62 protein-coding genes (2 of these 62 cut by a window edge) are annotated in these 55,013 nt (G+C 61.1%); 24 read left to right on the plus strand and 38 right to left on the minus strand.

What is annotated here, in order from left to right:
• A protein-coding gene (locus P0D73_RS08820; protein WP_408314346.1) for a YbfB/YjiJ family MFS transporter crosses the window boundary here: on the minus strand, positions 1-654 show its 5' portion. The gene continues 576 nt to the left of window position 1, outside the view; the window shows 654 of its 1,230 coding nt (coding positions 1-654); it begins with the start codon at positions 652-654; the stop codon falls past the left edge of the window.
• 272 nt (positions 655-926) lie between these two features.
• Between P0D73_RS08820 and P0D73_RS08825 the strand changes: the two genes are divergently transcribed.
• From P0D73_RS08825 to P0D73_RS08835, 3 genes are all read left to right on the plus strand, one after another.
• Complete coding sequence (locus P0D73_RS08825; protein ID WP_408291739.1) at positions 927-1,592, plus strand: nitroreductase family protein; 666 nt, start codon at positions 927-929, stop codon at positions 1,590-1,592.
• 153 nt (positions 1,593-1,745) lie between these two features.
• Positions 1,746-2,225: a hypothetical protein gene (locus P0D73_RS08830; RefSeq protein WP_132378920.1), complete on the plus strand. Its 480-nt coding sequence runs from the start codon at positions 1,746-1,748 to the stop codon at positions 2,223-2,225.
• A gap of 12 nt (positions 2,226-2,237) precedes the next feature.
• A complete protein-coding gene (locus P0D73_RS08835; RefSeq protein WP_408177300.1) occupies positions 2,238-3,089 on the plus strand; it encodes a 4'-phosphopantetheinyl transferase family protein in 852 nt (283 codons plus the stop codon).
• Positions 3,090-3,109: 20 nt separating this feature from the next.
• Here the strand turns inward: P0D73_RS08835 and P0D73_RS08840 are convergent, their stop codons facing one another.
• From P0D73_RS08840 to P0D73_RS08860, 5 genes are all read right to left on the minus strand, one after another.
• A complete protein-coding gene (locus tag P0D73_RS08840; protein WP_408430931.1) occupies positions 3,110-3,805 on the minus strand; it encodes a 4'-phosphopantetheinyl transferase family protein in 696 nt (231 codons plus the stop codon).
• A 91-nt stretch (positions 3,806-3,896) separates the two neighbouring features.
• Positions 3,897-4,373: a hypothetical protein gene (locus tag P0D73_RS08845; protein WP_408177302.1), complete on the minus strand. Its 477-nt coding sequence runs from the start codon at positions 4,371-4,373 to the stop codon at positions 3,897-3,899.
• A 319-nt stretch (positions 4,374-4,692) separates the two neighbouring features.
• Positions 4,693-4,929, minus strand: a complete 237-nt coding sequence (locus P0D73_RS08850; RefSeq protein ID WP_408177303.1) for a DUF2783 domain-containing protein — start codon at positions 4,927-4,929, stop codon at positions 4,693-4,695.
• Between the two features lie 92 nt (positions 4,930-5,021).
• Entirely contained in the window at positions 5,022-6,731 is a 1,710-nt protein-coding gene (locus tag P0D73_RS08855; protein WP_408430934.1) for an FAD-dependent oxidoreductase, read from the minus strand.
• A gap of 54 nt (positions 6,732-6,785) precedes the next feature.
• Positions 6,786-7,745: an MBL fold metallo-hydrolase gene (locus P0D73_RS08860; protein WP_408430937.1), complete on the minus strand. Its 960-nt coding sequence runs from the start codon at positions 7,743-7,745 to the stop codon at positions 6,786-6,788.
• A gap of 238 nt (positions 7,746-7,983) precedes the next feature.
• Between P0D73_RS08860 and P0D73_RS08865 the strand changes: the two genes are divergently transcribed.
• Together P0D73_RS08865 and P0D73_RS08870 are read left to right on the plus strand one after the other, a co-directional pair.
• On the plus strand, positions 7,984-8,871 hold the full coding sequence (locus P0D73_RS08865) for an IclR family transcriptional regulator (protein WP_408314353.1): 888 nt from the start codon (positions 7,984-7,986) through the stop codon (positions 8,869-8,871).
• Positions 8,868-9,746, plus strand: coding sequence for an IclR family transcriptional regulator (locus tag P0D73_RS08870; protein ID WP_408177306.1), 879 nt, complete (start codon positions 8,868-8,870; stop codon positions 9,744-9,746). The genes P0D73_RS08865 and P0D73_RS08870 overlap by 4 nt, the downstream gene beginning before the upstream one ends.
• Positions 9,747-9,787: 41 nt before the next feature.
• On the opposite strand, the gene P0D73_RS08875 is transcribed toward P0D73_RS08870, so the two are convergent.
• The 3 genes from P0D73_RS08875 to P0D73_RS08885 all read right to left on the minus strand — a co-directional run bounded on the left by P0D73_RS08875 (position 9,788) and on the right by P0D73_RS08885 (position 12,743).
• Entirely contained in the window at positions 9,788-10,651 is an 864-nt protein-coding gene (locus tag P0D73_RS08875) for a MurR/RpiR family transcriptional regulator (protein WP_408177307.1), read from the minus strand.
• A 170-nt stretch (positions 10,652-10,821) separates the two neighbouring features.
• Positions 10,822-11,904 carry an ABC transporter ATP-binding protein gene (locus P0D73_RS08880; RefSeq protein WP_408430940.1) on the minus strand — a complete coding sequence of 361 codons (1,083 nt, stop codon included), beginning with the start codon at positions 11,902-11,904 and terminating at the stop codon, positions 10,822-10,824.
• Between the two features lie 65 nt (positions 11,905-11,969).
• Positions 11,970-12,743: an SDR family oxidoreductase gene (locus tag P0D73_RS08885; protein ID WP_408430942.1), complete on the minus strand. Its 774-nt coding sequence runs from the start codon at positions 12,741-12,743 to the stop codon at positions 11,970-11,972.
• Between the two features lie 279 nt (positions 12,744-13,022).
• Between P0D73_RS08885 and P0D73_RS08890 the strand changes: the two genes are divergently transcribed.
• From P0D73_RS08890 to P0D73_RS08900, 3 genes are all read left to right on the plus strand, one after another.
• The gene (locus P0D73_RS08890; protein WP_408314358.1) at positions 13,023-14,255 is read left to right on the plus strand and encodes an ABC transporter substrate-binding protein; all 1,233 of its coding nucleotides are present in this window, start codon (positions 13,023-13,025) and stop codon (positions 14,253-14,255) included.
• Positions 14,256-14,412: 157 nt separating this feature from the next.
• The gene (locus P0D73_RS08895) at positions 14,413-15,303 is read left to right on the plus strand and encodes a carbohydrate ABC transporter permease (RefSeq protein WP_408430944.1); all 891 of its coding nucleotides are present in this window, start codon (positions 14,413-14,415) and stop codon (positions 15,301-15,303) included.
• Positions 15,300-16,151: a carbohydrate ABC transporter permease gene (locus P0D73_RS08900; RefSeq protein ID WP_408430947.1), complete on the plus strand. Its 852-nt coding sequence runs from the start codon at positions 15,300-15,302 to the stop codon at positions 16,149-16,151. Before P0D73_RS08895 ends, P0D73_RS08900 begins: the two co-directional genes overlap by 4 nt.
• Positions 16,152-16,263: 112 nt before the next feature.
• Here P0D73_RS08900 and P0D73_RS08905 read toward each other — a convergent pair whose 3' ends face one another.
• Positions 16,264-16,557, minus strand: a complete 294-nt coding sequence (locus tag P0D73_RS08905; protein ID WP_408177310.1) for a DUF1330 domain-containing protein — start codon at positions 16,555-16,557, stop codon at positions 16,264-16,266.
• A gap of 256 nt (positions 16,558-16,813) precedes the next feature.
• On the opposite strand from P0D73_RS08905, the gene P0D73_RS08910 reads away from it, so the two are divergent.
• Positions 16,814-17,485 carry a DsbA family oxidoreductase gene (locus P0D73_RS08910; protein ID WP_408177311.1) on the plus strand — a complete coding sequence of 224 codons (672 nt, stop codon included), beginning with the start codon at positions 16,814-16,816 and terminating at the stop codon, positions 17,483-17,485.
• Positions 17,486-17,634: 149 nt separating this feature from the next.
• Here the strand turns inward: P0D73_RS08910 and P0D73_RS08915 are convergent, their stop codons facing one another.
• Positions 17,635-17,955, minus strand: a complete 321-nt coding sequence (locus tag P0D73_RS08915) for a hypothetical protein (protein WP_408177312.1) — start codon at positions 17,953-17,955, stop codon at positions 17,635-17,637.
• A gap of 283 nt (positions 17,956-18,238) precedes the next feature.
• Here P0D73_RS08915 and P0D73_RS08920 point away from each other — a divergent pair, with 283 nt between their 5' ends.
• Positions 18,239-18,646, plus strand: a complete 408-nt coding sequence (locus P0D73_RS08920) for an MOSC domain-containing protein (RefSeq protein WP_408177313.1) — start codon at positions 18,239-18,241, stop codon at positions 18,644-18,646.
• Between the two features lie 86 nt (positions 18,647-18,732).
• On the opposite strand, the gene P0D73_RS08925 is transcribed toward P0D73_RS08920, so the two are convergent.
• Positions 18,733-19,893 (minus strand): porin, encoded by a 1,161-nt coding sequence (locus P0D73_RS08925; RefSeq protein ID WP_408177314.1) that lies wholly within the window; start codon positions 19,891-19,893, stop codon positions 18,733-18,735.
• Positions 19,894-20,517: 624 nt separating this feature from the next.
• Between P0D73_RS08925 and P0D73_RS08930 the strand changes: the two genes are divergently transcribed.
• Positions 20,518-20,961, plus strand: coding sequence for a Fur family transcriptional regulator (locus P0D73_RS08930; protein ID WP_408177315.1), 444 nt, complete (start codon positions 20,518-20,520; stop codon positions 20,959-20,961).
• A 24-nt stretch (positions 20,962-20,985) separates the two neighbouring features.
• Here the strand turns inward: P0D73_RS08930 and P0D73_RS08935 are convergent, their stop codons facing one another.
• Complete coding sequence (locus P0D73_RS08935; protein WP_408291757.1) at positions 20,986-21,465, minus strand: hypothetical protein; 480 nt, start codon at positions 21,463-21,465, stop codon at positions 20,986-20,988.
• A 351-nt stretch (positions 21,466-21,816) separates the two neighbouring features.
• Between P0D73_RS08935 and P0D73_RS08940 the strand changes: the two genes are divergently transcribed.
• Together P0D73_RS08940 and P0D73_RS08945 are read left to right on the plus strand one after the other, a co-directional pair.
• Positions 21,817-22,143 carry a hypothetical protein gene (locus P0D73_RS08940; RefSeq protein ID WP_408177317.1) on the plus strand — a complete coding sequence of 109 codons (327 nt, stop codon included), beginning with the start codon at positions 21,817-21,819 and terminating at the stop codon, positions 22,141-22,143.
• Positions 22,140-24,212 (plus strand): tetratricopeptide repeat protein, encoded by a 2,073-nt coding sequence (locus P0D73_RS08945; protein ID WP_408430950.1) that lies wholly within the window; start codon positions 22,140-22,142, stop codon positions 24,210-24,212. Before P0D73_RS08940 ends, P0D73_RS08945 begins: the two co-directional genes overlap by 4 nt.
• 26 nt (positions 24,213-24,238) lie before the next feature.
• Here the strand turns inward: P0D73_RS08945 and P0D73_RS08950 are convergent, their stop codons facing one another.
• From P0D73_RS08950 to P0D73_RS08965, 4 genes are all read right to left on the minus strand, one after another.
• On the minus strand, positions 24,239-24,823 hold the full coding sequence (locus P0D73_RS08950) for a nucleoside 2-deoxyribosyltransferase (protein ID WP_408291763.1): 585 nt from the start codon (positions 24,821-24,823) through the stop codon (positions 24,239-24,241).
• Between the two features lie 197 nt (positions 24,824-25,020).
• A complete protein-coding gene (locus P0D73_RS08955; RefSeq protein ID WP_408291765.1) occupies positions 25,021-25,461 on the minus strand; it encodes a hypothetical protein in 441 nt (146 codons plus the stop codon).
• A gap of 206 nt (positions 25,462-25,667) precedes the next feature.
• The gene (locus P0D73_RS08960; protein WP_408291784.1) at positions 25,668-25,772 is read right to left on the minus strand and encodes a hypothetical protein; all 105 of its coding nucleotides are present in this window, start codon (positions 25,770-25,772) and stop codon (positions 25,668-25,670) included.
• A complete protein-coding gene (locus P0D73_RS08965) occupies positions 25,730-27,421 on the minus strand; it encodes a purple acid phosphatase family protein (RefSeq protein WP_408314364.1) in 1,692 nt (563 codons plus the stop codon). The genes P0D73_RS08960 and P0D73_RS08965 overlap by 43 nt, the downstream gene beginning before the upstream one ends.
• 525 nt (positions 27,422-27,946) lie before the next feature.
• On the opposite strand from P0D73_RS08965, the gene P0D73_RS08970 reads away from it, so the two are divergent.
• A complete protein-coding gene (locus P0D73_RS08970; RefSeq protein WP_408177322.1) occupies positions 27,947-28,474 on the plus strand; it encodes a hypothetical protein in 528 nt (175 codons plus the stop codon).
• 87 nt (positions 28,475-28,561) lie between these two features.
• Here P0D73_RS08970 and P0D73_RS08975 read toward each other — a convergent pair whose 3' ends face one another.
• From P0D73_RS08975 to P0D73_RS08990, 4 genes are all read right to left on the minus strand, one after another.
• Entirely contained in the window at positions 28,562-28,786 is a 225-nt protein-coding gene (locus tag P0D73_RS08975) for a hypothetical protein (RefSeq protein ID WP_132378974.1), read from the minus strand.
• Between the two features lie 136 nt (positions 28,787-28,922).
• Positions 28,923-29,342 carry a hypothetical protein gene (locus tag P0D73_RS08980; RefSeq protein WP_408177324.1) on the minus strand — a complete coding sequence of 140 codons (420 nt, stop codon included), beginning with the start codon at positions 29,340-29,342 and terminating at the stop codon, positions 28,923-28,925.
• Positions 29,343-29,372: 30 nt separating this feature from the next.
• Positions 29,373-31,307, minus strand: coding sequence for a putative bifunctional diguanylate cyclase/phosphodiesterase (locus tag P0D73_RS08985; RefSeq protein WP_408430953.1), 1,935 nt, complete (start codon positions 31,305-31,307; stop codon positions 29,373-29,375).
• Positions 31,308-31,537: 230 nt separating this feature from the next.
• Positions 31,538-32,476, minus strand: coding sequence for a LysR family transcriptional regulator (locus tag P0D73_RS08990; RefSeq protein WP_408177326.1), 939 nt, complete (start codon positions 32,474-32,476; stop codon positions 31,538-31,540).
• Positions 32,477-32,575: 99 nt separating this feature from the next.
• Here P0D73_RS08990 and P0D73_RS08995 point away from each other — a divergent pair, with 99 nt between their 5' ends.
• From P0D73_RS08995 to P0D73_RS09010, 4 genes are all read left to right on the plus strand, one after another.
• A complete protein-coding gene (locus P0D73_RS08995) occupies positions 32,576-33,997 on the plus strand; it encodes an aldehyde dehydrogenase family protein (protein WP_408430956.1) in 1,422 nt (473 codons plus the stop codon).
• 121 nt (positions 33,998-34,118) lie between these two features.
• Positions 34,119-34,457, plus strand: a complete 339-nt coding sequence (locus tag P0D73_RS09000) for a hypothetical protein (protein WP_408177328.1) — start codon at positions 34,119-34,121, stop codon at positions 34,455-34,457.
• A 297-nt stretch (positions 34,458-34,754) separates the two neighbouring features.
• Positions 34,755-35,783: a tryptophan--tRNA ligase gene (trpS, locus tag P0D73_RS09005; RefSeq protein ID WP_408291773.1), complete on the plus strand. Its 1,029-nt coding sequence runs from the start codon at positions 34,755-34,757 to the stop codon at positions 35,781-35,783.
• Positions 35,784-35,965: 182 nt separating this feature from the next.
• Positions 35,966-36,346 (plus strand): nuclear transport factor 2 family protein, encoded by a 381-nt coding sequence (locus P0D73_RS09010; RefSeq protein WP_408291775.1) that lies wholly within the window; start codon positions 35,966-35,968, stop codon positions 36,344-36,346.
• 101 nt (positions 36,347-36,447) lie between these two features.
• Here P0D73_RS09010 and P0D73_RS09015 read toward each other — a convergent pair whose 3' ends face one another.
• The 3 genes from P0D73_RS09015 to P0D73_RS09025 form a co-directional block, all read right to left on the minus strand.
• Positions 36,448-36,759 (minus strand): hypothetical protein, encoded by a 312-nt coding sequence (locus P0D73_RS09015; protein ID WP_132378986.1) that lies wholly within the window; start codon positions 36,757-36,759, stop codon positions 36,448-36,450.
• 211 nt (positions 36,760-36,970) lie between these two features.
• Positions 36,971-37,408 (minus strand): DUF1801 domain-containing protein, encoded by a 438-nt coding sequence (locus P0D73_RS09020; protein ID WP_408314370.1) that lies wholly within the window; start codon positions 37,406-37,408, stop codon positions 36,971-36,973.
• Positions 37,409-37,614: 206 nt separating this feature from the next.
• Entirely contained in the window at positions 37,615-38,076 is a 462-nt protein-coding gene (locus tag P0D73_RS09025; RefSeq protein ID WP_408177333.1) for a cupin domain-containing protein, read from the minus strand.
• Positions 38,077-38,253: 177 nt separating this feature from the next.
• Between P0D73_RS09025 and P0D73_RS09030 the strand changes: the two genes are divergently transcribed.
• Positions 38,254-38,505 (plus strand): hypothetical protein, encoded by a 252-nt coding sequence (locus P0D73_RS09030; RefSeq protein ID WP_408291780.1) that lies wholly within the window; start codon positions 38,254-38,256, stop codon positions 38,503-38,505.
• A gap of 12 nt (positions 38,506-38,517) precedes the next feature.
• Here P0D73_RS09030 and P0D73_RS09035 read toward each other — a convergent pair whose 3' ends face one another.
• From P0D73_RS09035 to P0D73_RS09055, 5 genes are all read right to left on the minus strand, one after another.
• Positions 38,518-39,207, minus strand: coding sequence for a substrate-binding domain-containing protein (locus P0D73_RS09035; RefSeq protein ID WP_408430959.1), 690 nt, complete (start codon positions 39,205-39,207; stop codon positions 38,518-38,520).
• A 14-nt stretch (positions 39,208-39,221) separates the two neighbouring features.
• Positions 39,222-39,905 (minus strand): 4-carboxy-4-hydroxy-2-oxoadipate aldolase/oxaloacetate decarboxylase, encoded by a 684-nt coding sequence (gene ligK, locus P0D73_RS09040; RefSeq protein WP_408430961.1) that lies wholly within the window; start codon positions 39,903-39,905, stop codon positions 39,222-39,224.
• 2 nt (positions 39,906-39,907) lie between these two features.
• Positions 39,908-40,933: an amidohydrolase family protein gene (locus tag P0D73_RS09045; RefSeq protein WP_408430963.1), complete on the minus strand. Its 1,026-nt coding sequence runs from the start codon at positions 40,931-40,933 to the stop codon at positions 39,908-39,910.
• 64 nt (positions 40,934-40,997) lie between these two features.
• Entirely contained in the window at positions 40,998-42,347 is a 1,350-nt protein-coding gene (locus P0D73_RS09050) for an MFS transporter (protein ID WP_408430966.1), read from the minus strand.
• A 128-nt stretch (positions 42,348-42,475) separates the two neighbouring features.
• Positions 42,476-43,777 carry a gallate dioxygenase gene (locus P0D73_RS09055; RefSeq protein WP_408430969.1) on the minus strand — a complete coding sequence of 434 codons (1,302 nt, stop codon included), beginning with the start codon at positions 43,775-43,777 and terminating at the stop codon, positions 42,476-42,478.
• Between the two features lie 617 nt (positions 43,778-44,394).
• Between P0D73_RS09055 and P0D73_RS09060 the strand changes: the two genes are divergently transcribed.
• Positions 44,395-44,841 (plus strand): SRPBCC family protein, encoded by a 447-nt coding sequence (locus tag P0D73_RS09060; RefSeq protein WP_408177340.1) that lies wholly within the window; start codon positions 44,395-44,397, stop codon positions 44,839-44,841.
• A 16-nt stretch (positions 44,842-44,857) separates the two neighbouring features.
• Here P0D73_RS09060 and P0D73_RS09065 read toward each other — a convergent pair whose 3' ends face one another.
• From P0D73_RS09065 to P0D73_RS09080, 4 genes are all read right to left on the minus strand, one after another.
• A complete protein-coding gene (locus tag P0D73_RS09065; protein ID WP_408430971.1) occupies positions 44,858-45,226 on the minus strand; it encodes a nitrile hydratase accessory protein in 369 nt (122 codons plus the stop codon).
• A complete protein-coding gene (nthB, locus tag P0D73_RS09070; protein ID WP_408286348.1) occupies positions 45,223-45,888 on the minus strand; it encodes a nitrile hydratase subunit beta in 666 nt (221 codons plus the stop codon). Before nthB ends, P0D73_RS09065 begins: the two co-directional genes overlap by 4 nt.
• On the minus strand, positions 45,885-46,559 hold the full coding sequence (gene nthA, locus P0D73_RS09075) for a nitrile hydratase subunit alpha (RefSeq protein ID WP_408430974.1): 675 nt from the start codon (positions 46,557-46,559) through the stop codon (positions 45,885-45,887). Before nthA ends, nthB begins: the two co-directional genes overlap by 4 nt.
• 158 nt (positions 46,560-46,717) lie before the next feature.
• Positions 46,718-47,356: a CGNR zinc finger domain-containing protein gene (locus tag P0D73_RS09080; protein WP_408430976.1), complete on the minus strand. Its 639-nt coding sequence runs from the start codon at positions 47,354-47,356 to the stop codon at positions 46,718-46,720.
• Positions 47,357-47,432: 76 nt separating this feature from the next.
• Here P0D73_RS09080 and P0D73_RS09085 point away from each other — a divergent pair, with 76 nt between their 5' ends.
• Positions 47,433-48,353, plus strand: coding sequence for an EamA family transporter (locus tag P0D73_RS09085; protein WP_408177344.1), 921 nt, complete (start codon positions 47,433-47,435; stop codon positions 48,351-48,353).
• On the opposite strand, the gene P0D73_RS09090 is transcribed toward P0D73_RS09085, so the two are convergent.
• From P0D73_RS09090 to P0D73_RS09100, 3 genes are all read right to left on the minus strand, one after another.
• Positions 48,347-48,802 carry an META domain-containing protein gene (locus P0D73_RS09090; protein ID WP_408430979.1) on the minus strand — a complete coding sequence of 152 codons (456 nt, stop codon included), beginning with the start codon at positions 48,800-48,802 and terminating at the stop codon, positions 48,347-48,349. The genes P0D73_RS09085 and P0D73_RS09090 overlap by 7 nt on opposite strands.
• A 227-nt stretch (positions 48,803-49,029) precedes the next feature.
• On the minus strand, positions 49,030-49,728 hold the full coding sequence (locus tag P0D73_RS09095; protein WP_408430982.1) for a haloacid dehalogenase type II: 699 nt from the start codon (positions 49,726-49,728) through the stop codon (positions 49,030-49,032).
• Positions 49,729-49,782: 54 nt separating this feature from the next.
• Entirely contained in the window at positions 49,783-50,415 is a 633-nt protein-coding gene (locus P0D73_RS09100; protein ID WP_408177472.1) for a CGNR zinc finger domain-containing protein, read from the minus strand.
• Between the two features lie 173 nt (positions 50,416-50,588).
• Between P0D73_RS09100 and P0D73_RS09105 the strand changes: the two genes are divergently transcribed.
• From P0D73_RS09105 to P0D73_RS09115, 3 genes are all read left to right on the plus strand, one after another.
• Entirely contained in the window at positions 50,589-51,284 is a 696-nt protein-coding gene (locus P0D73_RS09105) for an alpha/beta hydrolase (RefSeq protein WP_408177347.1), read from the plus strand.
• A 93-nt stretch (positions 51,285-51,377) separates the two neighbouring features.
• On the plus strand, positions 51,378-52,232 hold the full coding sequence (locus P0D73_RS09110) for an alpha/beta fold hydrolase (RefSeq protein WP_408177348.1): 855 nt from the start codon (positions 51,378-51,380) through the stop codon (positions 52,230-52,232).
• A gap of 51 nt (positions 52,233-52,283) precedes the next feature.
• Entirely contained in the window at positions 52,284-53,054 is a 771-nt protein-coding gene (locus tag P0D73_RS09115) for an SDR family oxidoreductase (protein WP_408430985.1), read from the plus strand.
• Positions 53,055-53,163: 109 nt separating this feature from the next.
• Here P0D73_RS09115 and P0D73_RS09120 read toward each other — a convergent pair whose 3' ends face one another.
• Both P0D73_RS09120 and P0D73_RS09125 read right to left on the minus strand, forming a co-directional pair.
• Complete coding sequence (locus P0D73_RS09120) at positions 53,164-54,600, minus strand: MFS transporter (protein WP_132379022.1); 1,437 nt, start codon at positions 54,598-54,600, stop codon at positions 53,164-53,166.
• A 51-nt stretch (positions 54,601-54,651) separates the two neighbouring features.
• Positions 54,652-55,013, minus strand: the 3' portion of a protein-coding gene (locus P0D73_RS09125; protein WP_408177350.1) for a nucleotide pyrophosphohydrolase. It continues 10 nt past the right edge of the window; only the last 362 of its 372 coding nucleotides appear in the window; its start codon lies beyond the right edge, outside the window — the gene reads right to left on this strand; it ends in the stop codon at positions 54,652-54,654.

A 55,013-nucleotide genomic window follows, 5' to 3' on the forward strand; every position in this document is an offset into this window, starting at 1 on the left:
GGCCGACGACGCCGTCGCGTGCACGCTCTCGATTTTTCGCGCGGCGCCGATGGCCACTGCGGCGAGTACCGCACACGCGAGCGCGAGTGCGAACCACGCAAACTGCCAGCCGTGCGCGACGTTGAAGATAGTCAGCGGCACCAGCACCGACGACGCCACGATGCCCCATCCCGTGCCACCGTAATACAAGCCGAGGACGAGCCCTGCGTCGTGCGGCCTCGCCGATGCGAGCCGCGCCGCCAACACGCCGCCGCTGATAAAAACCGCCGCGCTGCTCACGCCGGTGATCACGCGCAACACGAGCAGCGAGTCCGTGTCGGCAAGCAGCCCGCTGACTGCCATCAGTAGCGCAGTCGCCACGCAACCGCCGCCGAACAATGCGCCGGCCGACCATCTGCGCGCAAGGCGCGGAAAAGCCAGGGCACCGAGCAGATAACCCAGCGCGTTGGCCGTATTCATCGCGCCGGCTTGCGCGAAGCTCCAGCCGAGGTCGAGTTTCATCGACGGCAACAGCAGTGCGTATGCGAAGCGTGCGAGCCCGAGCGCGATCGCGCTGCCCAGCGACAGCGCCGCGGCGAGCATCAGCGTGGGGAGGCGTTGCGCCGCTTCGGTGGCCTTGGAAGTCGATGCGGTCTCGAATGTTTTTGTCGGCATGGGCAAGCGAAAGTGGGCAAGGAGGCTGTAAGCCGCTTTTGCCAAAAAGGCTGAATTCGGCACTTCGCCATCATATCCGGGGGCGCCGGGCGCGGTTGACCGTTAGTTGCGTTGATGCCTTCCCTTCGCCTGCTCTAGCTGCCGGTGGTTCGCGCCGTGCGCCGAACAGGCGCCAAACCAATCCACGAACATGCCTTCTAAATGCGAATGATTTGCATTTACTAGCAAATTAGCTCATTATTCAGCCCATACCATTCGCCGAAGCCGAGATCATGACGACACTAGACATCAGCCGCCCCGAAACCGACAACCAGCGCCCGGCGGCGGCAAAGCCTGCCGCCGGCGCCGGGCCGAAAGCTTCGGCGGCGCTCGAAGTCCTGCTGTCGCGTCAATCGCAATGGCCGCTGACCGAGCCCGGTCCGGCGGACGCCGAGCTCGAACTGATCTTCGACGCCGCCTTGCGCGCACCGGATCACGGCAATCTGCGTCCCTGGCGCTTTGTGACGATTCGCGGCGACGCACGCGGACCGCTCGGCGACGTGCTGGTCGACCTCGCCTGCGCCCGCTCGCCGGACGAACCGCGTTCGGCGCATGCGCATCGCCGGCAGAAGGCATTCGCCGCGCCGCTGCTGATCGCACTCGGCGCGGCAATCTCGGCGCATCCCAAGGTGCCCGAGATCGAGCAATTGCTGGCCGCCGGCGCGGCGGCGATGAACATGCTCAACGCGATCCATGCGCTCGCTTATGGCGGCTTCTGGTCCACCGGTCCGGACAGTTATGAGCCGCGCTTGCATGACGCATTGGGCTTCGCGCCGAACGAGCGCCTGCTCGGCTTCCTGTTTGTCGGCACGCCGAAAACGCCGGGGCAAGCACCGGCACGTCCGGCGCGCAGCGCACACGTGCGCGAGTGGCAGCCGACGCAGCCGGCTCAAAGCTGAAGCAAGCGTCGGTAACGGCATCAAACGTGAGCATCTGACGCAGGCTCTGCGTCTTCGCCCATCCGTCGCACGCGACAAGCACTGGCCTGCGACGCGGCACCCGCCCCATCCGGCCGGCGCGATTCATTGGACCGTGTCCATTCAGGAGCATCGATGAACTTTCGCTCTCAACACAGCAGCCGCCCGGAACTGATCGACGATCATCCGACCGATACCGCCGACGCGCCCGACCGCACCGTCCTGAGCGCCGTTCGCACATGGCTGCGGCCCGCCTGCGAAACGGCGCGCGGCGGCGTGCACTGGCGCGACATTCTCAGCGGCATCGGTCTGCGACCGGACGGCATCGAACACTTCGATCTACTGATGCGTTCGCTGATGCACGTGTCGTATCGGCCACTCGATATGCGCTGCCGCTGTGCCAGCGATCTCGGCAAGGACGAAGCGGTGATCCTGCAGACCATCGCGCTGCTGCAAAAAACGCATAGCGGTGCAGCGTTGCGCATGTTGAACGAATGGCTGCCCGCGCCCGCGGTGAGTGGTGTCCTGAAGCTGATTCGCTGGTTCGCCATCGATCTGCTCGACGCCGGTGTGGAACTCGACGTGCAAGCCCGGCGCGTCACGTACATGCATTGAGGAAGCAGGCCTATGCCATTGGAACTGGATCTGGCTTGCCCGGCGGCTTCGCGCCCGCGCGATAGCGGCGAGTCACGCGAAGTCGCCGCTGAACGCAGTGCTGGCGAACATGCCGTGCAGCCCGCCCGCCTCGCACCCACTATTGCCGCCGCGGCCACACCCGCATTCCTGTCCCATCCGCTGACTCGCAACTATCCGTACAACGTCGCCGCGCCGAGCGCAGGCGAGTTGCATCTTTGGCGGTTCCGCTGCGAATGGCTGCCGGTGCCCGTGCAAGAAGGCGATAGCTGGCTGTCGAAGAGCGAACGCGAGCGTGCGCGGCTGCATCCGAACGCCGCGTTGCGAAAACGCTTTATCAGCGCGCGAGTGGTCGTGCGCTGGATCGTCGGAAATCTGTTCGACTGCGAACCGCAAGCCGTCGATTTACAGGATGACGGCAACGAGAAACTGCGTGCGCGTCATCCTCGCGACGGCCGCGGCATCACAATCGATATCGCTTACGGCGGCATCTGGATTGTGATCGGCGTTGCGTCGGCGACGCTAGGATTGAGCGTCGTCGTGCCCTCGCCAGCCGCGGCGCCCGACGAGACGCCGGAAGCCTCGCAACGCCGCGCTCGCTACGGCAGTCTTTGCAATGCGCTGCGCTATGCGCCCGTCGATATCGATGTCGAACTGCTGTTCAGCCACTCCGCAAACGGTGCGTTCGATCTCGCGGAACACGGCCGCTGGCATGTGCTGGATGTGCCGATGGCCGGCAAGATTCGCGCTGCGGTCGCGCTTGCGCAGCCGGCCATGCAGCGACTCACACAGGTCCACGCGTTCGGCTGGCCGAAGGCTTTGGCGTTCGGACAGGTCAACGCTTAGCGCGCTGTGTTTGTTTGTGATTACCGAAGCGCGGTCACTGACCACGCGACGCACGCAGCGTAGCTGTCCGGTGCCACAAGCCAGTGCGCGGCGACATCGCGCATATCGTCTGGAATCTGCTTGCGCAGCGTCACGCGCTTGCTCTCACGCGGCAGCACCGTCAGATGTTGCAATCCGCGCGTGATCCCCGCGCCCGTTGTCTTGACAAGCGCTTCCTTGGCGACCCACGCATCGTAAAACGCATCGCTCTGCTGACCTACGTCGAGGCGTTCGATCCACGCGACTTCTTCCGGATCGAGCGTCAAGGCCGCAATCGAATGCCAATCGAATTTGTCGCTGTGCTGCTCGATATCGACGCCCACGCGCCGAACCGGCGACATCGCGATCAGTCCATGCGCACCCGCATGCGATACATTGAAATCGAAGCGATTCGAATCCGCGAGATGGGGTCGGTGATTGACGTCGAGCGCAAAACGCACGGCGTGTGCCGCCATGTCGAGCCGCCGCGCGAGCTCTTCACGCAGCGCGGCGCGCACGGTCGCGAAGCGCAGCGCGTCTTCATGGCGGCGAAAGGTGCGGGCTCGCGTGCGTTCGTCCTCGCTGAGGGATGCAAAAGCCGGCGCGTCGAGCGACGCAGTGAAGTCGATGTCCATCCGCCACAACGCAATGTCGGACGGGCCATCGTGCGGCAGCGGAACGGGGTCGATCGAATACATGCAAAGGTTCGGACGTAATGGGCGCAATCGCGGACGCATAACCGCGACTCTACCCGATATGACGTACGAAGCCATCGATCTCGAGCGACGCTCAAACCTTCGGCGTGTCACCGATGTGGCACATCAACTGACAGAGGGTGGGATGACATCCGAGAGACTGCGGCACGTTCTTCGCACAGGCAGCGAACTGCCGCGACCAGATCGCATCGTCAGATGCTCCTGCCTGAGCGCCACGGGAAATTTTTTCACGGCACGCTGTCAGCGTCGCAGCCAACGCTTTCGCGCTCAAAGGATGCGCGTAATTCACCGTTGGATAGTCGCTAAACAACTGCCCCAACGGCAAATCTTCGACCGACGCCAATTCTCCGACGGCGAGTTGCGTGGCGATTTGCAACACTTCGCACTCGACTTCGAAAAAAAACGATTCAGGCGCTGCACGGCCAGGCGCGTAATGGTTAATCCAGAGCAACGCCGATTCGGCAAACTGCGCAGGAGAAAGCCACTTTCCGTCGACTTTCATCGATGCCAACTCTTGAACGACAAGGTCGCTTATCAAAAACAATTTCATCTCGTGTCTCTCTCTAGCCGAACGTGGGGAAATTCCCACCGGCAACGCACGAGGACATGGTGCGCCGGCACGAAGCAACCTGGCCCACCGGAACGTCACATCCTATGCGATCTGATCATCCTTCCCTCAACAAGCCGACTAGTATGAGGCAGCGCTTGTGCCGCTTTGCTAAGAAGAATCTGATAGTCAGAAAGAAAAAATTGAGATGAATCGCGGATTGTCTTCCGCGAATTTGAGAGGAAGCGCGCAACAAATCACTACTATTGACGTCTTCCGAAATCTGCGTTGCGCAAAGTCAATCTTTGCTCGCGCTATGCGGTTATGCAGCCAACGGACGCGCTTTACCATTTCGCGCCGACACGTCGGCCACGCCGTCGCGAGCATGCCGCATCGCTTCGAGCAGCGTGGCGTGATCGCCGATATGGTTGGCGAGCAGCAGGATCAGTTGCGCATTGGCCGACTGGCTCTGCGCATCGTCAAGATCGCGATGCATATCGATCAACGCCTCGTAGAAATCGTCGGGGCGGGCGAGATTCGATTGCGTGTTCAGTGTCATGTCTGTCTCCTGTCGACCAGAGTTGGCGCTTTAACGCTTACTCCGATCCCATGCAAATTGCTTGCGGCTATTGTTTTCCTGATGCCGCACGTTCAAGCCGTGCCTTCGACGCACAGTGCGCGTTTCAATGCATGCGCGACATCACCCGCATCGAGTTGCCGCCAGCGCGCGCAAACATGCTGGTCCGGACGAATCAAATAGAACGTGCCGGGTTTTGCGTCGTAGCGTGCGTGGGCCAGCCCTTCGATATCGTGCGCGACTTGCGCGTTCGCAGACACAAAGGCCTGCGGATCGCCATGCGTCACAACGACGAGCTTCAACGGAATCGGCCCAGCGCGCAACGTGTCCAACGCGGCCCGAGTCGCCTGATCGACACCTTGATCGCCGCACAACAGCACGCCGGTGAATTGCTGGCCGAGTTGCTGCAGCAGCCATGCCGGTTGTCCCGCCACCTGCACCGGTGCATCGACGCACGAGGCGCCCGGCACCATCGCCCCTTCAAACGGGTCACGGTCCGCTGTATTCAGCGGAGAATCACGCAACACCGCCGGCACTGACAGCCGGCCGCTATTGGCCAATTGCCGCGCAAACGGATGATGACGCGAGAGCTTCAGCACGGCATCGCGGAACACACGGCTCACGGGACTCTTCGGCGTGATGAAATCGGTGGAGCGCGTGGAGTTGCGGATGTTTTCGTCGGCGGCGAATTCGCGTTCGCTTGCATAGGTATCGAGCAAAGCATCGGAGGCCTTGCCTTCGAGCACCATCGCCAGTTTCCACGCGAGGTTTTCCGCGTCCTGCACACCGCTATTCGCACCGCGCGCGCCGAACGGCGACACGCCATGCGCGGAGTCGCCGGCGAACAACACGTTGCCGTGCCGGAAACGGTCCATGCGCAAACACGAGAACGTATAGACGCTGACCCATTCCAACTCGAACTTCGCGTCCGGCCCGAGCAGCGCACGCACGCGCGGAATGACGCGCTCCGGCGTCTTTTCCAGCACCGGGTCGGCGTCCCACCCTAGCTGGAAATCGATCCGCCACACATTATCCGGCTGACGATGCAGCAGCACCGATTGATTCGGATGAAACGGCGGATCGAACCAGAACCAGCGCTCAGTGGGAAACTCCGCTTCCATCTTGACGTCGGCGATCAGGAAACGATCCTTGAATGTCACGCCTTTACTGTCGAGTCCCATCAGATTGCGGATCGGACTGCGCGAGCCGTCGGCGGCGACCACATAGCGAGCGCGCAACGCGTACTGACCATTCGGCGTGTCGACGGTCAGCGTTACGCTGGCGTCGTGAGTGCCGGGCGTACCGCTTTGCTGCACGCCGACCACTTTGCTTTTCCAGCGGATCTCGATATTCGGCATCTCCTGCGCGCGTTCGAGTAGAAAGCCTTCGACGTAGTACTGCTGGAGGTTGATGAACGCGGGCCGGTTGTGGCCCGCTTCAGGTTGCAGATTGAACGTGTACACCAACTCGTCTTTCAGAAACACCTTGCCGACATTCCAGCTAATGCCCTTGTCTACCATTCGCTGGCCGCATCCCAAACGGTCGAAAATATCGAGCGAGCGTTTCGAAAAGCAGATCGCGCGCGATCCCGTGGACAATGAACAATCATCGTCGACCAGCACGACCGGCACGCCCTGCTGCGCGAGATCAATCGCGGTGGCGAGGCCCACCGGGCCCGCGCCGACCACGATCACGGGATAGGCCGCCTGGTCCGCACCGCTCTGCGCGCTCTGTTCACGACACGCCTGATATTCGAACGACAGCGTCTGGTAGTTGATGCTCATCTTGTGTCTCCGTCCTTCTCCGCTCTGCGGCGTCTTGCTGTGCGTCTCTTCTTATCAGGCTTGCAGCGCGTCCCACATTTCCTTGTCGCGCTGCGCGGTCCAGATACGCGGATGCGCGATGCCGCTCGCTTCGTCGAAAGCGCGCGAGACGTCGAACGGCAGACAGTGCTCGTAGATGAAGACGTGGCCGAACTTCGGGTCCATGGCCTTGCGCGTGTGTGCCATCGCGGCCTTCAGATCGAGTTTCTGTTCGACGGCTTCACGGCCCTGTTGCAGCAACGTGGTGACGAAGTCTTTCGTGTAATCCAGACCCTTGTTGACGTCTTCGGGCGTGGTCAGCGCGGGGCCGCGGCCCGGCACGAGCTTGTCGGCCTTCAGCGCGCGCAATGCCTCGAGCGTGGCCGGCCATTGTTCGAGCTGCGCGTCGCCGCAATAACAGGCCGCGTCGTACTCGACCAGGTCGCCGGAGAACAGCACCTTCTGCGATGGCAGCCACACCACCGTATCGCCCTTCGTATGGCCCGCGCCGAGATGCGCGATGCGCACTTCGAGCTTGCCGAGGAACAGCGTCATTTCCTTTTCGAATACGAGCGTTGGCCACGTCAGGCCCGGCACCGTTTCGACGCCGGCGAACAGGCGCGGGAAGCGTTCAATTTCCGACTTCATGTCCGCTTCGCCGCGCTCGACGATCATCTCGTACGTGCCGCGGCTCGCGATCACTTCCTGCGCGCCTTCTTCGAAATACGCCGATGCACCGAGCACGCGCACCGCGTGATAGTGCGACAGCACGACGTATTTGATCGGCTTGTCCGTGACGCTGCGAATCTTCGCGATGAGGTCTTGCGCCATGGCCGGCGTGGCGGTGGTGTCGACGATCAGCACGCCGTCGTCGCCGATGATCACGCCCGAGTTCGGATCGCCCTCGGCGGTGTACGCGTAGGCGTTTTCGGATAGCTTGGTCCACGTGACTTTCTTGACTTCCAGATCGGCCTGGGATGCGAATGCCTTTGCCATGCTTGTCTCCCTCAAAAGTTGGACGTGAGGCGAGACGGCCGGCTGCGCGAATGCCGCGCGGGCTGACAGTATTGGAGGATTGTCTCGCCCCGTTTTTGACTCTGTGACTGCGCCGGTGTGTCGGGGTGAATGCATCTTAGGACGGCGCCAGTTTATTTGTCAATAGCGAAATGTATCGCTATACACAAATCGCCAGAGGCCTAAGATGAGGATAGAAAGGCACAGGCCTTCGGTTAACATGGACCCTTTTTTACGGACGAGCGCGGGTGTGAGCAAAGCAGCGAAAGCGGCCACGGGCAAAGGCGCGGGCGTTAGCGAGACGACGGACGGCGGCAAGACGCAGCGCGGCATTCAGAGCGTCGAAGTGGGCGGTCGCGTGTTGCTGGCGCTCGCGCAGGCGCGCACGCCGCTCGCCTTGTCCGACCTCGCCAGCGCCGCGCAGATCGCGCCCGGGCAGGCGCACGCCTATCTGGTGAGCTTGAGCCGGCTGGGTCTGATCAAGCGCGACGAGCTTTCTGGCCGCTACGAACCCGGCCCGCTGTCGTTGCGGCTCGGTTTGCTGCATCTGGAAAACCAGCCGGCGTTTCGCGCCGCCGTGCCGCGCGTGGCCGCGCTGGCCGAAGCGATCGGTTTCAGCGTCGCGATCTGTATTGCCGGGCCGCAAGGGCCGACCATCGTTCGCTATGAGCACGCGGGCTTTCCGTTGCACGTCAATTTGCACGTGGGCACGGTGATGTCGCTGCCGGCCACATCGACGGGACGCGTGTTTTGCGCGTTTCTGCCGCGCGCGGCGCTGGATGCCATGTGGGCGAATCAGTCCGGCGCGGCGAATCGCGCCATGACACCGCCTGACCAAAGCACCGCCTTCGAAGCCACGCTGGACGCGATCCGCGCGCGCGGCCTGGAGTGCAGCGTGGATGCACCGAGTCCGGGCATCAGCAGTCTGAGCGCGCCCGTGCTGGATGCCGACGGCCGCTTGTCGCTCGCGCTGACGGTGATCGGCTCGACCGGCGCGATCGACGCCGCCGCCGACGGTCCGATCGCGCGCACACTGCTTGCCGCGGCGCGCGACATCGGCGCCGAACTGGCAACCGCACCTTCCCTGCTGGCTTCTTCCGCATCGTGACCGATTCTCTCGACACATCTCCCCGCACTTCCGCCGATGCCAAACCTCAGCGCGGCATCCAGTCGCTCGATAGCACGGGCGAGTTGTTGGCGGCGCTGGTCGCGGCGGCGCGGCCGCTGAATCTGCGCGATCTCGCGGCGGCCGCCGGCATGCCGCCGGCGAAAGCGTTTCCGCACCTGGTGAGCCTGCTCAAAATCGGCTTGCTCAATCGCGATGCGGCGGGCTGTTTCGAAGCCGGGCCGCTCGCGCTGGAACTGAGTTTGATCGGTTTGCAGCGATTGTCGCCGACGCGTGAAGCAGAGCCCGAGGTGGTCGAACTGGCGGCGTCGACGGGCATGAGCGTCGCGATGGCGGTGCTCGGGCCGCTTGGGCCGACCGTCGTGCGCCTGGAGGAATCGGCGCGACCGCTGCACGTGAGCCTGCGGGTCGGCACGGTGATGTCGCTGGCGAATACGGCGATCGGCCGCGTGTTCGCCGCCTATGTCGCGGACGACGTACGCGTGGGTTTGCTGGCGCAGGATCATCTGCGGTTGGCGGGCGCGAATGCGGCCGATGTTTTTGCGGGGAAGGCGAAGTCGGCAGCCGGTACGGACGCAGCGGCGGCATTGCCGCCGTTGACGAAAGCCTATGCGCAGCGTCTTGCGCAGATCCGTGCGGACGGCATCGACACGGCACTCAGCCGCCCTGTGCCGGGCATCAATACGCTAGCCGCGCCGGTACTGGATCATACGGGCAGCATCTGCCTGGTCCTGGCGTTGATGGGGCCGAGCGGCAGCTTCGACAGTGATTTGACGGGCGGCCCGGCGCAGACTTTGCGCGCCGCGACGTCACGCTTGTCGCGACGTTTTGGGTGGATGGCGACGGCTGCCGAGTAGTCAAAACTGCGCGGAAATCGACAAGCGACTTTCGCGGCCGCTCAATCCCCCGCCGCCTCCGGCTCATGCGACGCCAACCTCGCCTTCGCATGCCGCATCTTCTCGAGCGTCTTCGGCCCGGCTTTGAGCGCGACGCCAATCGCCAGCGCGTCCATGATGCACAGATGCACGAGCCGCGACACGCCCGGCGTATTCGGATCGATCGGGCTCGGCACGCGCAGCAGCAGCGCAATATCCACCAGCCACGCCAGCCGCGAGCCGACATTCGTCAGCGCAATCGTGGTCGCGCCACGCTCCTTGGCAATCTGAATGCTCTCGTTGACTTCGACACTGCGGCCCGAATGCGAAATCGCAAAGGCGACATCGCCCGGTTCCATGAGGCCCGCGTAAAGACGCTGAAGATGCCCATCGGTAAACGCAGTGGATGCAATATCGAGCCGCAGAAACCGCAGCGCCGCATCTTGCGCGACCAATCCCGAACCCGAACCGACGCCAAAGAAAAACACCCGCCGCGCGCTCGACAACGCAGCAATCGCACTCTCGACTACCGCCGGATCCAGCGCGCCACGCGCATGCGTGATGCCGTCGACCGCCGCCTCGCCCACCTTGTCCATGAGCGTCTGCACGTCGTCGTCGCGCGCCACCGCCGTGGATGCATACGGCAGCCCGCCCGCCACGCTCTGCGCCAATTGCATCTTGAAGTCGCGCAGACCGTGCGCACCGATCGCGCGGCAAAAGCGCGTGACGGAAGGCTCGGACACGTCCGCGCGCTGCGCGAGTTCGGTGATGCTCGCGCGCATCGCGAAGTCGACATCGCTCAACACCATGTCGGCGACCTTACGCTCGGCGGGCCGCAAACTGGCGAGTGCGCTGCGGATGTGGGGAATCAAGTTCGGTGCGGACACCCGGTGTTCCTTAAAAGCGCCCCCAGACCTGTCGCTTCGCGCGAGGCCCCCCGAGGGGATGAGAAAACTTGGGGCGGCCCGGCGTCTTCTCACGGGTTAAATGAATCCGCGTCGCAGCTTCAGCGAGCCCGAGGCAAGCTCGTATCGACCTCAAAACAGCAACACGCGGTTCAGACCAGCCTGCGTCCACTCTCCGTATCGAACAGATGAATATGTTCGGCCGGCAAACGCAGCGTCACGCGCTGGCCGGGCTCGATTTTCGAGCGCTGACGAGTCGTCACGCACCACGTGCTGCCGCCTATTTTCCCGTACAAGTGAGTCTCCGCACCAGTCGGCTCGACCACTTCGACTTCCATCGTCGCGTCGGGTGTCGGCGTCATGGTTTCGATGTGTTCCGGCCGCACGCCGAGCGTGACCTTCGCGCCGACCACGGCCGACGCGGGCGTGCCTTCCAGCACGATCTCGCCACCGTCCGTCAGATTCAGCGCGAGGCCCTGACCTTGCGCGCGGCTCGCGATCACACCTTCGGCGAAGTTCATCGACGGCGAGCCGAGAAAGCTCGCCACGAACAGATTCGCCGGATGATCGTACAGTTCCAGCGGACGGCCGATCTGCTCGATCCGCCCCGCGTTCATGACGACAATGCGATCCGCCATCGTCATGGCTTCGATCTGATCGTGCGTGACGTAGATCACCGTATTCTTCAGCCGCTGATGCAGCGCCTTGATTTCGGTGCGCATCTGCACGCGCAGTTTGGCGTCGAGATTGGACAGCGGCTCGTCGAACAGGAACAGCGACGGCTCGCGCACCACCGCGCGGCCCATTGCCACGCGTTGCCGCTGGCCACCCGACAGCGCGCGCGGCAAACGGTCCAGATAGCCGCCGAGGTTCAGCATCTTCGCGGCGGCTTCGATCCGCGGCTTGAAACTCGCCGACGACTCCTTGCGAATCCGCGGCCCGAACGCGATGTTTTCGTAGACGGACAGATGCGGATATAGCGCGTAGCTCTGGAACACCATCGAGATATTGCGCTGCTGCGGCGCGAGACTGTTCGCGCGCGTGCCGCCGATCATCAGATCGCCGCCGCTGATTTCCTCGAGCCCCGCCACCATGCGCATCAACGTGCTCTTGCCGCAGCCCGACGGCCCGACCAGCACGACGAACTCGCCGTCGTCGATGTCGAGATCGATGCCGTGCACCACTTGCGTGTCGCCATAGCGTTTGAAGATGCCGCTCAGTTGCACTGCTGCCATGCTGTCCTCATCATCTTGCTTCGTTGACTCGATCTCGTGCTACTTGCAATGTTGCCGCGCGCGGTTCAGAGCGATTCGAGCGTCAGTTCTTCCGCCATCAGACGGTTGCCAGCCATCAGGCCCCCGTCGACCGGCAGCGCGACGCCGGTAATCACGCGCGCCATCGGCGAGGCGAGAAACAGCACGGCGTCGGCGATGTCGTCAGGTGTCGCGAAGTCGCGCAACGGGTACCACTTTTTCAGATCCTCGAAGACCTGCGGATTCTTGTCGACGCGCGCCTGCCACGCCTGCGTCTTCACCGTGCCGGGACACACGATGTTCGCGCGAATCCCGTAGCGGCCGAGTTCGAGCGCGAGCGCCTTCGTATAACTGATGAGCCCGGCCTTCGCCGCGCTGTACGCCGGATGACCGAGCGCGGCCATGCCGTTCACCGAACCGATCAGCACCAGCGCGCCCCGTTGCCACTCGATCATCGACGCGCGCACGGCCTCGACCGTGTGAAACGTGCCGTTCAGATTCAGATGGATGTCGCGCTGCCAGCTCGCGACATCCGTCGTGGCAAGCGTCAGACCTTGTGCCGCGCCCGCGTTGGCGACCAGCACATCCACCGGAGCGCGCACCTTGACCGCGGCGGCCACGGCTTGCTGCACTGCGGCGGCGTCGCCGAGATCGACCGCGATCGGCGTGACGTGCGCCTCGCCGAGTTGCGCGGTCAAAGCCTTCAGCGCGGCGGCGTCGATGTCGAGCGCCAGCACCGTATCGCCCTGTTCCACGAAGCGCCTGCACAACACGCTGCCGATGCCGCCGCAAGCGCCCGTAACCAACACCACACGATTCATGTCCGCCTCGCTCTTCAACCGCGCCGCCAGCACCGGATTAGCGTGTAAATTTCTTACAAACCAAGGTTGGCGCAGTTGTCTAGTCATCCCGAAGATTGGGTATCCGTGACATCACCCTATGCAGAATACCCCTGCTTTACAGCATCTTATGCACAAAACTGGCCGGGAAGAAATATGGCAGACCCTACGTGACAAGCTATTTTGCGTCATGTAGGATTTTTTCAAACAATTCAACCCGAAGCGGCCGGCGACGGCAGCAAACCACCCCAGGAGAGAGAAATGTCGTTGCAAGCCCGTGCTTCCCTCGCGCTAGGCAAAATTGCCGTGGCGCTCGCGTTTGCAGGTATCGCCGTCGCGGCTCACGCCGACACGGTCCGCGTGACCGTCGCCCACTACAGCGACGCGACCGCACCGTACTTCGAAAAGATGGCCCGTAACTTCGAGAAGGCCAATCCCGGCACGACCATCAAGATCGAAGATGTGAACTGGGACACGCTGCAACAGAAACTGCAAACGGACATTTCAGGCAACGCCAACGCCGACCTCGCGATCGTCGGCACACGGTGGCTGCTCGACTTCGTGAAGGACGACGTCGCCGAGCCGCTCGACGGCTATATGGACGCCAGCTTCAAGAGCCGCTTCATCGGCCCGTTCCTCGCGCCGGGTGAAATCAACGGCAAGGTGTACGGCCTGCCGATCGCCGCTTCCGCACGCGCGCTGTACTACAACAAAGACCTGCTCGCGAAAGTCGGCTATCCCGACGGCCCGAAGACCTGGAACGACGTGATCGAAGCGTCGAAGAAACTGAAGGCGCAGGGCATTGCCGGCTTCGGTCTGCAAGGCAAGGAAATCGAAACGGACGTCTACTATTACTACGCCCTGTGGACCAATGGTGGCGACGTGGTTGGCAAGGACGGCAAGGCGGCGTTCAATTCGCCGGCCGGCATCAAGGCCGCCACGCTCTACAAGACGATGATCGACCAGGGCCTGACGCAACCGGGCGTGACCGGCTATAGCCGCGAAGACGTGCAGAATCTGTTCAAGCAAGGCCGCGTCGCGATGATGATCTCCGCGCCGTTCCTCGCCAAGCAGATCAAGAAAGAAGCGCCGAACCTGAAGTACGGCATCGATCCGATTCCGATGGGCACGGCACACGCCACCTACGCCGTCACGGACTCGATCGTGATGTTCAAGAACTCGAAGGTGAAGAAGTCGGCGTGGAAGTTCCTCGACTATCTGTTCACGAAGGAACCGCGCGTGGAGTTCACCACGACTGAAGGCTTCCTGCCGACCACCAAGGCTGAGGCAACCGACCCGGCATTCAATGATCCGGACACCAAGGCCTTCGTCGCGCTGCTGCCGACCGCCCACTTCGCACCGACCGTGACCGGCTGGGAAGACACCGCCAAGGCCGTGACCGATGCAATGCAGTCGATCTACCTGGGCAAGGCCAAGCCGGCTGACGCATTGAATGCGGCGGCCACGCAAGCGAACAAGTCGCTCGGTAAGTGATCACGCAGCACAGTCGTATTTATCTCGTAGTGATCTGCTGAACCCGGAACGCGCGCCGCCACTACGAAGGCAGTGCGCGTTTCGCTCGTAATGCACTATCCGGCCCATCCCGACGCGCCTGCTCATCAACGCGGACGCGCCTTACGATCGAGCACGCATGAGCCGTTCCGCTTCTTCGCGCCTGCAAGCGCCCTGGTTGCTGATTGCGCCGAGTCTGGTACTGGCGCTCTTCATCATCAGCTATCCGATCTTCAACATCGTGTGGCAATCGCTGCACGAGGTCTCGCGCTTCGGCGCGATTCGCGATTTCACCGGTCTGCGGAATTTCTATACGATCTTCAGCGACCCCGCGTTTCTTGCCGCCGCCAAGCGGACCATTGTCTGGACCGTGTGCGTGGTGGGCGGCACGGTGCTGATCTCGGTGCCTGTCGCACTGGTGCTGAATCAGGATTTCTACGGGCGCGGCGTGGCGCGCACGATCGTGATGCTGCCGTGGTCCGTCTCGCTGACCATGACCGCCGTGGTCTGGCGCTGGGCCTTCAACGACGACTACGGCATGGTCAACGTCACGTTGCAGCGGCTCGGCTTGATCAGCGGTCCGATTCATTGGCTGGCCACGCCGGAGCTCGCGTTTCCGGTCGAAATCGCAGTCGGCATTCTGGTGTCGATTCCGTTTACGGTGACGATTCTGCTGGGCGGTTTGTCCTCGGTGCCCGGCGATATTTACGAAGCCGCTCGCATGGACGGCGCGAGCGCCTGGCAGCAGTTTCGCCAACTCACCATGCCGCTGTTGCGGCCGTTCATCAACATGACGATTCTGTTGAACGTGATCTACGTGTTCAACTCGTTTCCGATCATCTGGGTGATGACGCAGGGCGGCCCCGACAACAGCACGCACATTCTCGTCACGTATCTCTACGAGCTCGGCTTCCGGCTCGGGCGCCCCGGCGAAGCTGCAGCGGTGTCACTGATCATGCTCGTCATGCTGTTCGTTTTCTCGATCGCCTATCTGCGCCTGCAGCCCGCGAAAGAAGGAGATCCGTCATGAGTCTCAGCGTCAAGATGAAGCGCTCGCTGTGGTGCTGGCTCGCGCTGTCGCCGCTAATCGTGGTGGTGCTGTTTCCGTTCGCCGTCATGCTATTTACGGCGTTGAAGCCGGCTTCCGAGATTTTTGTCTATCCGGCGCGCTGGTTGCCGGTGCATTGGCAGTGGAGCAATTTCTCCGACATGTGGGTCGCCGCCAATTTCGGCGTGGCGCTACGCAATAGCACGGTGATCAGTTTGCTGTCGACCGCGCTTGCGCTGGCAGTCAGCTTGCCGGCGGCGTATGCGTTGGCTAGGTTTCCCTTTCGAGGACGCGGGCTCTACCGTCAGTTTCTGCTCGTCACGCAGATGTTGTCGCCTATCCTGCTCGTAGTCGGCTTGTTCCGGCTGGCAGCGATGATTCCTTATGGCGACGGCAACCTGGTTGACTCCAAGACCGGCGTGATCGTCTCTTATGCGGCCTTCAACATCGCGTTTGCCGTGTGGATGCTGTCTTCGTACTTTCAGACGGTGCCGCGCGATCTGGAAGAGTCGGCGTGGCTCGAAGGATGCGGACGGACCAAGGCGGTCTTCAAAGTGTTCCTGCCGCTCGCGGTGCCGGCGATCGTCGTCACTGCGATCTTCACGTTCATCAACGCGTGGAACGAGTTTGCCGTCGTGTACACCTTGATCCGCTCACCGGAGAATAAAACGCTGACCGTGCAGGTGACCGACATGGTCGCCGGGAAATACGTGGTCGAGTGGCATCTGGTGATGGCCGCTACGCTTTGCGCCACGTTGCCGGTTTCGGTGGTGTTCGCGTGGTTGCAGCGGTATCTGGTGAAGGGGCTCGCGCTGGGCGCGGTGAAATAGATTCGGTGACAAGCGCGGCAGGCGGTGGCCTGCCGTTGCATTGCATCACGCTGGATTGCCGCCTTTGGGCGCGAACCTGCCTAAGCAGGTCGCGCTCTCCGCATCTCTTGCGTTACTCCGTGCCGCGCACAATCCGCAGATCGCGCTCGACGCCATCGCCCAATGCCGCCAGCGCCTTCTTGTAGAGTTCGCTTTCGTAGGCCGCGACGGCTGCTTCGTAGGTCGGAAACTCGATCACGACCGTCCGCTCCTTCAAGCCTTGCTCACGAGCCTCGTCCGCCACGCCACGTACGATGAACTTGCCGCCGGCAGCCGCCACGGCGGGCACGGCAAGCTGCGCATATGCGCCAAGCTTGGCCGCGTCTTTCGTCGCGCGATATGACGTCACCCAATATCCCTTGCTCATTTGAAGCTCCTATCAACGTTGGAAAAGCAGTCGTTGTCGTGCACGACGGCGAAGAGGGATTATGACGCCTGCCGGCATCCCTGTTGCTCGCATGGTCAACGGCTCCAACTGCGGTTGGTGAATTGTAAGGCGCCGGCTCGCGTTCCGTCACGAGGGCGGTCCTGCAAATACTCGCAATTCAGGTTACGCTGTTTGCGGCCCTCGCTCTGGCACCAAGCCGGCCACGCAACAGATTCTTCCCATTAGGACCACCGCAATGACACAACCGCTCACAATCGATTTTGTCTCCGACATCGCCTGCCCATGGTGCGCAATCGGCCTCTCCTCGCTGCAACGCGCGCTCTCGCGCCTTGGCGACACGGTCGACGCGCAAATCGTCCTGCATCCGTTCGAGTTGAATCCGGACATGGGACCGGACGGCGAGACCATTGTCGACTATCTCGGCAAGAAATATGGGCGCACGGCGGAGCAAATCGCTGAAACGCAGGCGGCGATTCGCGAGCGTGGTGCGAGCGTTGGTTTTGCCTTCGGCCCGCGCACGCACGTGTACAACACGTTCGACGCGCATCGCCTGCTGCATTGGGCCGGCATCAAGGGTGCGCAGTTGCCGCTCAACCTGGCCCTGTTGCGGGCCTATCACGGCGAAGGCAAGGACACCAGCAACCACGAAGTGTTGATCGAAGCGGCGCAATCCGTTGGGCTCGACGCCGCGGAGGCACGTGACGTACTGCAAAAAGGAACCTATGCCGCGGAGGTTCGTGCGGAGGAGCGGAATAACGAGGCAATGGGGATTCAATCGGTGCCGGCCACTATCCTCAACCGTCGCTATCTGGTGAGCGGCGGACAGCCTGTCGAAACTTTCGAGCAAGTCATCCAGCAGATTCTGGCTGAAGCGAAGGACGAAGGTTCACAAGCCGCGTCGCGCTGAACGTTCTCCATGCACCGGCAACATCATGCGTGCCGGAAATCGGCGGCATGTGGCGAGGGCGTCACTTTGGCGTGGAGTGCAGTACGTGCCGAGACGCTCAACCCGCACGTGCTACCGTGACCACCGCGTTTCGGTGACCTGAGTCCGGCTTACGGCGACACCATCCCGTTGAGTCGCGTCTGATCCTGCTCGTTGTTATAGAGCTGGTTGTTGTACCGGCGGTTTTCATACTGCCGGTTTTCATACTGCCGGTTCTCGTATTGCCGATTGAAATACTGACGATTGTTGTACTGACGGTCCTCGTACGCACGATTATTCGCCGCGCGATCTGAATACGAGTCGACTCGCAACATGAATAGCGCCTGCGCCGCAGGAGTTTGAGCGTGCACCTGCTCGTTCATATGGACACACGCAACAAGCGCCACGATCACAGATAGCGAACGACGCGTAGTCGCTTTCGGCAAGTTCATCAATCCTCCTGGTGATCGATTCCCGGACTCCGCCCATGCTAGCCGGATCCTGCGATGTCCCAACTGGCGCATCGCGAAGGCCCGTCACGTCTTCCGAAGATCGGACGGCAAAAGGCCGGTCCGCCGTCGACGGGTGGCCTTGCATCAAACACGTCATAATCGAAGCGCGCGCCCACCACAGAACCTTTTCAGAAAGATGCCGCTCAACCCCGAATCTCCGCTCGCGCGCCTCATGCTCGCGCCCGTTCGCCCAGGTAGCGTCGTCTGGCTCGGCGTACGATCAATGCGCCGCGAACCGATGCGAGTCGTCGAAACCGTGGAGGCGCGCGTTGGCCACGGACTTGCCGATGATCACTACAGCCGCGCCGGTGGCAACAGGCAGGTCACTCTGATCGAGACAGAAAGCCTGGCTGCTATTGCGAGTCATTTGGGGCAAAGCGCGGTGTCGCCCCTGAATCTGCGACGCAACGTCGTAACGTCAGGTATCAATCTCTATGCGCTGAAGGCACGCCGCTTCCGGATCGGCGACGCGATTCTCGAAGCCACGGGCGAATGCCACCCTTGTTCCCGCATGGAGGAAGTGCTTGGAACAGGCGGATATAACGCGGTCAGAGGATTCGGCGGGATCACTGCGCGCGTGGTGGAAGATGGGACGATCGCGCTTTTGAGCCAGATCGTTCCGATCGACTGAAGACCGCGAGCATAGCGCTCGCACAATGACGCATGCCCGGCAGCAGCCAGGCATGCATCTTCACAGACTACTCGTCACGAACCTGCTTAGAACGCGTGACGCATCCCCACGGTGACTGCCACTTGCGTGTTGGTCGAAGACGGCGACAACGTGTTGATCATGGCATGCGAGAGTACGGAGTCCGCCGGCGCACCGTGCACATTCTGATAGACGCCTTCGAGATAGAAGTCCGTACGCTTGCTGATCGAGTAATCGGTCTGCAGCATGGCCGTGTTCCATCCCGGCGACGAACCGTTATAGGCGCCATGCGTGTACGTGTACTCGCCGGATACGCTCAACGCCGGCGTAAGCGCGTACTTTGCGTTCACCTCGTAGTTGTCGAGACGCAGTGAACCGGCCAGCGATCCGGCAGACGGGTCGCCCGAACCGAGGTAGCTGCCCGTGCCGAACGAGAACACGCCCGACGCGTTGTCGATCTGCGTGTGGCTCCAGACCAGCCCGACAGTGGCCGGCCCGAACGTGTAGTTACCGCCCAGCGACCAGATACGCTGGCGTTGTGCGAGGAAGTTCGCGCTTGCATCGCTCGAAGTCACCGCGCCGCTGCCGTTGCCCGCGTTGTTCAATTGCAGATAGCCGGCGGCAAGATTCACCGGACCTTGCGCATACGAAACGCCGAAACCGTATGACCGGTTATTCCCGAAGTCGCCGGCCTTGTTGCTGAACGAATACATCGTTTCGAACGTAACGCCGCGGTAGGTCGGGCTCGCGTACTTGACCGAGTTGTTGATCACGACCGAATTCGCAGCAAGGTTGTCGTTCTCGAACGGATGCGCGGCCATGCTGCCGCCCCACGTGTTGAACTCCGCCGTGAGCGGTCCGACGAGGTCGTTCATCACGTCGAACTGGCGGCCGAACGTCAAGGTGCCGTACGGATCGCTTTGCAGGCCGACCCACGCCTGTGAGCCGAAACCATCACCGGAGAATGCCTGGGCGCCGTTGTTCAGCAGGAAACCTTGCTCGAGTTTGAAGACCGCGTGCAAGCCGCCACCCAAATCCTCCGAGCCCTTGAGACCGAAGACCGTGTTCTGGGTCGAACTGCTCACTTCCTGCCAATTGCTGTGCCCAAACTGATTGTTCGTGTAAACCAATCCGGTATCGATGAGGCCATAGAGCGTCACGCTACTTTGCGCATGCGCCGACATCGTAAATGCGCCGAAGAGCGCGGCCGCGAGTAAAGATTTTTTCATACTTTGTTGGCTCCGAGATCAAGCGGTAATTGAGGGTATCAATTGCTCTTTCCACCAGCGCCATGCACACGCATGCAATACATTTGCAACCGTTGTTGCGCAAACCGCGAGAAGCATAAGTAGTTATTGGATGTTTATTGCGCGACACATCATTTCAATGGCTTTGCCATGGTGCGCGCTTATCTATTGCATGGTTTTCATATCGGCTCAGTGCACGCGTACTAGCCAGCGCGGCGGTAAACGAGCCCCCCAATCATAGGGCGATGAAAATAAATGAGGTGTCAAAAAAAATAAGCCGCGTGGCGTCAAAGGAACAATGAGGGGGCGAAGCTTAACGCGTTGCGGGATCCGCCGGGAGTCAGTGTGGCGCGATTTTGACGGCAACGCCGAGCGAAAGGAATACGTAATTTAGCCAAAAACAGGCCGTTTGAGTTCATCGGTTTGCGACTGTCCAATGCTTCCCGAAACTGGCGCTTAAGGTTCTCTTAAGGAGCCGGCTTACATAGTTCGGCCACTCGCGGTTCGTCTTGCCGAAATAGCGCGACGTCATTCCCACCGACTTCTTCATCGCGGCGACCTTGAATCCAACAGGTCGGTCGCCGCTTCTCGAATGCCACGACGCCCATGAAAATTCATAGAATTCTGGAGCAAGCCCGTCTGCGGCCCACGTTCCCACGAGTCCTGGTGCTGGAGTTTTTTCATGAGCACGCTCGTGACCACTTCAGCGCTGAACAGGTCTATAAGCTTCTCAATGAAGACATGCGCAACATGAGCCTCGCCACGGTCTATCGTGTGCTCGGTCAACTCGTGGATGCGGATTTATTGTCGGGCGTGGCCTTTGGCGAAAGCCGCATGGTCTACGAACTGAATGACGGAACCCGGCACGATCATCTCGTCTGCACGGTCTGCGGTCGAATCTATGAGTTCTTCGATGCGGAAATCGAGGCGCGACAGCAGTCTGTCGCGAACAGCCTCGACTTCGCGGTGACGGCACGTCAGTTGGTTCTGTTCGGCATTTGCGCCGGGTGTAGAAAGAGCGGCGCGCAGACGCGATTGATGATGAGATAGAGACGCGCGACGCCGCTCATCGATTCATGCTTGAGTCGCTGCCGCTGCCGCCGCAAGTGCGCGGAAGTTTGCGGGCGTGGCAAAGGCGAGATACTGCTTCTGCATCTCTTCCGTCAACACTTCGATCAGCAGAACGTTTTCGATCCACAATTCGATCACATCGAAAAAGTTGCGCCCGCGCGTGCAGCGCACCGCGCGCCAGCCTTCTCGCTCGCCGATTGCGAAGACTTCCTCGGGGGACAGTTTGCTCGCAATGGCAATGTGAAATGCGCTGTATCGCGGAGCAGTGCTCGAGCCTGGCACAGACGAAACCTGTTCGCCGTCGGGGCTGAGCACGCGATCGTTGGGATAGGTCTCGATGATCGAGCCACGGTCGTCGCCAGCTATCGCCATCCACGAATCGGGAAAGGAAGGGAATGGTGCGTGAAATCCGCCCCACAGTTCGGCGATGACACGTGCGACGTTTTCCGGATTGCGAGCCGGGATGGAAGCATGAAACAGCATGAGTGACCTCCGTCGAAAATCTACATTGAGGTTCGGTCCTTGTATTGCGTTCTAAAGGCGGCCTTTGCGCCATTCTCTTTTGTTGTCGTATGCGTCGGCGCGTGTCGTGCATAGCACGCGCACTCGTGGCGTTCAGCAGCTGCGTTGCCACGCACGGGGCATTCCGCGAATCAGCAATACAAGCGCATCGGGCGGCGATACTCCCACTTGGCGGATGCACCGTCAAGTGGGGGTATCACCGCCACTTTCGTGTGATGAATTGCACTGCGATTCGCGACCTTTTTTCTTTCTGGCGGTCGCGGATCGTCTTAACTAAAGCGGAGGAATCGGCATCGACACAAGGAGGCCGCCATGGGCGTGCGCGTTCGGCCAAAAGCGCGGGAAAGTGCGGCGGACAAGGCGCCGGCGCGATACGGCTTGTGGGGCTGGCTCAAACAAAAGGACAACCGCACGGTGCTGCAGTTCGTCGGTGCCGGCATTGTCGCGCTGATCGGCGTGCTCACGACGTTGGGTATCCTTCATCAACCGGCCCCCCCAGAAGCTCACCCCGTTCCGTCCGCCACCGCGGCGCCGCCGGCGCCACCCCCGCCGCAACCGGTCAATCAGAGCGCGACCGCGAATGGTGACGCCGCTACCAACGTGTCGGGCTCGAGCAATGTGGTGGTGATCAGAAAATGAACCGGTCGAGCCACCTGTCTGTGCTGATCGCCACGATCGTGCTTGCCGTCGCGGCCGCCGCTACAGAATCAGCATCGGCACAAACAGCAACGCGCACGTCGAATGAGCGCCAGTCGGCTTCAGCCTCTGGCGGCGGCATCGCGACCAATGTCATTGGCAACGGCAACACGATCAACGTCAGTTCGGCCGACGCCGCCGTGCTGTCGGAGTTGAAGTCGCGAATGCGCGAAGAAGCGCGGCTGCTCAACGAATTGAAGAAAGCCGTGGCGTCCATCCAGGCGATGACGCAAGCACCCACCACCGCGCCGGCGGCCAACCACGCACTGGCGGCCTTGCAAGCAGGCGATTCGGCTCCGTCGGTTGCGCTATTGCATGATCAGGAAGCCAACGTCGCCAGACAGGCGGAGCAAAACGCAAATTCGGCCGCGGCCGACAAGCATAAGGCCGCGGAACTGGCCCGGCAGCAAGGCGCATTGGCGTTCTTTACCGACACCGAGGGCGCGCTCAAGGCTTACCAGCGCGCCGCCGGATACGAACCGGACGATCCGGACACGCTGATTTTCATCGGCGACCTGCAGGACCGGCTCGGCCAGACACAACAGGCGCTGACGACATTCGATCAGGCGCGTGCGTTGCTCGAACGAAAGCGGGCAGCGTCGCCCGACAACGCTGCTCTGCTAAGCGACCTTGCGGTAGCGCATGACCGGATGGGCGTCGAGATCCAGAAGCAAGGCGACCTCGATAGCGCGCTTGCGCACTTCAGACAGGCGCTTGCCATATTGCAGAAGCTGGTTCAACAGGATCCGCGCAACCAGGAGTGGCAACGCGATCTTGCCGTCACGCATGACTCGATTGGCGCTGTTCTTCAATCGGCGGGAAAGATCGCGGACTCTCTGGCGGAGTTTCGGCAAAGCATGGCGATCATCGAAACGCTTGCTCGTAACAAGCCCGACGATGTCGATCTCCAGCTCGATTTCGCACTGGCGCGCTCGCGCATCGGCGACAGCCTTCTCGAACAAGGTGACTTGACCGGTGCATTGGTTTCGTATCGCCAGGCAGTGACGGTGGCCGACGCACTCGATCGACGCGGTCTGGCTGATCCGGCTAAACCGCACAATTCTTCGCCCAGAATCATGACCGTAGCCGAGGCGCGATTTTCCGCTCATCAAAGGCTGGGCATCGCGTTGGAATCGAAGGGAGACTATGAGGGCGCGCTGGCGGAGTATCAGACGGCGCTGAATATCGCCCAAGCGCAGTCGCAGAAGGACCCGAACAACGTCGATGGGCAGAAAGAGATTCTGTCCGCGCATTTGCGTCATGCGGACGCGCTCATTGCGCGCGGTGACAACGACGCGGCGTTAGCTGAGCTGCGCCAGGCGCTGACGCTCGGCGAGTCGCTCTCCCGCCGTGAACCTGACCACCGCTATTTGCAGGAAAGCGTGGCCCTCGCGCACGTGAGCATTGCCATGCAATTACTCGCGCAAAAAGACGCAGCACAGGCGGCAAACGAGGCGCGGCGCGGTATTGAATTGCTCACCCCGCTCGCGCAAAGCGCGCCTGGCAACAAGTCGTGGCAGTCCGATCTCGCCACGGGTCACTCGTTGCTGAGCGCGGCGCTCCTAGTCCAGAATGACCTGCCTGGCGCTTTGGCCGAGTCGCAGAAGAGCATCGACATTGTCGACGTGCTCGCTCGCGACGATCCGTCGAACGCGAGTTTGCGGCAAACTCTCGCGGAGTTCCACATCATCCGTGCAAGCACGCTCATGGCGCAGAAAAACGCCGCCGACGGCGCTTCTGAAGCGCGCAAGGCCACGGATGCCATCGAGCCTATCGCGAAGCGTGATCCAGACAATGCGATGACCCAGTCGACATTGGCGGAGGCGTATTTTCTGCTGAGTAAATTGAGCGCCACACCGGACGAGCAGCGCGATTTCCGCAACAGGACGATCGAAATTCTCACGAAGCTGAAAGACCAAGGGAAGCTCATGGGCGCTTTTACCCCCATGCTGCAAACGGTACGAGCCGATGCAAGCGCGGACTCCGCCCCACTTTCGCAATCTTCCAAATAGAGCGCCTGCCCCGCAGGCATCATGCCTTATGGCTTCTTGAAAGTGCTGTACAGCGTCTTCGCAAGCGCAGTCAACTCGCCACCACCCTCGCGAAGCGACGCGATCTCCGCACCGCTCTCCAACGTCTGCTCCACGCCGTGACTCCGATCGCGCGCGACGGCTTTCTGAATGGCCTGCGGCAACGCCGACAGTTGATCGACCACGTCGAAATCGCCTAAGCCCGTGAGCATCGGATTGTCGGAGCCACTGAGCATGGAGCGTGCGTCAGCCTTGAAGAGAACAAGCGGCTTGCCCGCATGCCACGCAAGCGACGCCTCGACAACCGTGCCTTCATCGGCAACGCGGCCGTTGAGATTGGCGACCACCGCATCGCAACGCCTGAGCAGTTGATAGGTATCCAGGCGGAAGATCGCGCGGTCGAGCATGTGCGCGGCTTCTTCAACCGACGCGCCGAGCTTCTCGAGTTCCGGTTTGAGCTTCGCGAACTCGAGACCGTCGCGATGCGGAAGAAATGTCGTCAAACCCGCAGCCTCCAGCGTGGCTGCAATTGACTCCATTTCGGCCCGTTCGGCCGCGTTGAAGAGCGGTCCTGCGCAATACACTCGTGGCATCTTTCTTCGTCTCCTGAGGATGGAGGAAATCGTAAAGTACCCTCGCAGCGCGTGTTGGCATGCGACTGCGAGGACCGTTTACGATAACCATCGACGAGGCAAAGTCAATGCAGCGTGTCGGTCACGTATTGCCCGGCGCAATTGGCGCGTGGGCAAGTACCTGTGCTATGAACCAGGTCGCCCTCTCGCTCTTCCGCTCAGTCGTAATGCCGATGCTTGTGATGACGCTTGCCCGACCGGTTGCCGCGGGAATAGTCGTCGGCGTACGAGTTGGAGCGCGAGATGTTGCCGCCGAGCGCCGAGCCCGCGCCGCCGCCCAATGCAGCGCCGACGAGACCGCCGCCACGACCGCCCATCGCATTGCCAGCCGCCGTGCCCGCGCCGCCGCCTAGCGCGCCGCCGATAATGGCGCCCGTGCGTTCCTTGCGATTCGACGTGACCGCGCCGCCGGCGCCGCCGCCCACTGCCCCGCCGAGTACGGCGCCCGTGCTGCCGCCGACCGCGCCGCCCAGCGCAGCGCCGGCGACACCGCCGAGCGCGCCGCCAAGCGCGTTGTTCATATCGCCAGCCATTGCCGACAAGGACGCCGAAGCCGTGAGCGCTGCAACGGCAACAATCTTGAGGATTCTCTTCGACATAACAAGCTCTTTCATTGTTGTTGACGGCGCCGAGTATAACCGCGCTTTTGAAAGGCCTTTGTAACCACGTCACTTCACATCGGTAAGACGTGTAACAAAATGATCGAAGGGTTGAGAGCAGAGGTTTTTACAGCCTCAAGCCAAACAGGACGAGAATACGGCCGGTTGCTTTTGCATATCCTACGGATAGCTAATCATATTGACGATCATACCGACACTACTGGCGAGCCGCCGTAGACCGGCAGCCCGCCAACCGCTAATTCGAACCTTATCCGCGACGCTTCTTTTTCAACTCGATGGTCTCGAACAATTCGTAGTTCTGCGTCGGCGTTTGATCCGCGCCGGGCGCGTGATAGTAGTTCATCGTGACCGTGGTCTCGCCGCCCGGATGCCCCGGATCATGATCGAACACCGCGATGCCATAACCGGTGCCGGTATCGCGTTGCGCCGACCAGATCGCATCTTCCACCGCGTCCGCGTTCGCGCGCACGAAAGTCCCGGCTGTCGTGCCGGCTACCGGCCGATTAGGGCGCGTGAAAATACGCGCCTGCGGCAGTCCCGTGCCGGCATCCAAGCCATAGACATCCAGCGGCGCGCTCGTGCCGCCGCCGCCGAGAATCAGGTGAATCGTGCCGTGGCTCGTATCGAACGTGGATGCGCCCGACGACACCGCCGACATCACCGGTTTCGGCTGCAATGTATCCACCGGCCGGCCCGTCGCGATGTCGGTGCCCTTGTTGTGGTTGCAGCCGCGCACGGGATAACTGCGCTCGTAGTCGTGATCGTGGCCGCACAGCACCAGGTCCACGCCGTAGCGATCGAACAGCGGCAACCAGGCCTCGCGGATGCCTTTATCGGAACCGTTGCCCGTCTTCGACGAACTCAGCGCGTCCTGATGCATCTGAACGATGATCCAGTCGACCTCGTCGTCTTCGGAGGCACGGTGCAATGTCTTCTCCAGCCAACGCGTCTGCTCGCCGGCGCTGTAGCCGCGCACATAGAGCGACGTACCGGGTTGTATAGGCGGATTGCCGGTGCTGGCCACCGGCACCAGCGGATCCGGGCCGGCAACGAACGCGGCCGCGTCCTGATACACGACGTCGTCCGCATCGAGCGAAATGAACAGCACGGAACTCACGCGAAAGCTGTACCAGCGGCCCTGAAAGCGCGTGTGATTATCCGGCAGCGTATAGCGCGCGAGATACGAGGCGAGGCCTTGTTCGCCGTTATGGAACTCGAGCTCGTGATTGCCAGGACACGGCATCCACGGCCGGTTCGACGCGGACGTCTGGCAGTTGTTGCCGAAGTCGCGCCACACATCAGGCTGGTGCGTCGGATTCAGATTGGCGTAACACAGGTCGCCATTGAGCAGGTGGAACAGCGGCTGAAAGCGCTCGACCGCCTGCACCGCGAAGCGGCTTTGCGGCGACGACAGAACCCAGCCGGTATTCGGCGTCGCGAGATCGCCATAACTTGTCCAGCGAAACGGCGCGCGTCCACGCGGCGCAGTACGGAAGTTCGCGGTGAAGGGCTGAGCCGCGTTGCTGTCGTTCTCGGCGGTCACCTCGTATTCGTAACTCGTATCGGGTTTCAGATCTCGCAGACGCGCGTGATACGTGAACACGACCTCGCCGTTGAGGCCGTCCGTATAGGTGCTTTGAACGCCATGCACCGTATGTTTCCCCTCGCGCGCGCCGCTGACGCGCACCTGCGGGCTCACTGCCGGCGCAAGCGACGCCCACGACACCGTGACCTCGTGGGTCGGATCGTTGCCCCAAGTCAGGTGGACTTGCTCCGGTGTACCGTCGGGTGCGCTGTTCGCCGCGCGCGCCGCCGATGAAAGCGTGCCCGCCGCCGTAGCGAGACTGGACGCACCGGCAAACTTCAGGAACCCACGACGCGAGACGATGGAAGCGCCTTGATCGGTCGGCGAAGCCTTAGCGATTTTTCTGTTCGACATGTCTGGTGTTGTTGTACGGGGGTGGAAGGACGCCGACGCATAGGACGGACGCACCGCGTTCTGCGTGAACCGCGAGTGCGCTGAAGACCGGCGCGCAACGGGGACGACCAGCCATCGTAGTCGCCAGACTATGACACTCGGATGAAACCGCCCGGTGCGGACAGTTTCGTGCTCCCACATCTGCATTGCAAATCAGATGATTGACAGCTTGGTAGACCGATATATATCATTTGAAAAAGACCAAACGCATCTCATAAAATCAGTCATTCAGAAGTCATTTTTTAATATGCATTTCGATATGTGGCGCAGCTAGAAATAAATACCGAAAGGCGTGTGCGGTGAACTTCGCGCACGTTCAAATAATTGATTTTTATAACTTTTGGCGACCAAAAACCAAACTAAGGGCAGATTCCAGGCTTTCCGCCTTTAAACACACTTCAATTTCACAACCAGACCGCCGGCATTAACAGCAGGCGGCGGGGATTCGCGCGCCCCTAGCTGCGCTTCGGACTGAGTCATATTGCCATGAATACGAAAAAGAAATACACGGCGGCAACGTTATTGATCACGGCACTGCTGGGCGGTTGCACGTCAATGGACGGCGCGATGTCCTCGACCTCGGATTTCCTCGACACCACTGGCGACGTCCTGAGCGGCGATTTCCGCGGATTGACGGCCGCACAGCGGACCACGATGACCGAGATGGCCGTCGACTGGAAGCAGAATGAAAATAACGCGAAGAAGAAATGGGACGAGCGCCGGCTGGTCGTGACCGGTATCGTCACGCGCGTCACGCATTCCGACGGGTTTGTCGGAAAGCCGGGCAAGTATGTGATCGTGTTCAAGGAGCCGTCCAATCCGAAGTGCATCGGCGTGGCGACGACCCGCGATGATCTGATGGTGAACGACAAGCGGACCTCGGTGTACAAAACCGGGGACCGCATCGACGTAACCGGCGTGCTGCAGACACGCGCGGACGTCGACTCCGATGGCGCCGCTTGCCATTTCGCATTTGAACATGCGAGTTTCGCGTTGAATACCGCCCCGCGCTGAGGCAATCACCAGCGACGGCAAGCGCGCCGAAGCGTTGCCGGCGCATGTATTCCATCATGGATCATGCGACCGGCGGCGAACCACCACTCACGTCTGCGGATTCGTGTCGTCCGTGGGCTGGGTGTTGTCGGCGACGTCCTGCTTGTCGTCGTCTTTCTTTTCCATCATTGATTCCAGCTTGCCGGCGCCTTCAAAACCGGCGATAGCGGCGATGCCTTTCGTCAGCAAGCCCGCTTCCGGATCCACTTTTTCTGCCGCTTCAACGGCGGCGATCGCCCCCGCAATCTTTCCTGCTTCGTCCAAGAGTCCCATGTCGCTCTCCTCGAGAAAAAGTGAGTTTGCATCGTCTCACGATCTCGACGCCTTGTCGTCAAATGTAAAACCGAAATGACGATTAGCTGACGCCGCGCAGAGACGCGACGAACTTTACGTTTAGTAAGCGTGACGGCTATCGTTTGGGCGGTTGCGGATTATTCGCCGGATTGGTATCGAATCTGGAGACGCGTTGTATTCCGTCTTCACGGACCAACTGCAATAGTTCGTTCTCCATGTTATCGGCGACGTCTTTGCCGTAGACCTCGTCGCCATTCACATAAACGGTAAACGATTGCAGGTACTTCGCCTTCTTCTCCGGGTTTTCGATCGTCTCGCGAGTCCATTGATAAAGCGGATAGTTTTCCGTACCCTGCCGTTCTGCTTCGCTCACGTAGTCGGCGAAGGCATCGAACTGGCATTTCAACGTTGCGTCGTGCCTGCGCAGAACATCGCGAAGCACGCTATGCGAAGCACACGTCGGGTCAGCACGTAACATGTCGGCAAATTCGGGCGAGACGGTGATCCGTAGCTGGAATTGCAACGCAGGTTCCATATTCGCCTCGGTGTCGGCATTGATGAACGCTCAGTCCTTATCCGCGGAATGCGCGGCAACCTTTTCTTCGATGCGCGCAATCTCGTGCCCCTGCACTGGCTTGCCGAGCAGAAAGCCTTGAGCATGCGTGCATCCGCATACGCGCACGAAATCCAGTTGCTCTTGCGTCTCGATGCCTTCCGCCGTAGTCGGCATGCCGATTTCCCGCGCCAACGCCACGATGCCACGCACCACTGCCGCCGATTCCCGACGATGCACGGACTCCTTGACGAACGAACTATCGATCTTGAGCTTGTCGAACGAAAAGCGCACGAGCGTCGACATCGTCGAGAAGCCGGTGCCGAAATCGTCGAGCGCGAGACCGATGCCCAACGCGCGCAGCCTCCCGACGTTGCGCCGGGTCACGACATCGTCGTTCAGCAGCACCGTTTCGGTGACCTCGATATTCAGGCGCTGCGGCGGAAGCTTCGTCTTGCGAAGAATTCCCGCAACGACCGACGCAAACGACTCCTCCCGCAATTGCACCGGCGATACATTCACGGCGACGGTCACCCTGTCTCGCCAGGTCACCGCCTCCTGGCACGATTGCAGTAAAGCCCATTCGCCCAACAACAGAATGAGGCCCGTTCGTTCGGCGGTAGGAATGAAGGCGGAAGGGGAAAGCTCGCCGCGCGTGGGATGGGTCCAGCGCATCAGCGCCTCGCGGCCGGACACCGCACCGCTGCTGAGATCGATGATGGGCTGGTACTCCATGCGCAAACCGCTGAACGAGTGCAGCGCGCCTTCGAGGTCGCTGCGCAGAAGGCTCAGGCTTTCATCCGACGCGTGTTTCGCAGCGTCGAAAATAGCGTATGCGCTTTTGCCGCTGCGTTTCACGGCATACAAGGCGCGATCGGCACAAATCAGCAGTTGCGGGCCGGTCCTCGCGTGTTCGGGATAGAGCGAGACGCCCACGCTCGCGCCGATATGCACCAGCGCCTCGCGCAGCGCGAATGGGCGCGCCAGCGTCTTCACGATGCGGTCCGCCAGATTGCGGACGTCGCGCGCCTGCCCCGTACCATCGGAAAGCGCCACGAACTCGTCGCCGGCCAGACGTCCGACGAGATCGCCGCTCGGCAACACCTCACGCAAGCGGATTGCCGCTTCCTGAAGAATCTGATCTCCGGCGGCATGGCCCAGGCTGTCATTGATGGCCTTGAAACCGTCCAGGTCGATCAGTAGAACAGCGAACGATTTATCGTTGCGTAGCGCGCCCATCTCCGTGCGCTCGAGCAGCAGTTCACTGATTCGCGCGCGATTGGGCAAACCGGTGAGGCTGTCGTGATGCGCGAGCCGGTGGCTGTTTTCCCGCGCCAGAAGCAACGCGACTGTGTCGCGATTGCTGCGCAGCGCAACCGTAAAGAAGCCGGCAGCGCAGAACGGCGCCTGAAAAAGCAACACGAGTTTGCCGGAGCCGGGAGACAGTGCCGCGCCGAGAGCCAACAGCCCAAGAATGAAGGTGATTTGCAGCAGTACGAGCCGCGGCGTGCCCGCATTACGTCCGGCCAGTCCGCCGATCACGCCCACTGCGCAGACGTTGCCGAGCAGGAAGAGTGTTTGGTCTCCGCTAATGTTGCACAGCAAGGTGCCGTACCCGAACAGCGCGCTCCAGAGCAGGCTTGCGAACAGAAACGCGGAGGTCGGTGTCGGCTGACCGTTGGCGCTGCGCGAGCAGCACAACCAGATTAACGCGAGCCGCGCGATCAGCAATGCAATAACGGCGCAGCCCCAACTCGCGTAAAGGGCCTTGGGATAAAGGTAATAAGCGGTGGCGCAGACGCTGATTTCGCAAATCGACGCGAATACGATCGACGCGGTCCGCGTGAACAGATTGGCAAGCAATATCTGCCGATTGTCCGCGCTCAGATCCTGAGAGGAAGAGACGACCCACTTAAAAAATGGAGACCTTGGTTCGCTGAAAGCCATGACCTACGCATTTTTGATGGTTGATGAATCGAAACCCGCGTATGGCGATTATTACGTAAACATTGAGGATCGGGTTAATTCGACTGAGGAAACACGCCGCCCTGCCCGAGGAGGAAAAAATTACGTATGGCGTGGTCATCTGTGCGCGCGTTTAACGGCGCATGTGCCAAGGTCAGGCACTTTTCGACGTATTCACGCAGAACGGCGATGACGGCCGAACTCGATGAGATTTACCGTGCGCCACGCGGCCTGCGCTTGGTCCGCGCCTCTTCGCGCTGTACATCGGCGTGCTCGCGGATCATATCGATCAGCGCCCGTAACCCGGCAGGCACGTGACGACGGCCGGGATAGTACAAACACAGGCCGTCCAGCGGCGGAGTCCAGTCTTCCAGCACGCGCACCAGCGTGCCCGCCTGCAGATCCGCGGCGACATTCCATTCGGTCAGATAGGTCACGCCGAGGCCGGCGCGCGCCGCTTCCAGCATCAGACCCGGTTCGTCGAGCGTCAGCGCGCCTTTTCCGTCGATACGCACCGTCTCGCCGCGGCGCTCGAATTCCCAATGGTAGATCGCGCCGCTCGGCATGCGCGTGCGGATGCAGCGGTGCGCGAGCAGATCGGCGGGCACGCGCGGCGCTTTGTGCTGCGCGAAATAAACGGGACTGCCAACGACGGCGAAGCGTTGCTTAGCGCCGAACGGCACCGCGATCATGTCCTGCGGCACCGTTTCGGCCAGACGGATACCCGCATCGAAACCTTCGACGACGATGTCGATCAGCCTGCCCTCGGTCACGAGATCGAGTTTCATGTCGGGATAGCGCGCCAGAAACGCGATGAACAGCGGCATGGCTTGCCTCGCCGCGCCCACCGACGCATTGATGCGCAGCGTGCCCGACAACGTGTCGCGAAAGCTGCCGGCCTGTTCGATCGCAACGCGGATCGTCGAGAGCGCGGGCGCCACGCTGTCGACGAATTGCGCGCCCGCTTCCGACAGCGACACGCTGCGCGTCGTGCGATTGAAGAGCCGTACGCCGATACGCGCTTCGAGCGCCGCAACCGAGTGACTGAGCGCGGAGGTCGACACGCCGAGCTCGGTCGCCGCCGCCCGAAAGCTGCGATGGCGCGCGACGGCCAGAATGGCCTCCAGCTCACCCAAACCCGAAGTTTTCATTGTCCCAAATCGCTCAACGTGACGTGCTTGATTGTACGGCTATTCAACGCAATGCCGGCGGTCTATCGTGATTCGTTCGAAGCCTTCTTTGGAGCAAGCATGCAAATCATCGACAAGATTTATATCGACGGCGCGTTCGTCACGCCGCACGGCAGCGAAATGTTCGATCTCTTCAATCCGGCGACGGAGCAGGTGATCGGCCAGGTGCGCCTCGCCGACGCGCAGGACGCACGCGACGCCATCGCCGCCGCGAAACGCGCGTTTCCCGCCTTTTCGCGCACCAGCCCGCGTGAACGCATCGACATGCTAAAGCGCATGCATGAAGCCGTCGTGGCAAAAGAAGACGAGCTTTACGAAGCGATCACCGAAGAATATGGCGCGCCGGTGTCGCGTGGCCGCTGGATGGCGCAGCATGCGAGCAGCGTCCTGCTCGAAGCGGCGAAGGTCTTGCAGGACTATGCATTCACGCGCCGCGCGGGCAGCGCGGAGGTCGTGATGCAACCGTTGGGCGTCGCGGGTCTGATCACGCCGTGGAATAGCGATGCGGGCTTCATCTGCGGCAAGCTCGCCGCCGCTCTCGCTGCGGGCTGCACGGCCGTTATCAAGCCGAGCGAGATGAGCGCGATCCAGACGCGCATCGTGACCGAGGCGCTGCACGAAGCGGGCCTGCCCGCGGGCGTGTTCAACATCGTGACGGGGCGCGGCGACATCGTAGGCGCGGAGATCAGTTCGCATCCCGATGTCGCGAAGCTGTCGTTCACCGGTTCCACGGCGGTCGGCAAAACGATTCTGCGCACGGCGTCCGACACGTTCAAGCGCGTGACGCTCGAACTCGGCGGCAAGTCGCCCGTGATCGTGCTCGACGACGCGGACTTCGACGAAGCGGTGCCGCTCGCCATTCAGGCCGGCTTCATGAATAGCGGTCAGGCGTGCATCGCGGGCACTCGCATTCTGGTGCCGCGACAACGGCTCGCGGAGTTCGAAACGCGCGTGCAGGAAGAGGTCGCGCGCAGCCAGTCAGGCGACCCGCGCGATCCGCAAACGACGGTCGGCCCGATGGTCAGCCAGAAGCAGTGGGAACGCGTGCAGCGTTATATCGGCATCGGCATAGAGGAAGGCGCGCGCCTGATCGCGGGCGGCCAGGGACGGCCGGATGGCGTGAACGCAGGTTGGTTCGTGCGCCCGACCGTTTTCAGCGATGTCACGAACGACATGACGATTGCGCGTGAGGAGATTTTCGGCCCGGTGCTGTCGATCATCGGCTATCGCGACACCGAAGAGGCAATCGCGATCGCTAACGATACCAGCTACGGCTTGCAGGCCTATGTGTTGTCGCGGGACAGGCAACGCGCGCATGAGGTCGCGTCGCGGATCGATGCGGGACGCGTCCTTGTCAACACACTGGCGCATGAGCCGGCTGCGCCGTTCGGCGGCTTCAAGCAATCCGGGATTGGGCGTGAATACGGTACGTTCGGTCTGGAAGCGTTTCTGGAGCCGAAGTCGGTGCTGGGTGTTCTCTGATTGGCCACCGCCGCCCCCCGGGAGCCTCGCGAGTCGAGGATCGATGTACGATGCCGTATAGTGGATGCACCGCTGATCTCCAGCGGCCTACCCGCAGATCGGCGCGATGGGGGACTCCAGAATGACAGTCGCAAATACATCGATGAACGGCTCTCACGGGCCCGTGCCAGAGTCGCTGCAGACATTGGTCGAGTATCTCGAACTCTCGCTCGACAAGGCGTCGAGCGTGGTCATGACGCGCCACACGACCGACGTTTGCACCGTCTACCTGGGCGACCCGGCCGGTCTGATCGAGGAAATGAAGAAGCTCGGCACGATTGCCATCCCGCTCGCCAATGAGATGCTGGAACTGACCCGCTCGGGCGTCAACGAGATGGAGATCGGCGGCCAGGCCTATCGCTTTGTACGCACTTTCACGCAGGTCGAGGACGCCGCAGCGGTCGTTTTTTCGGCGGCGTAGGCGGCGGTGTGTCATGGTTGCATGGCGGTTTGCACGGCGCGTCGGCGTGACTGGTCCGCAACAACGGAAGCGGCCGTCGCGGCGCACTTTCCGGCCCGCCGTTGACGCCATGGCGATCCGCCGCGTTATACTCTGCTAATGGATACGAAGCCGATCACGCTGATTTGTTGGTGGCGCGCCTGACTTAGGCGGCCCGTTTCCACTCGACCATCGAAACGTGATGCCGCCAGTCCTGGCGGCATTTTTGTTTGTGTGCGCTGACGGCTGGTGGTATCGACAAACGCACAACCCCAGACCATGACAGACGCAAAACCGCTCACGACCCAGCCTATTATCCTCACCGGCGACCGCACGACCGGCCCGCTGCACCTTGGCCACTACATCGGCTCGTTGCGCTCGCGCGTGCAGCTTCAGCACGAAGCGCAGCAGTTTCTCCTGCTTGCCGACGCGCAGGCCATGACCGACAACGTCGGCCGGCACCAGAAAGTCACGGAAAACGTCATCGAGGTGGCGCTCGACTATCTCGCGGTCGGCATCGACCCGGCGAAGTCGACCATCGTCATTCAGTCGCAGGTGCCCGAGCTGGCGGAACTGTCCCAGTACCTGCTTAATCTCGTGACGGTCGCGCGCCTCGAGCGCAATCCGACCATCAAGGCGGAAATCGTGCTGCGCGGTTTCGAGCGGGATATCCCCGCCGGCTTTCTGACGTACCCGGTCAGCCAAGCCGCCGACATCACCGCGTTCAAGGCGACGCGCGTACCTGTCGGTGACGACCAGTTGCCGATGATCGAACAAACCAACGAACTGGTGCGCCGTTTCAACAACACGGTCGATCAACAGGTGCTGGTCGAATGCGAAGCCGTGCTCTCGCACGTTGCGCGGCTGCCAGGCATCGACGGCAAAGCCAAGATGAGCAAGTCGCTGGGGAACGCAATCACACTGGGCGCGACGCCGGACGAAATCACCAAGGCCGTGAACAACATGTACACCGACCCTAACCATCTGCGCGTCAATGATCCGGGCCAGGTGGAAGGCAATGTTGTGTTCGCGTTCCTCGACGCGTTCGAGCCGGACGTCCCGATGGTCGACGAACTCAAAGCGCACTACCGCCGCGGCGGCCTTGGCGACAGCGTGGTCAAGCGTGTGCTCAACGAACGACTGCAGTCGATGATCGCCCCCATCCGGGAGCGCCGCCGCGAGTTCGAAGCCGATCGCGCGGAGGTGCTGAACGTCCTGCGCCGCGGGACGATGCGCGCGCGGGAAGTGGCGGGTGCGACGGTATCCGAGGTGAAAGCTGCGCTTGGCCTGAATTACTTTCAGAACTGAGCGACTGGCGGCGGAGCGGCGTTTTGTCTCCGCGCGCCGGCCGAACGAACCGCGCTGCAGCGTGTATTTCGACCGAACGGGTTCTATGATAGGACGCAGTTACTGTCGATAGCGGAGCGACGCGTCCGTCCGTGTCTGCGTGCTTCTCTACGTTCACGCTGGCTGTCGCCCGGGAGATTGACATGAGCAACGCGATGCAGGTCGTCAAAGACGCATACGCCGCCTTTGGCCGGGGCGATATTGACGCGCTGCTGGCGCTGATTCCCGGTGACATTGACTGGCGAGTGGTGGGGCCCGCCAGTCTCCCGTATGCCACCCAATGTCGCACGCGCGCGGACGTGCAGCAATATTTCGATGACCTCTTTTCGGCTGAGGAAATTACCCGCCTCGAGCCTCGTGAATTCATCGATGCGGGCGAGCACATTATCGTACTCGGCTTTGTCGCGTCGACCATCAAGGCGACAGGCAAATCGTTCGAATCAGAATGGGTGCATATCTTCACAGTCAAAGACGGTCTGGTGACCCGTTGGCTGGAGTTCTTTGATACAGCCGCGCGCCCTTAGCCTTGAACGTCCCGGCTCGGGTCGATCAGCCTTCACGCTAGCGAACCACGCTTGTTTGATGACGTGGTTCGCCCTGTGGTTAGGAGCCTTCCTTGCCCGGCCTATGATTTGCCCTTGAGCGTGAATGGCGCCAGCAGAGACTGCACATCGATCTGCTGCCCCTGAAGCAGAAGCAGCCTGGCGTGAAGCACCGTGTTTTCGAGAACCAGCTTGGCGGTGCTCAGGAGGTACAGCGCATGGATGTCCGACACCGACATGTTGCCGGCCTCGACCTGGTGGTGGCGCTCGACCAGAGAAGTCATCACCAGACGCCTGAGTTCCTGCTCTCCGAAAGGAAGATCGGCGTAGTCGATCGGGTCGTCGGCTTCGACCTCTCGCAGCATGTCAACAAGCGCTTCTGTGCTCACTTCCATGTTTCGGCTCCCACGTTATCGGTTAGGAACAGCATCGCGAGACTGCGTCGTGCAATGTTCTTAGACTAACGGGTCTATTTGGGGGAGTCCAGTGTGAAGGGGCCACTTTATGCGATCTATGCAACGCTGAATGCTGAAGGTGGCCACCGCAGTCACGCCCGCACAGACCTGCGCTATGTCTTTCCACTCCAGGTAACCGACGGACTTACCGTCACGTCGCTTTACTCCTGGTTACTTTCGCCCGCGTACTCGCGGGTGCTTTGTTCTTCTTCAAATGAGTCTGGTTATACTCAATAGCGGCGCGGACGAGATTTTTTAGCGCGCGCGCCTTGACCTTATCGCCTTCCAAAAAATCGATCGCTCGTCGCGCGTTGCCTTCGAGACCCGCATTGAAGAGCTTGTCAGGATCCGCGATGCCCTCCCCGTGCGCAAAGGTAACCTTCACCTTCCCTTTGTGCGCGTTGGCGACCGCGATCATGCCGTCGCGAGACCACACCGGGCTTCCCATCCACTTCCATTCCTCGATTATCTCCGGGTCGGACTCAAGGATGACCTTGCGGACACTCGCGAACGTTTTGCCACGCCAGTCCGTTAGTCCGGCGATCAGCTCGTCAATACGTTCCGATGCGTCTATTGGATCTTTATTCATCGATTCTGGTCTCCTTTTATACGGCCACAATGGGAGGTAGCGACTGCACCGCTTAATGAGCGCTCAGAAAAGCACGCCGTGACCGTACGGCATTGGCATTCGATCACCTACGGCAATCGTCTGGACTATAAGCACTGAGGCCGTGTGTGAGTCAAGCGGGACCAACGATCCGCCGTAACGAACGCGGACAACACGTGGTTCGCCCTCTATGACTCGAGATACGGCGTGCCGTCCTTATGCACGAACCGGCCGTCGGCGTTGGCGCTCATCATGTCGATATCGGAACAGGTGGTGAGGTCATCCGGATTACGCGAGCCCACCTCCAGATAAACCGCCATCGCGGAGGAATGGTTGATCAGATGATGGCCGTTGCCGGTCCCTCGCGCAAACGTCGCACAATCACCCGCGCGCAGTAGCGTCTCGCCGTCGTCTTCGATAAGCGTCACTTCGCCCTCGAGCACATAAACGAACTCGTCCTCGTGGCTGTGCCAGTGACGCTGGCTGGACCAACCGCCGGGCGGCAAGGTCATGAGATTGACGCCGAAATCGCGAAGCCCACCCGCCTCGCCCAGACGCTTGCGCGTACGTGCAGCACAAGGCGCGTCGAATGGCGGCGGATAACCCGAGCCATTCAGTGCGGGCACAGTGGCGAGATCGACCTTGGGCATGCTGGCTCCTTGTGTCGTTTGAAGACGCGTGGAAGGAAAGTCGCAAGTGCGCCAATCCGCAGCGGGATATGCCAACCGATTCTCTACGATTTCCCGCGACATGTCGAATGAGGGAAATCAGCGCGTGTGTCTCGCCGACAATTGGTATCCTGTCAGACTGAACCAACGGACCATGCGATGAAAAAACCAACGAAACTGGCGCTTCTTGCGCTGGCATTCACGATGTTCGGTCTGTATAAATTATTTGTCGTTTTCCAGTACGCTCAATCCGGCTGTATCCAGTTTCGAACTCATCGAACATGCAGCTACGAAAACGCGGAGAATTTCCAAAGCCTGTTCGACCTCGAACTGATGTTCGCATGCGGCTGGGCTGCGGGTGCAGTGGTCTGCTGGATGGTCGCTGCGCAGGCGCAAAAGAAGGAGCGGTGAGTTCTTCAGGTTTTAAGCAGGCTCCATTCCCTGACTCAGCTTGGCTCGATCGCATTGTGACGAAGCCAGAAAAGAAAGGAACGCCTTCGCGACATGTTTCTTCGCGGATGCCGTACATATGCCGGCTGAAAAGACGGTCACGATCTGAGCTTCCGCAGGCATAGGGCCGATGACATCGATTCCCGGCAAGTGCATTAATTCGCTCAACTGCTGAAAACCCAACTCGACTTCCCCGCGTGCAACCAGTGCGCCGACCGGAACACCGGGCGGTGCCTGTACGATCCGCGATGCGAGCGCGTCGGCAATGCCCCAGCGCTCGAACAAACGGCTCAGGTGCGAACCGCTGGGTCCCGTCGAATACCCGATACTGCGCGCGGCGAGAACGGCGTCGCGAAGCGCCGCCTCAGTGCCGACATCGGGTCGCGGCGCCCCGGCTGCCATCGCGATTGCCACCCCGGAACGAGCCACGTCGACCCGGCTGCCCGAAACGACATGGCCGGCGGCCTCCAGCCGATCAATCACATCGGCAGCCAGTACGACAAAGTCGAACCCGTCGCCGTTCTCGACGCGACGGGCGGCATCGACACCGCCAACAGACCTGACGACCACAGGCTGCCCCGTTAGTCGCTCATAGTCCTGGACCAACTCGGCGAGCACTTGGCGCGTGGCCATCGACGAGATGCCAGTGAGCTGCTTGCTCATGGTTTCTCTGCCTCTCAATCGATGTAACGCAGCCCGGCCTGTTTTAGCGGCTCGCGCATGCTGTACATATCGAGGCCGAGCACACCCGAAGCCAGCTTCGCACGCTTCTCGCCTTCGTTGGCTTCGCGCGCCGCCGCCTTGTCGAGCACCTTCCGCGCCGACGCAGCGGGGACCACCACCACGCCGTCTTCATCCGCGACGACGACATCGCCCGGATTCACCAGCGCCCCGGCGCACACCACCGGAATGTTCACCGAACCGAGCGTCGCCTTGACCGTCCCTTTGGCCGAGATCGCCTTGCTCCACACCGGGAATTTCATCTCCGCCAGCACGCTCACGTCGCGTACACCGGCGTCGATGATCAAACCGTGCGCGCCGCGCGCCTTGAAGCTCGTCGCCAGCAGGTCGCCGAGATAGCCGTCCGTGCAGTCCGCCGTGACACCGGCAATGACGATATCGCCCGGCTGGATCTGCTCCGCCGCGACGTGCAGCATCCAGTTGTCGCCCGGCTGCAGCAGCACCGTGACGGCCGTACCGTGGGCGCGCGCGCCGGCATAGATCGGGCGCATATACGGCTTCAGCAGACCGACACGACCCATTGCCTCATGCACGGTGGCGGTTCCGAGCGCCCCGAGTTTTGCGGCGACGTCGCCATCTGCCCGCTGGATGTTGCGATACACCACACCTAGTTCATACATGATCAATGTCCCTTCGTCTTCAATGCTGCATCGAGGCGCGGATAGACGCGGCGTGCGTTACCTTCGTAAATCCTGTAGCGCTCGTCAGCATCGATATGCGCGGCCTCGATGTAGCGTTTCGTGTCGTCGAAATAGTTACCCGTCTCCGGATCGATGCCGCGCACGGCGCCGATCATCTCGCTTGCAAACAGGATGTTGTCCACCGGAATCACGCGCGTGAGCAGGTCTATGCCCGGCTGGTGATACACACAGGTGTCGAAGAACACGTTGTTGAGCAGATGGTCTCTCAGCAAGGGCTTCTTCAGTTCCTGCGCGAGTCCGCGAAAGCGTCCCCAGTGATAGGGCACCGCGCCGCCGCCGTGCGGAATCACGAACCGCAGCGTGGGGAAATCGCGGAACAGGTCCGACGTGAGGCACTGCATGAACGCGGTCGTGTCGGCGTTCAGGTAGTGCGCGCCGGTCGTGTGGAAGCACGCGTTGCAACTCGTGCTCACGTGGATCATCGCGGGGATGTCGTACTCGACCAACTTCTCGTAGATCCGATACCAGTAACGATCGGACAGCGGCGGGCTGGTCCAGTGACCGCCCGACGGATCCGGGTTGAGATTGATCGCCACGTTGCCGTCCTGCTCCACGCATTTGACGAGTTCCGGAATGCAGGTGGCGACATCGACGCCCGGACTCTGCGGAAGCATCGCGGCCGGGATGAAATGATCGGGGAACAGCTGGCTCACACGGAAGCACAACTCGTTGCAGATCGCCGCCCACGTATTGGAAACCTGAAAATCGCCGATGTGATGCGCCATGAAACTCGCGCGCGGACTGAAGATGGTGAGGTCGAGCCCGCGCTCGCGCATCAACCGCAACTGGTTGCTCTCGATCGATTCGCGCAACTCGTCGTCGCTGATCTGCAACTCGGAGACCCTCGGCATTTCCGAAGGATTGTTGATGCCCGCGATCTGGCGGTTGCGCCACTGCTCCAGCGCCTTGGGCGCCGTCGTATAGTGGCCGTGAATATCGATGATCATCTTTACTCCAACAGTTGATTCGTTTATCGGGCGATGCCACGCAAAGCACCGCCCGATGGTTTTCTCAGTGCGCCACGGTCGGCTGCACAGCGGGGTCGCCGGTCCTCGCTCGTTGCGCGACCATGATGGCGAGCGCAGCCAATGTCGCGGGTACGGCCAGCATCGCGAGAATCGCGCCGAACTGCCAACCGAGTCCGAGCAGCGCGCCGCCGATGGCGGAGCCGAAGATGCTGCCGAAGCGCCCCATGCCAAGCATCCAGCTCACGCCAGTGGCACGCGCAACCGTGGGATAACGGCCAGGCGCAAACGCATTCAACCCCGTCTGCGCGCCGCTCATGCAGAATCCCGCCGCGAATACCAGCAAGGCCAGCGACGACGACAGTGCGCCGATCCATGCGAGTGCGAGAACGCACAGCGCGCCGCCGAGGTAAGCCGCGCTGATCACCCGTGCAGGCCGCACCTTGTCCATCACCCATCCCACAAGAATGGCGCCGATCGTTCCACCGATCTGGAACATCGCCGTGACGTTAGCGGCCGAGGTGACCGTCAAGCCTGCGTCTTTCATGAGCGTCGGCAGCCAGCCCGTCAGCAGATAGATGACGAGCAGACCCATGAAATAGGTCACCCAAAGCGCCGCCGTCATGAAGCCATAGCCTTGCGAGAAGAGCACGCCGATCGGCTTGCGCGTGGGCAACGGCGGTTCGTTGGAAACGAACACCTCGTCGCCGGTAAAGCGCTCACCGCATACTCGGCCGAGAACAGCGCCGATACGCGCCGGCGATGCGCCACGCACCGCGAGCAGGCGGGCGGATTCCGGCAGCAGCCACACTTGCAACGGAATCAGCGCCAACGGCAGAGCACCACCGAAAATCAGAACCGAACGCCAGCCGTGGACGGGAATCAGCCAGCCGGCCGCAAAGCCGATCAATGCCGAGCCGAGATTAAAGCCGGTGAACATGATCGTGATCATCAGCGAGCGCTTGCGCTGAGGCGCGTACTCGGACAGAAGCGTCGTCGTGTTCGGCATCGCGGCGCCGAGGCCGATACCGGTCAGCAACCGCAGCGCCGCCATTTCCATGGGCGAGTGAGTGAAAGCCGTCGCGATGGTGAAAATGCCGAAGAGGAAAACCGAGGTAATCAGAACCCACTTACGTCCGATACGATCCGAAGCCGGACCCGCCGCCAGCGCGCCGATGACGAGTCCCAGCGGCGCCGCGCTCATCACGAGGCCAAATGCTGGGCGTGAAATCCCCCAATCGTGGATGATCGAGGGCGCCACAAAGCCCATGATCGCCACGTCCATGCCGTCGGCCGTCACGATGAGAAAGCACAGCGCCACCAGTAACCACTGGTAGGGCGAGATGGCTCGCTGGTCGATAAACGCCTTAATGTCAATCGCTTTTCCGTTTGTCATCGATTTACTCCTGTCTCCTTGCTTTGGCTAATGACGTAATTGCTCGTGTTGTTTGCCGTCATGCCATGCTTCTTTTGAGTCCGACACTCCGCCTGGTGGCGAAAGCATCGGCGCGGTACTTTCACCCTTCAGCTCTTGCCTTTTTCTGCGTTGTCCCAATCGAGTTTTCCAGCGGTTTTTCCCGCCACCGAGTACAGTGCGCCGGGCGCATTGCGGGTGCGCTGGAAAGCCTCCAGCGTTTCGCCGCGCATGGCGGCGTAGATGTGCAGATTCGACACGCCCGTTACAGCACCGAGCTTTTCGAGCATGAAGAAGATCACGCCGTAGTGCAGCAACGCGCGCCAGTCGCGGCGGCGGATCAGGTCGCGCTCTTCTTCACTCAACCCGGCCGCTTCGAAGCTCGCTTCCGGATCGTTCAGAAACGCTTCGCGATGAGCGGGTTCGACCATCCGGTGAAGGTAATCGTTGATCCGATAGGCGCGCACGGCGACTTCGATCGAGAACGGATAGGTGCCCTCGAGTTTCTCGACATCGGCGAGTTGAACCGCCATCCGCTGGCGGTGACGTTCGACGACGGAAGGCTTCGTCTCACCCTCTTCGCCTTCGTAGATCGCAGTCGCGATGCCTGCCATCGACGGCAGGTAGTAGCTGCGATGCTTGCAAACGACGCTGGACGGCAGGGCGCCCCGCATCGTCAGCCACATGATCACTTCCGCGCCTTCGAATCCGCCCAGTTCCGCGTATTCGGCGATCGTCATCTCGGCCAGTTGCTCGGGATCGTTTTCGAAGAGATCGAGAAAGCGCTGATCCCATTCGGGATTGTTGAAACCCGCACGCTCTCCATGCACTTGATGCGATAGGCCACCCGTTGCGACGATCGCGACTTTGAGATCTTCGGGGTAGCTCTCGATTGCACGTCGCAACGCTTGTCCAAGCTTGTAAAAGCGTCGAGCGCTCGGCACCGGCAGTTGCAGCACGCCCATCTGCAGCGGCACGAGCTTCACCGGCCATTCGGGCTTGTGCGGGCAAAGCATCGATAGCGGCGAAAAGCAGCCGTGATCGAGCGCCTTGTTCTGAAAGAACGACATGTCGAACTCGTCGGTCATCAGCGAAGTGCCGATGTGCGCGGCCAACTCAGGATGACCTTTGATCGGCGGCAGATCGCGTGCGCCGCCCCCTTCGTCGGCGACGTTCCACTCGGGTCCCACGCCTAGCGTGAACGCGGAATAGTGGTCGAAGAAGAACGAAGTGACATGGTCGTTGTAGATGACCAGCAGCACGTCAGGGCGCTTGTCGGCGAGCCAGTCGGCCAACGGCGCGAAGTTTTCGAAGATGGGTGCCCACACGGGATCGTCACGCTTGTTCTTATCGAAAGCAAAACCGATGGTTGGTGTGTGCGAGGCAGCGATGCCTCCGATGATCCGTGCCATACCTGTACTCCTTCAAAAACTCATTTGGACCGCCGACGCAACAAACTCAGGCAGCGGGTGCAGAAGCGCAGCGCAAGCGCTGAGCCTAAGGCGCTTCTTGCTGGCCGATAGAAGGTGCGGGCGTCTCGGGATACAAAGGTATGAATTGCAGGGACTTACAGGAAGTACGGGTAAACCATGAGTTAACAGCTTGAAAGTGCCGTCGTACATCCTATCCCTTGATCTGACGATATCGGCAAGCCGCGCCCCGTAAAGCGTTTTCGGGATCCCATGGCCGTACTGCTCCGCGAAGAGGTTTTCACAGCGTTTCAGAACGCGATAAACAAAACAGATGGGGCTAAATTGAAATCACAAACTGCCGAACGCATGGCGCCAGCGCGAAGGGATCGCAGAGGCTGTAGTAAATGGGGAACAGGCGCGTGGATGACTTGATAAAAAGACATGTCCAGCGCGATGGGATGGGTGAACCACACCGATGGACTAAGCTTGCCGTCGATTTGCGATATTGGACCGCGCGGCGCACCCGGGTTTTTCCTGGTCTTAACCTGTGTCGATACCGGCGTCGTCGGATCGTCGTTGCAGTATGTCCAACTTCTCTAATGAAAGGAGAACACACCATGGCTACCGGAACCATCCATCTGCACCGCGTCTTGCGCGCTACACCTGAACGCATCTATCGTGCCTTCCTCGAACCGGACGCGATAGTGAGGTGGCTTCCTCCGTACGGGTTCACCTGTCAGGTCCACCACATGGATGCCAAAGTCGGCGGCACCCACAAGATGTCCTTCCGTAACTTCGGCACCGGCAACAGCCACTCGTTCGGCGGCGAGTATCTCGAACTGGTGCCGTTCGAGAAGATCCGCTACTCGGACCGATTCGACGACCCGAACCTGCCGGGCGAGATGCAGGCCACCATTTCATTGCGGCAGGTATCGTGCGGAACCGAACTCACCATTTTGCAGGAGGGCGTGCCCGAGGTCATTCCTGTGGAGATGTGCTACCTCGGTTGGCAGGAGTCGCTTGTTCAGTTGGCGAAGCTGGTCGAGCCCGAGATTCCCGACTGACGATGCGTGCAGACCGTCATTCGAGTTCGATCGGCTGTCCATGCCGCGTGCGGCGCGCTGCCGCATCCCACGCGCCACGGCGACGCAGAAGCGAGTCGTCGGTCACGAGTCCCTTGATCGTGCCGATGCGCTCCAGCGCTGTCAGCCAATGCGAGTAGTACGTGTCGCCGTGGTCTGCGTCGCCGGCGGCCTGTGCGTCGCGGATTGCCTCGTTCAAGCACGTTGCCCACTCGGCCCAGGTGAACATGCCGCGCTCGTGCAACGCCAGGGTCATGGCAAACGCCTGGGCTTCCCACGGCGCGTTGAAAACCGGCCCTGCGTCGTCGCAAGGCAGTGCTGGCAACGCGGCTCGCAGTTCAGGTAGTTTCGTTAGAGCATCAGTCATGGTGCCGGCGGCGGCTCGAGATACGGTTCCCAGCAATCGACGCATACCGACGCCGCAGTCGTATCACTCCCCCAAAGCTCCGCACTGTCGAAGCGCACGGTATAGAGCCATTGCGGTTGCTCGCCCAGGCCGATCGCGTTGGTATCGGGAAAGACATGCGTGCCGTGCACGGCAACAATGCGCCCGCGTTTGCCCCGACAATAACGCGGCAAACGAGTATGCGACGAAGGATTGATTTGACGAGCCTGCACCCAATCGCCAACGGCAAACTTTGCTTCAACGGCCGCGGGTCGCTCGACGGGACTGCCTCGTAGCAGCGTCGCGGATACGTCGCTGGCCATCAACACGCGTGGAACCGGCGCCGCTTGATTCATCGACTTGCCTGACTCGATTTCGTCGGCCGTAGCCAGACCGGTGCTCAGGATGAGTTTTTTCAAACCCTCGAACCAGATCTGGTAGTAGCTGCTGGAAAGGTATTGCGCCGGCGGCAAACTCTCCCGCGCAGCACGCGACATATCGATGTTCCACTTACCGATTGCGCCCATGGCAATCGTGGTCGCGAGCACCCTGCGCTCCCAGTCGGCGTGAAAGGGCGGGACTTCGTTATCGGGACATATCGGACCGAAAGCCTGCATACCACCGAGATCCTGCGCGCCGTTCATGGTGTCCCCCATGTCGACTCAGGAGCCTTCGGCAATCCGGTGCCGATCATCGAATCACGTGTTACCAGTTCAGCTAGCGCCTCTTCGGAGAAATCGCCGGTGCCGGGCGGCTGCATGGGCAACACGAGGTATCGAACCTCCGCAGTCGAATCCCACACGCGAAACTCGACTGCCGCGGGTAACTCGAAGCCGAACTCCTTCAATACGCCACGAGGATCGATGACGGCACGCGACCGATAAGGCGCCGATTTGTACCATACCGGTGGAAGTCCGAGCACAGGCCACGGGTAGCACGAGCACAATGTGCAGACCACCATATTGTGTACGGCGGGCGTGTTTTCCAGCACGATCATGTGCTCGCCCTGTCGGCCCGTGTAGCCGAGCGACGCGATCGCTGCAGTGGCGTCGTCGAGTAGCCACTGTTTGTACGCCGGATCACGCCAAGCCTTTGCGATCACGCGGGCGCCATTGCGCGGCCCGACTTTGTGCTCATAGGTTTCGATGAGGATGTCCAACGCGTGCGGATCGACATACCCTTTCTCGACCAGCAGGGATTCCAGAGCACGGACACGCAGATCCATCTCCGACAAAGCACTACCGTGGTGGTCGTGAGTGTCGGTGTGCGGGTGCGCGTGGTGATCGCCATCGGGATCGTTACCGTTCATCGCCATTCACCGCGAACAAGGCTGGAGAGAACAAGTATGGTTCGTGCTGGGCACAAATGCAATCTTGGGCGAGTGTGATGCTCTGGGCGTAGGTCGCCCTCAGATTGATGCTTCCTGCGGCAGCGATTGAGGGTTCAGTAATGCGTAAGCGCAATAAGCCCTGTCTAAACATCAGCGTCGCGTTGGCGCACATAGTGACGGCGGGCTTTTGCACGGTTCCCGCAGTCGCCCATCGAACACCAACGCCGGTTCTGCGCACGACTTTCATCCACGAAAAGCCATCCGCAGCCCCGGTCGTCCTGACACTGCTTCACCTTATGCGAATGGGGACCGGTTAGCAGCGCCAAAGCGGATATGACCACAGGCATGAGCAGAACACACACGCCATTCGCGTGCCCGTCGGCGTTCCATAGATAGCGCCCTCGCTGGACCGATAGCTGCATGCCAGGAGGGCCCGCATTGAGCAACTGGGACAGAAGCGAAAGGTCGGTTTTCGCTGGGGCCTTGTCCGACGCCGCGCTCTGAAGCGCCCGGTAAATCGTCTCGCGCAACGATAAAGCTGTCTGGTATCCGTTTTTGGCGAGGACAGGATCGCCCTTCCATTCAAGCGACAACGCGCGCAAAAAACCCGCATCGAACAGTCGGGCCTCGGCAAACCACCGAAGCAGACCCTCAGCGGATGGCAAACGCTCTTCCTGCTCATCGGACCGGCGCCACGCGACCGTGTTCACGAACCGAATGGCCAACTCCTCGTCGACATGCGACGCCCTGCGCGGCCGAGCTTTTTCATTCTGGACGGTCATGCTAAATGCCTCTTGTAAATCCGCCTTGAAAGTATAACCTGTTAACCGGTTATACAGATCAGCGAACGGACCCGTTATGTCGACTCGACCGCTACTCGCGTTCTCTGCCATTTATCTCGTTTGGGGGTCGACCTATCTTGCCGTTGCGATCGGCTTGCGCTCGTTCCCACCGATGATTCTGATGGGAACACGCTGCGTGATTGGCGGTTTGATCCTGCTCGGGTGGAGCCTGCTGCACAATCAGCGCCTCCCGTCCGCTCAGTTATTGATTCATGGCGTCGCATGCGGCCTGCTTTTCTTCGTCGGCTGCCACGGCGTTCTGGCAATTGCGCAGCAGCATGTGCCGTCAGGAATCGCCGCCGTCATTCTGGCGACCATTCCGTTCTGGATTGCCATGCTGCGCTTTTTGCTTCCGGGAGAACGTCGTCCTGTGCCGGCCACTATTTGTGCACTGGGTGTAGGTTTTGCCGGCGTCGCCGTCATCGCGTGGGCAGCACCCTCGTCGGGCTCGCACGGAATGGAGTTGCCCTGGCTTGCCGCGTTGCTCGGCGCAAGCCTTTCGTGGGCACTAGGAACGGTCCTGACTCAGCGACATAAGGGCAAGACTCCCGCGCTTACGCTAGCGGGGGTCGAACTGTTAGCGGGTGGCGCAACGCTCGCTGTGTTGTGCGCGATAACGGGAGAACTACGCGGCTTCCGGGTCCAGGCAGTCTCAGCAGACTCGCTTTTTGCGCTTGGCTACCTGATTCTCGCAGGTACCGTCCTGTCATTCGCCGCGTATGTCTGGTTGCTCGACCGCGTCGATCCGACACTGGTCGCAACATACACGTTCGTCAATCCAGTGATTGCCGTGATGCTGGGGTGGGCTTTTCTCGAGGAACGCCCCACAGCTGGGATGCTAGTGGGGGCACCGTTGATTGTGGGAGCCGTCGCTACCGCCTGGCTAATCGATCGGAAACAGCAAGTGGTAGGCGGCGGCAACGCCAGGCGTCACTGACCCGACGCATGTGCCCTGAGAAACGCCACATAGCCGGTCTGTGTCTTGAGGATCTTCTCGGCGCACTCGTCATAGTCCGAACCTTTGGCGTTGTCCGGCCCATACATGCCGCGGCACTGCGCAAAGAGAGTCAAGGTCGCGCCCGAGCCTTTTGCCGCGCGGGTCGCCGAAAAGGCAACCTTGCCCGAACCACTCGGCACGTCGGTGTCGATTGCGACCGCGTCCGCGCGCGTCACGGCCGTATCGGAATGCTGCTCGATATAGCGTTTCGTCAGCGCCCAAGCCGCGTCGCAGTTCGCCGGGTCGCAGTTGACCGCCGCATTGCGTTGGGCGGCGGCAAGATTCGTTTCGTTGTGGAGGAACTTCTGCTCTTGCTGCTCCTGCTTTTCGGCAGACGAGCAACCAGTCAGTACAAGCGCAACGAGCGTAAAGGCAGCGATCTTTTTCACGAGTAACTTCCCCTAGCCATGTTCGAGCGCGATTATAGCTGCGCGCCAGAAGTGCTCGCAGATTCGCCCGAACGACTTGCGTGAATATCGCCGCTTCTCACTTCCCACTTCTCACTTCTCAAAGGCAACCGCGGCGTGGTGTGATTAGTTTGGCCGTTGCGGCGATTCGCGTTTTGTCGTTTTCATCATTCAGCGAATGGCCGCTTCCGAGCAGCATGCTCCAGGAATCAGCGCTGCATCGACGCGCCGGCGCCGCCATCGAATAGCGCTGGCAATCCGTCAAGACCTTGCAGTTGCCAGTCGGGTGTCTGGCCCATTTCTTCGAAGACATTGCCGCTACGATTGATCCAGCATGTCGGAAAGCCGAAATAGCGAGCCCCCGTTGCATCCCACGCATTCGACGACACGAACAGGATCGACGTTCGAGCGAGCCCGAAAGCCTGCTCCGCCAGCAGGTAAGCGCGGTCATCCGGTTTGTACACGCGGACCGGGTCGACGCTCAGCAGATGGTCGAACTCGGCGCGAAGTCCCGAGTTCCCCACCACGGCGCCGATCGAATGAGGCGAACCGTTCGACAGTACGGCGAGCTTCAGTCCTCGCCGACGCAATTCGCGCAGCGTACCGGGCACTTCGGGGAACGGCTGCAGGCGCAGGTATGCATCGCAGAGCGTCCTGCAGGCTTCATCGCCCAGATCGAGCCGAAGGTGCCGGCAGGTGAAGCGCAATGCGTCTTCCGTCGCCTCCTCGAAAGTGACGTAGCGGTTCATCAGACTCCGCAGCCACGTGTATTCGAGTTGCTTCTGTCGCCAGAGCGTGCTGATTTCACGTCCGCGCCCCGGAAATTGTTGATCGCACCGCGCCACCACCGAGTGGACATCGAAAAGGGTGCCGTACAAATCGAATGCAATCGCCTTGATGTGATCCATATCACGCCTCCAAAACAGACCTCAGTACAACGCCGAATCGCTCACCACGTTACGTCACTCGCCTTGTTGCTCCTTGAGCCGCTTTCGGTGAGCGGCAACCTTCGCGCGGTTCCCGCAAATTGCCATGCTGCACCAGCGGCGCGCGTGGCCCCGCGTGTGATCCGCAAACATCAACGTGCAGCGCGGACCTTCACATGCCTTCACGTGCGTGAAGTCCTCGTCACACACCAGGTTCGCCAGCGCTTCGGCAATGGGCATCAGCAACGACTCCGGCGACTTCCAACGCCGATTCGTCCGGAGTTCAAAGGGCGACGCCTCGCCCGTCGCATCGGCGACGATTTCTCCATATCGGTCATCCCGCTCGAGCAGTTGATTCAGCGGCGCGAGCTCGCGTAAATCTCTCGCTGTCAACGGCCGCCCCTTCCTTTTCTGCGCAAATCCCCTGAACCATTCGCGCAGCGCCCGAGCCTGCGCCGCAACGGCGTCGAGTTCGGCTGGCGTGGCCTGCGACCGCAGTGCAGTGAGCGCGGCGCGCGGGGCCATTCCGGCCTGCTCCAGCCAGGCCAGCAATCCGGCTCCATCGCTGATCCAGTCGACCTCTTCATCCACGGGTGTCGCGACCGAGTTCAGGAAATCGAGGCCCGGCGCGTCGGCAACGAATATCGCGGGAATCTGACGGTAGTCCATTTTCTTGTAATCAATCTGCAATGACGATGTCAGTATCGTAACCACTAAAAACGTACTTGACAAGTTACATATCAAGTTAGTAACCTTTAAAACAGCATTAAACAGGTTACACAAACGCGGCGAACCTGGCTGCATTTCGCAAGCAGCATTCACTATCTTCAAAGGAGCGGGACATGTCTTCTGGCAATGTGAGCGCAGTGCTGGTGCACGGCGCATGGGCGGACGGATCGAGCTGGAGCAAGGTGATCGAGGGTCTGAAGGAACACGGGATCGATGCGGTTGCGGTTCCACTGCCGCTCACGTCGCTGAGTGAGGATGTGGCCGCGCTCGACCGGACGCTGGAGCGGATCGAAGGTCCGGTGGTGCTGGCCGGTCATGCGTATGCCGGCGCCGTGATCGGGTCGAGCCGGTCCGAAAAAATCGGTGCATTGGTCTACGTTGCCGCGCTGGCGCCGGATGAAGGAGAAACGGTCGGCGACGTGTTCTATCGCGGCGAAGCGCATTCGCTGGCGCCGAAACTCGCGCCGGATCGACACGGATTGATATGGCTGCCGCAAGAGGCATTCGCTCAGGCGTTCGCGCAGCACGCGACGCCTCAGGAGTTGGCGGTGCTCGCTGCCGTGCAGCGTCCGATTTCCGTGTCGTGCATCGGCGAACCGGTCGGGCGTCCGCCGTGGAAAGACCGTCCAAGCTGGTTCCTGATCGCCGAACAGGACCGGATGATCAACCCGGACACCCAGCATTTCATGGCAGCTCGCATGAATGCACACGTGCGGTCCTATGAGGCCGACCACACGCCGATCGTGACGGCTCCCGACGCGGTTACGCATGTCATCGCCGAAGCGGTCCAGTCGATTTCCACTCGCTAACGTTATCCGCGAGTTCTGTGCGACCTGCGATACCGAACATCGCACGGCGCCTTTCGTCACCCGTTTAACTCTGTTTCCCTCAGGAGAGAGACCATGACTTCAATTGCCTATCGTCACGCCGACGTCGACGGCTTCAAGGTGTTCTACCGTGAAGCCGGCCGCCCCGGTGCCCCAAAGCTGCTGCTCCTGCACGGCTTTCCGAGCTCGAGCCATATGTTTCGGGACCTGATTCCGGAGCTCGCCGACCGTTTCCATATCGTCGCGCCGGATCTGCCGGGCTTCGGTCAGTCCGATATGCCCAGCCGCGACGATTTCGCTTACACGTTCGACAACATCGCCAACGTCATCGAGCATTTCACCGAGGTGATCGGCTTCGACCGTTTTGCGGTCTACGTATTCGACTACGGCGCGCCGACCGGTTTCCGCCTTGCGATCCGACATCCCGAGCGGATCACCGCGATCATTTCGCAGAACGGCAACGCCTACGAAGAAGGATTGAGCGAAGGCTGGAATCCCATCCGCGCGTATTGGCAAGACGCTTCGCCGTCGAATCGGGACGCACTTCGCGCACTGCTCACGCACGAAACGACCGTCTGGCAGTACACGCACGGGGTGCTCGACACGGCGTCCGTGTCGCCTGATGGTTACTCGCTCGACGACTTCTATCTGAGCCGGCCAGGTGCGCACGAAGTACAACTCGACCTGTTCCGCGACTATCAAAGCAACGTCGCGCTGTACCCCGCGTTCCAGCAATACTTCCGCACGCATCAGCCGCCCTTGCTCGCCGTGTGGGGCAAAAACGATCCCTTCTTTCTGCCCGCCGGCGCCGACGCATTCCGGCGCGACATCCCGGGCGCCGTAGTGCGCTTCTTCGATACCGGCCACTTCGCGCTGGAGACGCACGCCACGGAAATCGCCGCGGCCATTTCGGACTTCCTTAACCACTGACCTGTCCGAAGCACTGAACCGCGCTTCATTCAACCAATCAGGAGAAGCAACATGTCCAGCAAAGTCGCAATCGTGACGGGCGCAAGCCAGGGTATCGGCCGTTCCACCGCCATCAGACTGGCGCGAGATTTCGATTCGATCGTGCTCGTGGCGCGCAACCGCGCGAACCTCGAAGAGACCGCCGTCGAGGTGAAGAAGGCCGGTGCCGAAACGCTCGTTATCGACGCCGACCTCTCTGAGCCCGACGTCGCCCGCCAGGTCGTCGACGAGACGCTCGCGATCTTCGGACGGATCGACGCGCTGCTCAACATTGCAGGCGCAGTCCCGCAGATCGACGTGCTCGAGATGACCGACGAGCAATGGGAGCATGGTCTCGCGCTCAAGCTGCACGGCGCGCGACGGTTGACGATCGCGGCGTGGCCGGCGCTGAAGGAAAGCTCAGGATCGGTCGTGCTGATGTCCGGGAATTCGGCACTGTTTCCCAAGGCGCCCTATGCGGCGGTGGGCACGATCAACGCGGCGATCGTGGCGCTCGCGAAAGCGTTCTCGGATCGCGGCATCGCCGACGGCGTGCAGGTCAACAGCGTGCTGCCAGGGCCCGTGATGACCGGCCGGCGACGCTCATACCTGGAGCATTGGGCGCCGCTGCACAACATGTCCGTCGAAGAAGCGACGGCAAAGTTTCCCGTTGAAGCCGGTATTGCGCGTTACGGCACGCCGGAGGAAATTGCCGCGTTGATGGCGTTCGTCGTGTCGCCTGAGGCGCGCTGGATGACAGGATCGACCTTACGGATGGACGGTGGAGAAGTGAAGTCGATTTGAGCCGCGGGCCGCGATGCTCGCGTGTCGCGGTTTATCTTTTAAGCTGGGCGTAGAACATTGCTTGTGCGGTTCAGTGTCGAATATGTCGAGAGCGCTTTCGACTGTTTCGTCATGACTTCTCGCCCGCCCTACGATGTCCGCTGACATGCGCGCCGGCATCGGGTGACAGCGAAAAGACATCGGCTATCGCGATCACGCTCAATACCGCCATCATCAGAAACGCGATGGTGAAATCGGCCGGAGCCAATGTTTGCGCATCGTGTCCGTGCCACCACGCCGCGATCCGTAACGCAATCGCGCCGGCTGCAACGCCCATGCCCATCGTCATCTGGCCCAGGGTGCTCGACAAGGTGGACGCGCCGCTCATCTGCTGCTTGGGCACATCCGCGAAGCCGAGCGTGTTGATCGCAGTGAATTGCAACGACCGCGCGACGCCGCTGACGAATAGCGCAAAGAGGATCCATCCATACGGTGTGGAGGCCGTTAGCAGACTCATGCTCGCCAGCGTCACCGCGGCGAACGCGCCGTTGTACAGAAGCACCGTGCGAAAGCCGAAGCGCCGCAAGATCTGCGTCGTGACGAGTTTCGTCGACAGATTGCCGGCGAATACCCCGAGCGTGAGCAAGCCCGACTGAAACGGATTCATGCCGAAGCCGACTTGAAACATCAACGGCAGCAGAAACGGCACCGAGCCGATCGCGATCCGGAACAGCGACCCGCCACCGATCGCCACCATAAACGTCTTGATCCGGAACGCCGACAGATCGACCATCGGATGCGCGCTGCGTCGCAGATGAAACCACGCCGCCGCGCAAGCCGCGAGACCGATCGCCAGAAACAACAGCGCCGTGCGCCATGACGTGTCGGCGCGGCCGATCGCCTCCATCGCGTACATCACCGACGTGCCCGCCACGCCGGTCAACACGAAACCCAACATGTCGAACGGACGACGATCCGTGTCGCGTTCCGCGCTGATGAAGCGCCACGCCAGCGCCACGCCCACGAGTCCGAGCGGCACGTTCAGATAGAAGATCCAGCGCCACGACGAATACGTGGTGATGAACCCGCCCAGCGGCGGTCCGAGGACTGGCGCGACCAGCCCCGGCCACGTGATGATCGAGATCGCGCGCATCAGGCCTTCCTTCGGCGTGGCGCGCAGCACGGCGAGCCGTCCGACCGGCACCATCATCGCGCCGCCAATGCCTTGCACAATCCGCGCGCCGGTGAATTCGACCAGGTTGTCGGTCAGTCCGCACAGCACTGATGCGGCGGTGAAGATCGCAAGCGCAGCCGTGAACACCGTGCGCACACCAACCCTGTCGGCGATCCAGCCGCTGATCGGGATGAAGACCGCGAGCGTCAACAGATACGACGTGATGCCGATGCTCAGTTCGACCGGCGTGATGTGAAACGAATGCGCCATCTGCGGTAGCGCGGTTGCGATGATCGAGCCGTCGAGGTTTTCCATGAACAACGCGGCCGCGACCAGCGATGTGATTAGAGAGGAAGCGCCGGGGCGTGTGGTGGCGGATGACGAAACCGACATCGACTGACACTCCTGAATTGCGGGTGAGGCTGGGGGGAAGGCTCGTTGACTCTAGTCTTCGTACTCGGAGTACTTGCGTGAGTCGCCGCGTACTTTGTCGGCGGGATATTTTTCCCGATTGAGCGCCATCTTTTCCACCACAGCCTGAAAGAGGTCGACATCCATCTTGTCTGCAAGGCGAACGAGGTACACCAGAACGTCGGCCATCTCATGCCGGATAGCTGTCTGCTTCGCTTCGTCGAGTTCGCTTTTGTCACCCGAAACAAGCCACTGAAAAGGCTCCAGTAGCTCGCTTGCCTCGACACTTAACGCTGTCGCCAGATTCTTCGGCGTGTGGAATTGGTCCCAGTCACGCTCGTCGACAAACTCGCGGATGAGTTCGCGCAGTTCCAATAGGTCGTTTCGCAACTCCG

Source organism: Paraburkholderia sp. RL18-101-BIB-B, from assembly GCF_046026985.1.
GTDB lineage: Bacteria > Pseudomonadota > Gammaproteobacteria > Burkholderiales > Burkholderiaceae > Paraburkholderia.

Coding starts and splice junctions, on each gene's coding strand:
- P0D73_RS08910 (WP_408177311.1), top strand. CDS start 16,814: ATGACACAACCGCTCACAATCGATTTTGTCTCCGACATCGCCTGCCCA.
- P0D73_RS09100 (WP_408177472.1), bottom strand. CDS start 50,415: ATGGACTACCGTCAGATTCCCGCGATATTCGTTGCCGACGCGCCGGGC.
- P0D73_RS08985 (WP_408430953.1), bottom strand. CDS start 31,307: ATGGCTTTCAGCGAACCAAGGTCTCCATTTTTTAAGTGGGTCGTCTCT.
- nthB (WP_408286348.1), bottom strand. CDS start 45,888: ATGAACGGCGCGCAGGATCTCGGTGGTATGCAGGCTTTCGGTCCGATA.
- P0D73_RS08890 (WP_408314358.1), top strand. CDS start 13,023: ATGTCGTTGCAAGCCCGTGCTTCCCTCGCGCTAGGCAAAATTGCCGTG.
- P0D73_RS08830 (WP_132378920.1), top strand. CDS start 1,746: ATGAACTTTCGCTCTCAACACAGCAGCCGCCCGGAACTGATCGACGAT.
- P0D73_RS08990 (WP_408177326.1), bottom strand. CDS start 32,476: ATGAAAACTTCGGGTTTGGGTGAGCTGGAGGCCATTCTGGCCGTCGCG.
- P0D73_RS09095 (WP_408430982.1), bottom strand. CDS start 49,728: ATGGATCACATCAAGGCGATTGCATTCGATTTGTACGGCACCCTTTTC.
- P0D73_RS09030 (WP_408291780.1), top strand. CDS start 38,254: ATGAAAAAACCAACGAAACTGGCGCTTCTTGCGCTGGCATTCACGATG.
- nthA (WP_408430974.1), bottom strand. CDS start 46,559: ATGGCGATGAACGGTAACGATCCCGATGGCGATCACCACGCGCACCCG.
- P0D73_RS08925 (WP_408177314.1), bottom strand. CDS start 19,893: ATGAAAAAATCTTTACTCGCGGCCGCGCTCTTCGGCGCATTTACGATG.
- P0D73_RS08930 (WP_408177315.1), top strand. CDS start 20,518: ATGAAAATTCATAGAATTCTGGAGCAAGCCCGTCTGCGGCCCACGTTC.
- P0D73_RS08915 (WP_408177312.1), bottom strand. CDS start 17,955: ATGAACTTGCCGAAAGCGACTACGCGTCGTTCGCTATCTGTGATCGTG.
- P0D73_RS08920 (WP_408177313.1), top strand. CDS start 18,239: ATGCGCCGCGAACCGATGCGAGTCGTCGAAACCGTGGAGGCGCGCGTT.
- P0D73_RS09085 (WP_408177344.1), top strand. CDS start 47,433: ATGTCGACTCGACCGCTACTCGCGTTCTCTGCCATTTATCTCGTTTGG.
- P0D73_RS08945 (WP_408430950.1), top strand. CDS start 22,140: ATGAACCGGTCGAGCCACCTGTCTGTGCTGATCGCCACGATCGTGCTT.
- P0D73_RS09120 (WP_132379022.1), bottom strand. CDS start 54,600: ATGTCGGTTTCGTCATCCGCCACCACACGCCCCGGCGCTTCCTCTCTA.
- P0D73_RS09045 (WP_408430963.1), bottom strand. CDS start 40,933: ATGATCATCGATATTCACGGCCACTATACGACGGCGCCCAAGGCGCTG.
- P0D73_RS08950 (WP_408291763.1), bottom strand. CDS start 24,823: ATGCCACGAGTGTATTGCGCAGGACCGCTCTTCAACGCGGCCGAACGG.
- P0D73_RS08955 (WP_408291765.1), bottom strand. CDS start 25,461: ATGTCGAAGAGAATCCTCAAGATTGTTGCCGTTGCAGCGCTCACGGCT.
- P0D73_RS09020 (WP_408314370.1), bottom strand. CDS start 37,408: ATGAATAAAGATCCAATAGACGCATCGGAACGTATTGACGAGCTGATC.
- P0D73_RS09050 (WP_408430966.1), bottom strand. CDS start 42,347: ATGACAAACGGAAAAGCGATTGACATTAAGGCGTTTATCGACCAGCGA.
- P0D73_RS08885 (WP_408430942.1), bottom strand. CDS start 12,743: ATGAATCGTGTGGTGTTGGTTACGGGCGCTTGCGGCGGCATCGGCAGC.
- P0D73_RS08895 (WP_408430944.1), top strand. CDS start 14,413: ATGAGCCGTTCCGCTTCTTCGCGCCTGCAAGCGCCCTGGTTGCTGATT.
- trpS (WP_408291773.1), top strand. CDS start 34,755: ATGACAGACGCAAAACCGCTCACGACCCAGCCTATTATCCTCACCGGC.
- P0D73_RS08860 (WP_408430937.1), bottom strand. CDS start 7,745: ATGGCAAAGGCATTCGCATCCCAGGCCGATCTGGAAGTCAAGAAAGTC.
- P0D73_RS08855 (WP_408430934.1), bottom strand. CDS start 6,731: ATGAGCATCAACTACCAGACGCTGTCGTTCGAATATCAGGCGTGTCGT.
- P0D73_RS08970 (WP_408177322.1), top strand. CDS start 27,947: ATGAATACGAAAAAGAAATACACGGCGGCAACGTTATTGATCACGGCA.
- P0D73_RS09080 (WP_408430976.1), bottom strand. CDS start 47,356: ATGACCGTCCAGAATGAAAAAGCTCGGCCGCGCAGGGCGTCGCATGTC.
- P0D73_RS08940 (WP_408177317.1), top strand. CDS start 21,817: ATGGGCGTGCGCGTTCGGCCAAAAGCGCGGGAAAGTGCGGCGGACAAG.
- P0D73_RS08995 (WP_408430956.1), top strand. CDS start 32,576: ATGCAAATCATCGACAAGATTTATATCGACGGCGCGTTCGTCACGCCG.
- P0D73_RS08865 (WP_408314353.1), top strand. CDS start 7,984: ATGGACCCTTTTTTACGGACGAGCGCGGGTGTGAGCAAAGCAGCGAAA.
- P0D73_RS09115 (WP_408430985.1), top strand. CDS start 52,284: ATGTCCAGCAAAGTCGCAATCGTGACGGGCGCAAGCCAGGGTATCGGC.
- P0D73_RS08825 (WP_408291739.1), top strand. CDS start 927: ATGACGACACTAGACATCAGCCGCCCCGAAACCGACAACCAGCGCCCG.
- ligK (WP_408430961.1), bottom strand. CDS start 39,905: ATGTATGAACTAGGTGTGGTGTATCGCAACATCCAGCGGGCAGATGGC.
- P0D73_RS09010 (WP_408291775.1), top strand. CDS start 35,966: ATGAGCAACGCGATGCAGGTCGTCAAAGACGCATACGCCGCCTTTGGC.
- P0D73_RS08850 (WP_408177303.1), bottom strand. CDS start 4,929: ATGACACTGAACACGCAATCGAATCTCGCCCGCCCCGACGATTTCTAC.
- P0D73_RS09035 (WP_408430959.1), bottom strand. CDS start 39,207: ATGAGCAAGCAGCTCACTGGCATCTCGTCGATGGCCACGCGCCAAGTG.
- P0D73_RS08840 (WP_408430931.1), bottom strand. CDS start 3,805: ATGTATTCGATCGACCCCGTTCCGCTGCCGCACGATGGCCCGTCCGAC.
- P0D73_RS08935 (WP_408291757.1), bottom strand. CDS start 21,465: ATGCTGTTTCATGCTTCCATCCCGGCTCGCAATCCGGAAAACGTCGCA.
- P0D73_RS08900 (WP_408430947.1), top strand. CDS start 15,300: ATGAGTCTCAGCGTCAAGATGAAGCGCTCGCTGTGGTGCTGGCTCGCG.
- P0D73_RS08905 (WP_408177310.1), bottom strand. CDS start 16,557: ATGAGCAAGGGATATTGGGTGACGTCATATCGCGCGACGAAAGACGCG.
- P0D73_RS09110 (WP_408177348.1), top strand. CDS start 51,378: ATGACTTCAATTGCCTATCGTCACGCCGACGTCGACGGCTTCAAGGTG.
- P0D73_RS08975 (WP_132378974.1), bottom strand. CDS start 28,786: ATGGGACTCTTGGACGAAGCAGGAAAGATTGCGGGGGCGATCGCCGCC.
- P0D73_RS09065 (WP_408430971.1), bottom strand. CDS start 45,226: ATGACTGATGCTCTAACGAAACTACCTGAACTGCGAGCCGCGTTGCCA.
- P0D73_RS08835 (WP_408177300.1), top strand. CDS start 2,238: ATGCCATTGGAACTGGATCTGGCTTGCCCGGCGGCTTCGCGCCCGCGC.
- P0D73_RS08965 (WP_408314364.1), bottom strand. CDS start 27,421: ATGTCGAACAGAAAAATCGCTAAGGCTTCGCCGACCGATCAAGGCGCT.
- P0D73_RS08980 (WP_408177324.1), bottom strand. CDS start 29,342: ATGGAACCTGCGTTGCAATTCCAGCTACGGATCACCGTCTCGCCCGAA.
- P0D73_RS08880 (WP_408430940.1), bottom strand. CDS start 11,904: ATGGCAGCAGTGCAACTGAGCGGCATCTTCAAACGCTATGGCGACACG.
- P0D73_RS09105 (WP_408177347.1), top strand. CDS start 50,589: ATGTCTTCTGGCAATGTGAGCGCAGTGCTGGTGCACGGCGCATGGGCG.
- P0D73_RS09055 (WP_408430969.1), bottom strand. CDS start 43,777: ATGGCACGGATCATCGGAGGCATCGCTGCCTCGCACACACCAACCATC.
- P0D73_RS09060 (WP_408177340.1), top strand. CDS start 44,395: ATGGCTACCGGAACCATCCATCTGCACCGCGTCTTGCGCGCTACACCT.
- P0D73_RS09000 (WP_408177328.1), top strand. CDS start 34,119: ATGACAGTCGCAAATACATCGATGAACGGCTCTCACGGGCCCGTGCCA.
- P0D73_RS09025 (WP_408177333.1), bottom strand. CDS start 38,076: ATGCCCAAGGTCGATCTCGCCACTGTGCCCGCACTGAATGGCTCGGGT.
- P0D73_RS08845 (WP_408177302.1), bottom strand. CDS start 4,373: ATGAAATTGTTTTTGATAAGCGACCTTGTCGTTCAAGAGTTGGCATCG.
- P0D73_RS09015 (WP_132378986.1), bottom strand. CDS start 36,759: ATGGAAGTGAGCACAGAAGCGCTTGTTGACATGCTGCGAGAGGTCGAA.